At 67.1% G+C, this 56824-nt stretch carries 54 protein-coding genes (2 of these 54 running past the window's edge); 8 read left to right on the top strand and 46 right to left on the bottom strand.

Annotation, left to right across the window (positions count from 1 at the left end):
• On the bottom strand, nucleotides 1–1121 hold the 5' portion of the coding sequence (gene pyk / locus YM304_RS10090) for a pyruvate kinase (protein WP_015441580.1). Its footprint begins 340 nt before the window's first position; the window shows 1121 of its 1461 coding nt (coding positions 1–1121); the start codon lies at nucleotides 1119–1121; its stop codon lies off the left edge, out of view.
• Between the two features lie 88 nt (nucleotides 1122–1209).
• Between pyk and YM304_RS10085 the strand changes: the two genes are divergently transcribed.
• Complete coding sequence (locus YM304_RS10085) at nucleotides 1210–1833, top strand: histidine phosphatase family protein (protein ID WP_015441579.1); 624 nt, start codon at nucleotides 1210–1212, stop codon at nucleotides 1831–1833.
• 2 nt (nucleotides 1834–1835) lie between these two features.
• A complete protein-coding gene (locus YM304_RS10080; protein ID WP_015441578.1) occupies nucleotides 1836–3107 on the top strand; it encodes a M18 family aminopeptidase in 1272 nt (423 codons plus the stop codon).
• Nucleotides 3108–3325: 218 nt separating this feature from the next.
• Here the strand turns inward: YM304_RS10080 and YM304_RS22375 are convergent, their stop codons facing one another.
• Genes YM304_RS22375 through YM304_RS10065 form a run of 3 tightly spaced genes read right to left on the bottom strand, consistent with a single transcriptional unit; the run spans nucleotide 3326 to nucleotide 6098 of the window.
• Nucleotides 3326–4000: a lysophospholipid acyltransferase family protein gene (locus YM304_RS22375; protein ID WP_015441577.1), complete on the bottom strand. Its 675-nt coding sequence runs from the start codon at nucleotides 3998–4000 to the stop codon at nucleotides 3326–3328.
• Nucleotides 3997–4668, bottom strand: a complete 672-nt coding sequence (cmk, locus tag YM304_RS10070; RefSeq protein ID WP_015441576.1) for a (d)CMP kinase — start codon at nucleotides 4666–4668, stop codon at nucleotides 3997–3999. Before cmk ends, YM304_RS22375 begins: the two co-directional genes overlap by 4 nt.
• Nucleotides 4665–6098 carry a GuaB1 family IMP dehydrogenase-related protein gene (locus YM304_RS10065; RefSeq protein ID WP_015441575.1) on the bottom strand — a complete coding sequence of 478 codons (1434 nt, stop codon included), beginning with the start codon at nucleotides 6096–6098 and terminating at the stop codon, nucleotides 4665–4667. Before YM304_RS10065 ends, cmk begins: the two co-directional genes overlap by 4 nt.
• A 133-nt stretch (nucleotides 6099–6231) precedes the next feature.
• Here YM304_RS10065 and YM304_RS10060 point away from each other — a divergent pair, with 133 nt between their 5' ends.
• Both YM304_RS10060 and YM304_RS10055 read left to right on the top strand, forming a co-directional pair.
• Nucleotides 6232–6930, top strand: a complete 699-nt coding sequence (locus YM304_RS10060; protein WP_015441574.1) for an alpha/beta fold hydrolase — start codon at nucleotides 6232–6234, stop codon at nucleotides 6928–6930.
• Nucleotides 6931–6970: 40 nt separating this feature from the next.
• Nucleotides 6971–7888, top strand: a complete 918-nt coding sequence (locus tag YM304_RS10055; protein WP_015441573.1) for an L-threonylcarbamoyladenylate synthase — start codon at nucleotides 6971–6973, stop codon at nucleotides 7886–7888.
• A 19-nt stretch (nucleotides 7889–7907) separates the two neighbouring features.
• Here the strand turns inward: YM304_RS10055 and YM304_RS10050 are convergent, their stop codons facing one another.
• Genes YM304_RS10050 through YM304_RS10035 form a run of 4 tightly spaced genes read right to left on the bottom strand, consistent with a single transcriptional unit; the run spans nucleotide 7908 to nucleotide 11411 of the window.
• Nucleotides 7908–8495, bottom strand: coding sequence for a J domain-containing protein (locus YM304_RS10050; RefSeq protein WP_015441572.1), 588 nt, complete (start codon nucleotides 8493–8495; stop codon nucleotides 7908–7910).
• Nucleotides 8492–9883 (bottom strand): xylulokinase, encoded by a 1392-nt coding sequence (gene xylB / locus YM304_RS10045; protein WP_015441571.1) that lies wholly within the window; start codon nucleotides 9881–9883, stop codon nucleotides 8492–8494. Before xylB ends, YM304_RS10050 begins: the two co-directional genes overlap by 4 nt.
• The gene (locus tag YM304_RS10040; protein ID WP_015441570.1) at nucleotides 9880–10533 is read right to left on the bottom strand and encodes a nitroreductase family protein; all 654 of its coding nucleotides are present in this window, start codon (nucleotides 10531–10533) and stop codon (nucleotides 9880–9882) included. Before YM304_RS10040 ends, xylB begins: the two co-directional genes overlap by 4 nt.
• Complete coding sequence (locus tag YM304_RS10035) at nucleotides 10533–11411, bottom strand: enoyl-CoA hydratase/isomerase family protein (RefSeq protein WP_015441569.1); 879 nt, start codon at nucleotides 11409–11411, stop codon at nucleotides 10533–10535. The genes YM304_RS10040 and YM304_RS10035 overlap by 1 nt, the downstream gene beginning before the upstream one ends.
• A 107-nt stretch (nucleotides 11412–11518) precedes the next feature.
• Here YM304_RS10035 and YM304_RS10030 point away from each other — a divergent pair, with 107 nt between their 5' ends.
• Entirely contained in the window at nucleotides 11519–12931 is a 1413-nt protein-coding gene (locus YM304_RS10030) for an ABC transporter substrate-binding protein (RefSeq protein ID WP_154723396.1), read from the top strand.
• Between the two features lie 172 nt (nucleotides 12932–13103).
• On the opposite strand, the gene YM304_RS10025 is transcribed toward YM304_RS10030, so the two are convergent.
• From YM304_RS10025 to YM304_RS10000, 6 genes are read right to left on the bottom strand one after another with little or no spacing between them, the layout of a single operon-like run.
• Nucleotides 13104–14327: a pyridoxal phosphate-dependent aminotransferase gene (locus tag YM304_RS10025; RefSeq protein WP_015441567.1), complete on the bottom strand. Its 1224-nt coding sequence runs from the start codon at nucleotides 14325–14327 to the stop codon at nucleotides 13104–13106.
• 16 nt (nucleotides 14328–14343) lie between these two features.
• Nucleotides 14344–15537, bottom strand: a complete 1194-nt coding sequence (locus YM304_RS10020) for an NAD(P)/FAD-dependent oxidoreductase (RefSeq protein ID WP_015441566.1) — start codon at nucleotides 15535–15537, stop codon at nucleotides 14344–14346.
• Nucleotides 15534–17258: a hydantoinase B/oxoprolinase family protein gene (locus YM304_RS10015; protein ID WP_015441565.1), complete on the bottom strand. Its 1725-nt coding sequence runs from the start codon at nucleotides 17256–17258 to the stop codon at nucleotides 15534–15536. The genes YM304_RS10020 and YM304_RS10015 overlap by 4 nt, the downstream gene beginning before the upstream one ends.
• Entirely contained in the window at nucleotides 17255–19366 is a 2112-nt protein-coding gene (locus YM304_RS10010; protein WP_015441564.1) for a hydantoinase/oxoprolinase family protein, read from the bottom strand. The genes YM304_RS10015 and YM304_RS10010 overlap by 4 nt, the downstream gene beginning before the upstream one ends.
• Before the next feature lie 2 nt (nucleotides 19367–19368).
• Entirely contained in the window at nucleotides 19369–20172 is an 804-nt protein-coding gene (locus YM304_RS10005) for an SDR family NAD(P)-dependent oxidoreductase (protein ID WP_015441563.1), read from the bottom strand.
• 33 nt (nucleotides 20173–20205) lie between these two features.
• On the bottom strand, nucleotides 20206–20562 hold the full coding sequence (locus YM304_RS10000; protein ID WP_173401479.1) for an ArsR/SmtB family transcription factor: 357 nt from the start codon (nucleotides 20560–20562) through the stop codon (nucleotides 20206–20208).
• A gap of 922 nt (nucleotides 20563–21484) precedes the next feature.
• On the opposite strand from YM304_RS10000, the gene YM304_RS09995 reads away from it, so the two are divergent.
• Nucleotides 21485–22177, top strand: coding sequence for a hypothetical protein (locus tag YM304_RS09995; protein ID WP_015441560.1), 693 nt, complete (start codon nucleotides 21485–21487; stop codon nucleotides 22175–22177).
• A 148-nt stretch (nucleotides 22178–22325) separates the two neighbouring features.
• Here YM304_RS09995 and aspS read toward each other — a convergent pair whose 3' ends face one another.
• The 30 genes from aspS to npdG form a co-directional block, all read right to left on the bottom strand.
• Nucleotides 22326–24080, bottom strand: a complete 1755-nt coding sequence (aspS, locus tag YM304_RS09990; protein ID WP_041298174.1) for an aspartate--tRNA ligase — start codon at nucleotides 24078–24080, stop codon at nucleotides 22326–22328.
• Nucleotides 24077–25336, bottom strand: coding sequence for a histidine--tRNA ligase (gene hisS, locus YM304_RS09985; protein ID WP_015441558.1), 1260 nt, complete (start codon nucleotides 25334–25336; stop codon nucleotides 24077–24079). Before hisS ends, aspS begins: the two co-directional genes overlap by 4 nt.
• Before the next feature lie 6 nt (nucleotides 25337–25342).
• Nucleotides 25343–27598, bottom strand: a complete 2256-nt coding sequence (locus YM304_RS09980; protein ID WP_015441557.1) for a RelA/SpoT family protein — start codon at nucleotides 27596–27598, stop codon at nucleotides 25343–25345.
• Between the two features lie 12 nt (nucleotides 27599–27610).
• Complete coding sequence (locus YM304_RS09975) at nucleotides 27611–28165, bottom strand: adenine phosphoribosyltransferase (RefSeq protein ID WP_015441556.1); 555 nt, start codon at nucleotides 28163–28165, stop codon at nucleotides 27611–27613.
• A gap of 60 nt (nucleotides 28166–28225) precedes the next feature.
• Nucleotides 28226–29377 carry a protein translocase subunit SecF gene (gene secF, locus YM304_RS09970; protein ID WP_015441555.1) on the bottom strand — a complete coding sequence of 384 codons (1152 nt, stop codon included), beginning with the start codon at nucleotides 29375–29377 and terminating at the stop codon, nucleotides 28226–28228.
• On the bottom strand, nucleotides 29374–31080 hold the full coding sequence (locus YM304_RS09965; protein WP_015441554.1) for a preprotein translocase subunit SecD: 1707 nt from the start codon (nucleotides 31078–31080) through the stop codon (nucleotides 29374–29376). Before YM304_RS09965 ends, secF begins: the two co-directional genes overlap by 4 nt.
• A gap of 6 nt (nucleotides 31081–31086) precedes the next feature.
• Entirely contained in the window at nucleotides 31087–31464 is a 378-nt protein-coding gene (gene yajC, locus YM304_RS09960) for a preprotein translocase subunit YajC (protein ID WP_070105285.1), read from the bottom strand.
• Between the two features lie 21 nt (nucleotides 31465–31485).
• A complete protein-coding gene (tgt, locus tag YM304_RS09955) occupies nucleotides 31486–32586 on the bottom strand; it encodes a tRNA guanosine(34) transglycosylase Tgt (RefSeq protein ID WP_015441552.1) in 1101 nt (366 codons plus the stop codon).
• A gap of 9 nt (nucleotides 32587–32595) precedes the next feature.
• A complete protein-coding gene (gene queA / locus YM304_RS09950; RefSeq protein WP_015441551.1) occupies nucleotides 32596–33630 on the bottom strand; it encodes a tRNA preQ1(34) S-adenosylmethionine ribosyltransferase-isomerase QueA in 1035 nt (344 codons plus the stop codon).
• A 5-nt stretch (nucleotides 33631–33635) separates the two neighbouring features.
• A complete protein-coding gene (locus tag YM304_RS09945) occupies nucleotides 33636–34814 on the bottom strand; it encodes a hypothetical protein (RefSeq protein ID WP_015441550.1) in 1179 nt (392 codons plus the stop codon).
• A gap of 65 nt (nucleotides 34815–34879) precedes the next feature.
• A complete protein-coding gene (gene ruvB, locus YM304_RS09940) occupies nucleotides 34880–35971 on the bottom strand; it encodes a Holliday junction branch migration DNA helicase RuvB (protein WP_015441549.1) in 1092 nt (363 codons plus the stop codon).
• Nucleotides 35964–36557 (bottom strand): Holliday junction branch migration protein RuvA, encoded by a 594-nt coding sequence (gene ruvA, locus YM304_RS09935; protein ID WP_015441548.1) that lies wholly within the window; start codon nucleotides 36555–36557, stop codon nucleotides 35964–35966. The genes ruvB and ruvA overlap by 8 nt, the downstream gene beginning before the upstream one ends.
• Nucleotides 36554–37096: a crossover junction endodeoxyribonuclease RuvC gene (gene ruvC, locus YM304_RS09930; RefSeq protein WP_015441547.1), complete on the bottom strand. Its 543-nt coding sequence runs from the start codon at nucleotides 37094–37096 to the stop codon at nucleotides 36554–36556. Before ruvC ends, ruvA begins: the two co-directional genes overlap by 4 nt.
• A 131-nt stretch (nucleotides 37097–37227) precedes the next feature.
• Entirely contained in the window at nucleotides 37228–37677 is a 450-nt protein-coding gene (locus YM304_RS09925; RefSeq protein ID WP_015441546.1) for a peroxiredoxin, read from the bottom strand.
• Complete coding sequence (locus tag YM304_RS09920; RefSeq protein ID WP_015441545.1) at nucleotides 37674–38423, bottom strand: YebC/PmpR family DNA-binding transcriptional regulator; 750 nt, start codon at nucleotides 38421–38423, stop codon at nucleotides 37674–37676. Before YM304_RS09920 ends, YM304_RS09925 begins: the two co-directional genes overlap by 4 nt.
• Before the next feature lie 10 nt (nucleotides 38424–38433).
• A complete protein-coding gene (pdxT, locus tag YM304_RS09915; RefSeq protein ID WP_015441544.1) occupies nucleotides 38434–39039 on the bottom strand; it encodes a pyridoxal 5'-phosphate synthase glutaminase subunit PdxT in 606 nt (201 codons plus the stop codon).
• Nucleotides 39036–39923, bottom strand: coding sequence for a pyridoxal 5'-phosphate synthase lyase subunit PdxS (pdxS, locus tag YM304_RS09910; protein ID WP_015441543.1), 888 nt, complete (start codon nucleotides 39921–39923; stop codon nucleotides 39036–39038). The genes pdxT and pdxS overlap by 4 nt, the downstream gene beginning before the upstream one ends.
• A 91-nt stretch (nucleotides 39924–40014) precedes the next feature.
• Nucleotides 40015–41145 (bottom strand): DUF3048 domain-containing protein, encoded by a 1131-nt coding sequence (locus tag YM304_RS22370; RefSeq protein WP_015441542.1) that lies wholly within the window; start codon nucleotides 41143–41145, stop codon nucleotides 40015–40017.
• On the bottom strand, nucleotides 41145–42050 hold the full coding sequence (locus tag YM304_RS09900; RefSeq protein ID WP_015441541.1) for a M48 family metallopeptidase: 906 nt from the start codon (nucleotides 42048–42050) through the stop codon (nucleotides 41145–41147). The genes YM304_RS22370 and YM304_RS09900 overlap by 1 nt, the downstream gene beginning before the upstream one ends.
• Entirely contained in the window at nucleotides 42050–42604 is a 555-nt protein-coding gene (locus YM304_RS09895; RefSeq protein ID WP_015441540.1) for a LemA family protein, read from the bottom strand. The genes YM304_RS09900 and YM304_RS09895 overlap by 1 nt, the downstream gene beginning before the upstream one ends.
• 55 nt (nucleotides 42605–42659) lie before the next feature.
• Complete coding sequence (locus YM304_RS09890; RefSeq protein ID WP_231897640.1) at nucleotides 42660–43847, bottom strand: glycosyltransferase family 4 protein; 1188 nt, start codon at nucleotides 43845–43847, stop codon at nucleotides 42660–42662.
• Nucleotides 43840–46503: an EAL domain-containing protein gene (locus YM304_RS22365; RefSeq protein WP_015441538.1), complete on the bottom strand. Its 2664-nt coding sequence runs from the start codon at nucleotides 46501–46503 to the stop codon at nucleotides 43840–43842. The genes YM304_RS09890 and YM304_RS22365 overlap by 8 nt, the downstream gene beginning before the upstream one ends.
• A 191-nt stretch (nucleotides 46504–46694) precedes the next feature.
• The gene (locus tag YM304_RS09880) at nucleotides 46695–47660 is read right to left on the bottom strand and encodes a phosphatidylinositol mannoside acyltransferase (RefSeq protein WP_015441537.1); all 966 of its coding nucleotides are present in this window, start codon (nucleotides 47658–47660) and stop codon (nucleotides 46695–46697) included.
• Nucleotides 47661–47672: 12 nt separating this feature from the next.
• On the bottom strand, nucleotides 47673–48365 hold the full coding sequence (locus YM304_RS09875; protein ID WP_015441536.1) for a CDP-alcohol phosphatidyltransferase family protein: 693 nt from the start codon (nucleotides 48363–48365) through the stop codon (nucleotides 47673–47675).
• A 10-nt stretch (nucleotides 48366–48375) separates the two neighbouring features.
• Nucleotides 48376–48954: a hypothetical protein gene (locus tag YM304_RS09870; RefSeq protein ID WP_015441535.1), complete on the bottom strand. Its 579-nt coding sequence runs from the start codon at nucleotides 48952–48954 to the stop codon at nucleotides 48376–48378.
• An 82-nt stretch (nucleotides 48955–49036) separates the two neighbouring features.
• Nucleotides 49037–49543 (bottom strand): HIT family protein, encoded by a 507-nt coding sequence (locus YM304_RS09865; protein ID WP_015441534.1) that lies wholly within the window; start codon nucleotides 49541–49543, stop codon nucleotides 49037–49039.
• Nucleotides 49543–51558 carry a threonine--tRNA ligase gene (gene thrS / locus YM304_RS09860; RefSeq protein WP_015441533.1) on the bottom strand — a complete coding sequence of 672 codons (2016 nt, stop codon included), beginning with the start codon at nucleotides 51556–51558 and terminating at the stop codon, nucleotides 49543–49545. The genes YM304_RS09865 and thrS overlap by 1 nt, the downstream gene beginning before the upstream one ends.
• 147 nt (nucleotides 51559–51705) lie before the next feature.
• Complete coding sequence (locus tag YM304_RS09855; protein WP_015441532.1) at nucleotides 51706–52431, bottom strand: lysophospholipid acyltransferase family protein; 726 nt, start codon at nucleotides 52429–52431, stop codon at nucleotides 51706–51708.
• A 60-nt stretch (nucleotides 52432–52491) separates the two neighbouring features.
• Nucleotides 52492–53616: a cysteine--tRNA ligase gene (gene cysS / locus YM304_RS09850; RefSeq protein WP_015441531.1), complete on the bottom strand. Its 1125-nt coding sequence runs from the start codon at nucleotides 53614–53616 to the stop codon at nucleotides 52492–52494.
• Nucleotides 53617–53642: 26 nt separating this feature from the next.
• On the bottom strand, nucleotides 53643–54431 hold the full coding sequence (npdG, locus tag YM304_RS09845) for an NADPH-dependent F420 reductase (protein ID WP_015441530.1): 789 nt from the start codon (nucleotides 54429–54431) through the stop codon (nucleotides 53643–53645).
• A gap of 139 nt (nucleotides 54432–54570) precedes the next feature.
• Between npdG and fabI the strand changes: the two genes are divergently transcribed.
• Nucleotides 54571–55350, top strand: a complete 780-nt coding sequence (fabI, locus tag YM304_RS09840) for an enoyl-ACP reductase FabI (RefSeq protein ID WP_015441529.1) — start codon at nucleotides 54571–54573, stop codon at nucleotides 55348–55350.
• A gap of 63 nt (nucleotides 55351–55413) precedes the next feature.
• On the opposite strand, the gene YM304_RS09835 is transcribed toward fabI, so the two are convergent.
• The gene (locus YM304_RS09835; RefSeq protein ID WP_015441528.1) at nucleotides 55414–55680 is read right to left on the bottom strand and encodes a GlsB/YeaQ/YmgE family stress response membrane protein; all 267 of its coding nucleotides are present in this window, start codon (nucleotides 55678–55680) and stop codon (nucleotides 55414–55416) included.
• Nucleotides 55681–55726: 46 nt separating this feature from the next.
• Entirely contained in the window at nucleotides 55727–56473 is a 747-nt protein-coding gene (locus tag YM304_RS09830; RefSeq protein WP_015441527.1) for a class I SAM-dependent DNA methyltransferase, read from the bottom strand.
• A gap of 88 nt (nucleotides 56474–56561) precedes the next feature.
• Here YM304_RS09830 and YM304_RS09825 point away from each other — a divergent pair, with 88 nt between their 5' ends.
• Nucleotides 56562–56824 carry the beginning of a thioredoxin domain-containing protein gene (locus YM304_RS09825; protein ID WP_015441526.1) on the top strand. It continues 1831 nt past the right edge of the window, so only the first 263 of its 2094 coding nucleotides appear in the window; its start codon is at nucleotides 56562–56564; its stop codon lies off the right edge, out of view.

The raw sequence follows: 56824 nt of genomic DNA, 5'->3' as shown, positions 1-56824 counted from the left end.
ATCGCTGCTTGCGACGCCGCATGCGACAGCGCCATCGTGATCTGCTGGTGAGCATCGTCGGAGCCGACCTCGTGCTCGCGCTGCATCCGGCCGAGGCGGTTGGCCCACTTCCGGTAGCTGGACTCGCACTCGGCGCGCGCCGCGACGAGCGCCATGGTCGTGACGACACCGACCGGGTCGCGGCCGATCGCCGTCTCGCCCGACAGCATCACCGCGTCGGTTCCGTCGAACACCGCGTTGGCCACGTCGCTGACCTCGGCGCGTGTGGGCGTGGGTGCGGTGATCATCGACTCGAGCATCTGCGTCGCCGTGATCACCGGCACACCTGCCTCGACACACGTACGGATGATCTTCTTCTGCAGATGCGGGACCTCGTCGAGCGGGCAGTCGATGCCGAGGTCTCCACGCGCCACCATCACCGCGTCGGACACGGCGATGATCTCGTCGAGACGGGCGACCGCCGTGGAGGTCTCGATCTTCGACACGAGCTGCGCTCGATCGCCGACGACGGCACGGACCTTCTCGACATCGATCGCCGCGGCGACGAACGACACGGCCATGAACTCGACGCCGGCCTGCGCCATCGTCTCGGCCAACACGAGGTCTTCCTCGGTCGGGGTCGAGACGCGCAGCGACTCCGACGGCAGGTGCACACCTGGCGACCCGCTCGCACGTGCGCCCGTCATCACCTCGGCGATGGCGGCGGTGTCGGTGACCTCGATGACCTTCATCGAGATCGCGCCGTCACCGAGCTGCACCATCGAGCCGGGCTTCACGTCATCGAGCAGTGTCTCGTACTCGACGTTGATGCACTCGGCCGTGCTCGGCTCACTGCCCGGAACCAGCCGCAACCGACTCCCGATCTCGAGCATGACGCCGCCCTCGGGGAAACGACCGCTGCGCACCTTCGGACCCGGGAGGTCGGCGAGGATCGCCGTCGGCCGACCGACCGCCGCTGCAGCCTCACGAACCAGCGACACCAACGCCACGTGGTCCTCGACGTCTCCGTGACTCAGATTGAGCCGGACCACGTCGACACCGGCCGAGATCAACGACCGGAGCGCCTCCGGCGAGTTGCTCGCCGGGCCGATCGTGGCGATGATCTTCGTCCGCCGCCTCACGACCGACCGCCGTCGGCGCGAAGGGTTCTCGAACCGATCGTCGCTCTGATCTTCGTTCTCGTCGTCATATCTGCTTGTCTATCGTTCGATGGAACTGTTACTGATCCGCCATGCCCTTCCCGTGAGAAAAGAACTGAAGGAGGGAATCGCCGACCCCGAACTGTCGGAGCACGGCCTCACACAGGCCGAGCACCTCGGGGTCTACCTGGCCGACGAGCACCTCGATGCCGTCTACGCCAGCTCGTTGCAACGAGCACAGCAGACCGCGATGCCCGTCGTGCGCGATCGTAACGTAGATCTCCTGATCGAGCCGGACGTCGCCGAGTACGACAAGGACAGCCCCGAATACGTACCCGTCGAAGAGCTCAAAGCCGCCAACGACCCACGGTGGCAACAGATGCTCGACGGCACCTGGGACCCGGGTGGTGAGAGCCACGACGACTTCCACGGCCGCACCGTCGGAGCGATCGAACGCATCGTCAACGAGCACCGCGGGCAACGCGTCGCCATCGTGTGCCATGGTGGCGTCATCAACGCCTACCTGAGCGAAGTGCTCGGACTGGGCACCGACCGACGAGGATTCTTCTACCCCAACTACACGTCGATCCACCGCATCGCCGCGGCGTCCACCGGCGAACGATCGATCGTGACCATCAACGAGACCAGTCATCTCCGTGGGACCGGACTCCCCATCGGGATGTTCCAAGGCTGACCATGACACACACCGACGACTCGATCGACGACCTCATCGCCTACCTCGACGCTTCACCGTCGCCGTGGCACGCGGTCGAATCGACCGTCGACCGACTCGCCGGGTTCGAACGACTCGACGAACACGACGACTGGGCCAACATCCCGGCCGCCGGCTACGTCGTTCGCGGCGGCGCCATCATCGCGTGGCGTCTCCCCGCCGAAGCGTCGCCCACCAGCGGGTTCCGGATCGCCGGTGCACACACCGATTCGCCGTGCCTGCGGGTCAAGCCGAACCCCGACGTGAACATGCTCGGCTGGAAGCAACTCGCCGTCGAGGTGTACGGCGGCATCCTCAACAACACGTGGCTCGACCGCGACCTCGGCGTGGCCGGACGTGTGGTCGCAGCCGACGGTACGGTCACGCTCGTCCAGGTCGACGAACCCATCGCTCGCGTTCCGCAGCTCGCCGTCCATCTCGATCGCGGCGTCAACACCGACGGGCTCAAGCTCGATCCGCAGATGCACCTCACTCCGGTCTGGGGTGTGGGCAGCGACATCACCAGCGGCGGCAGCGGAATCTTCGGCGACTGGATCGGCGCACGGGCCGAACTCGACACCGCTCCAGCGTGGTGGGAACTGTGCCTGTACGACGTGCAAGGCGCTGCACTCATCGGCGCCGACCGATCGATGCTCGCCTCCGGCCGCCTCGACAACCTCCTGTCGTGCTGGTCGGCGACTCGGGCGCTCGGCGACGCCGATCCGACCGAGCACATCGCCGTCGCCGTGTTCAACGACCACGAAGAGGTCGGCTCGTCATCGGCCACCGGCGCCCAGGGACCGTTTCTCGCCGTCGTGCTCGAACGACTGGTCACCGCACTCGGCGGCGACCGCAGCGACTACCACCGTGCCCTCGCTGCGTCGGCGTGCGTCTCGGCCGACAACGCTCATGCGGTACACCCCAACTACGTCGACCGGCACGAACCCGGCCACCTCCCGATGATCAACGCCGGCCCGGCGCTCAAGGTCAACGCCAACCAGCGCTACGCCACCAACGCCGAGACCGCCGCCCTGTTCCAACAGGCGTGCGACGACGCAGGCGTGCCCTGGCAGGTGTTCGTGTCACGCAACAACATGCCGTGTGGCTCCACCATCGGCCCCATCACGTCGACGCAACTCGGCATCGCCACCGTCGACGTCGGCGTCCCCCAACTCTCGATGCACTCCGCCCGTGAGCTCTGCGGCAGCGACGACCCGACCCACCTCGCGCGAGCCCTCACGGCCTTCCTCTCCTGACAGAGTTGATGACGTTGCTCCCGGAGCGATGTAACCAACTTTGGTCCCGACATTCCACAACCTGGTGACGTTGCTCCCGGAGCGACGTAACCAACTCTGGTCCGGACAATCCTCAACCTGGTTACGTTGCTCCCGGAGCGATGTAACCAACTTTGGTCCCGACAATTCTCAACCGGCGACGGCCGCCATGGTCTCAACCGGCGACGGCCGCCATGGTCTCAACCGGCGACGGCCTGGGCTTCGTCGAAGAGGCGTTGGAGTTCGGTGTGGAGGCGTTCGGTCGCATCGCGCAGCATCTCGCGAGACGCGCGGCCCTTGTCGTTCGTCTCCACCACGATCGGCTCACCGACGATGACGTGCACCTTGTGCGGAAACACGAACTTCGCGTGCCGCGGCATCACTTTCGCCGAGCCGCCGATCCCGATCGGATAGATCGGCACCCCCGCCTTCGCCGCCACGAACGTCGCCCCGTCGAACAACGGCTGGATGACCGGACCGTCCTTGCGTTCCCCCTCGGGATACAGCACCAGCGGTTCGCCGTCTCTCAACACCTCGACACAGCGCTTCAATGCCTCACGATCGGTCGTTCCACGACTCACCGGAAACGCACCCAACGCCGAGAACAGCTTGCCCAGCCGCTCGTACTTCCACATCGTGTCCTTGCCCATGAACCGCATCCGCCGCTTCGACACGTACCCCGAGATCGGCGTGTCGATGTAGCTGCGATGCACCGGAGCGAAGATGTACCCACCCGTCTCGGGGAGCCGGTCACGACCGTCGATCGACATCCGCGTGTACACGCGCGTCGCACCGCACACGATGAACCGCACGACGCGATAGAGCACGATGCTCCACCGGTCCATGCCGACGAAGCCGGTCTTCACCCGACTCATCGCACGGTCGACCGATCGTCAGCACCCTCCGCCGGCAGCATCGTGAGGATGTGAGCAACGACCTCGTCGATCGACATCCCGGTCGTGTCGACCGTGGTCGACCCATCGGCTTCGAGCAGCGGACTGTCGGAGCGGGTGGAGTCCTTGCGATCGCGTTCGATGATCGATGCCTCGACCTCGTCGACGTCGCCGCCGATCTCCGCGACACGACGCTCCGCCCGAATCCGTGGCGAGGCCGTGACGAACAGCTTGAGGTCGGCGTCGGGGAACACGACCGACCCGATGTCACGCCCTTCGATCACACCGCCACCGTGCTCGAGTACCCACGACCGTTGACGGTCGACCATCTCGCTGCGCACGGCACTGTTGGCCGCCACCGCACTCACCGATCCCGTCACCTCGCGGCCGCGGATGTCGACCGTGGCATCGACACCGTCGACGAACACGCCGTCGTCGTCGATCACCAGATCGATCGCCTCGGCCACGCGAGCGACCTCGTCGGTCGCATGTGGATCGACGCCGCGCCGTAGCACGGCGAACGTGACCGCCCGGTACATGGCCCCCGTGTCGAGATACTCGAGGTCGAGCTGCGACGCGACCGCACGCCCGACCGTCGACTTGCCGGCACCCGCCGGACCATCGATCGCGATGACGAGTGCGCCGTTCACCAGCTCACCCCGAGCGGACGACCTTCGTCGTAGCCGGCGGCGCCCTGCACGCCCACCACGGCACGTTCGTGGAAGGCCGGCACCGAGTCGGCACCGGCATAGGTGCACGACGAGCGCAACCCGGCGACGATCTGGTCGATGATGTCTTCGACACCCGGTCGCTCCGGATCGACGTACATCCGCGACGTGCTGATCCCCTCCTCGAAGAGCTCCTTGCGCGCCCGATCGAACTCCGACTCCTCACGCGTGCGGTTCTTGACCGCCCGATTCGACGCCATCCCGAAACTCTCCTTGTACAGGCGTCCGTCGGGATCGCGCAGCGTGTCGGCAGCCGACTCGTACGTACCGGCCAACCACGAGCCGAGCATCACGCTCGCCGCTCCCCCGGCCAATGCCAACGCCACGTCGCGCGGGAACCGGACGCCACCGTCGGCCCAGATGTGCCCGCCGAGACGCGCCGCCTCCTCGGCGCAGTCGACGACCGCCGAGAACTGCGGTCGTCCGACGCCGGTCATCATGCGGGTGGTGCACATCGCGCCGGGTCCGACGCCGACCTTGACGATGTCGGCTCCCGCTTCGATCAACTGACGCGTGCCGTCCTTGGTGACGACGTTGCCCGCCACGATCTTCACGTCGGGGACGGCGGCACGAACCGCTTCGATCGCCGACAGCGTCCGCGTCTGGTGGCCGTGCGCCGTGTCGATCACCAGCACGTCGGCGCCCATCCAGGCGAGACGCTCGGCCCGCTGCCCCGGCTCCCCGTTGATTCCGACCGCCACGCCGACCATCAGACGTCCGTCGGCGTCGAGCGCCGGTTTGTAGATCGTCGAGCGCAACGCCCCCTTGCGGGTGATGACGCCGAGCAGTCGTTCGTCGTCGCCCACCACCGGGGCGACGTGCAACCGGCGCTTGCCGAGCTCGGCGTGGGCCGTCTCGGCGTCGACGTCGGGCGACAGGATGTGCAGCTTCGTCGACATCACGTGCTGCAACTGCGTGAAGCGATCGAACCCTTCGGCGTCCTTCTCGGTGAACACGCCGACCGGAACGCCGTCGTCGACGACGACCACCGCGCCGTGGGCACGCTTGTGGATGAGGCTCAGCGCATCGCCGATCGTGGCGTCGGGGGTGAGCTGGATCGGCGTGTCGAACACCGGGTGGGCACGTTTGACCGAGGCGATCACCTGCTCGACGACATCGAGCGGGATGTCTTGCGGCAGGATCGCGATGCCACCGCGCCGAGCCACCGTCTCGGCCATCCGACGACCGGCGACTGCCGTCATGTTGGCCACGACCAGGGGAATCGTCGTGCCGATCCCGTCGGGCGTGGTGAGGTCGACATCCATCCTCGATGGAACATCCGACAGGCTCGGGACCATGAAGACGTCGTTGTACGTCAGGTCGTAGCCGGGATTCGAGTGCAGCATGCGCATTTTTCTTCTCCGCCTCCGGCGGGTTCGTCGCCAGCCCCGAAGCGGGCCACCGACGTTGCGAAAGGCGCCCAGATGATAACGGGCCGCCACGGCCAGATCATGTTCGCTTCGCACCGCGCTCTACCCTGACGGCATGACGAAGGTGATGCTCGTACACGGCTGGGCCGGATCATTCGAAGCGACCTGGCAGCGCAACGGGTTCACCGCACTGCTCGAAGACGGCGGCAAGGACGTGATCGGCGTCGACATGCTCGGGCACGGCACGGCTCCCAAGCCACACGATCCCGACGCCTACGCCGACCTGACCGAGCGTCTGGTCGAGGCCCTCCCGCCCGGCGACGAGACCGTCGCGGCGATCGGCTTCTCGCTCGGAGCGATGACGTTGATCCGGACGGCCATCGCTCATCCACATCGTTTCGAGCGGCTCGTGCTCGCGGGCGTCGGACGCAACATCTTCGACCGTGACCACAGCGGAGCCCAGCAGATCTCCGAAGGTCTCGACGCGCTCATCGCCGGAGCCGACCCGGCGACGCTCGACCAATCGGCGCGCCTGTTCGCCCAGTACGCGCAACAGCCCGGCAACGACCTCGAAGCACTCGCCGCGGTCATGCGCCGCCCAGCCGGCACCGAGATCAGCCGTGACACGCTGACCGCGATCACCTGCCCCGTGCTGGTGGTGATCGGCGCCGACGACTTTGCCGCGCCGGGTGACGAACTCGCCGCCGCGTTCCCCGACGGGCGCTGCGTCACCCTGCCCAAGACCGATCACTTCGCCACGACCGAATCGTTCGGATTCTTCGACGCGGCACTCGAGTTCGTCGGCGCCGCCTGACCATCACGTCCACCCGGCCGCTTCCCACCTCGTTTCGCTCATGCTGACCGACGACATCGAACTCGCCGCCGCTGCGCTGCGCTCCGGCGGCCTCGTCGCCATGCCGACCGAGACCGTGTACGGACTCGCCGCCGATGCGACCGACCCCGCTGCGATCGCTCGCATCTTCTCGACGAAGGGCCGGCCGAGCGATCACCCGTTGATCGTTCACCTCGCGTCGCCCGACGACCTGCTGCGCTGGGCGCCAGACGCGTCGCCCGCCGCATGTGCCCTCGGCGCAGCGATGTGGCCCGGCCCCGTCACGATCATCGTGCCGCGCAGCGACCATCTGCCCGCCGAGGTGGCCGGCGGTCGAGACACCGTCGGGATCCGCGTACCGGCGCATCCGATGGCCCAGCGGCTGATCGCCGCAGCCGGCGTGCCGGTGGCAGCCCCGTCGGCGAACCGCTTCGGTGCGGTGAGTCCGACGACCGCACAGCACGTGCTCGACGATCTGGGCGAGCACCTCGTCGATGGCCGCGACCTCGTCCTCGACGGCGGAGCCTGCGAGGTCGGCGTCGAGAGCACCATCATCGACTGCACCGTCGATCCGCCGCAGGTGTTGCGGGCCGGGGCGATCACCACCGAGCAGGTCGCTGACATCATCGGATCGGATGTCGAGGGAGCGTCAGGCCCGGCTCGGGCCAGCGGGATGCTGGCGTCGCACTATGCACCGAACTGCCAGGTACGCCTCGTCGACTCCCCCGACGATGCGGCCGCGCTCGCGGCTGGAACCACGGGCAGCAGGATCCTCGACCACACCGACGATCTCGCCCGGTACGCACGCGACCTCTACCACGAACTCCGGCGTGCCGACGCCGACGGGGTGAGGGTGCTCATCGCCGTGCTTCCAGCGGCGAGCGGGCTCGGACACGCGATCATCGATCGACTCACCAAGGCCGCCGCTCCCCGCCCCTGATGGAGCAGCGTCGCGACGTTCAGAGGTCGGACCAGTCGAGCCCGTTGAGCGTTGCGACCCAGGCGTTGCGAACCGCTTCGATCGGCGGCAACGGCTCCGCACCAGCGCGAGCGATCGCCACGCTCACCGTCGACGCACCGGCGTCGGGCACGACGTCGAGTCGACACCAGCTCACGAGCGGTTCGCCGAGCAGGACGCTGAGCCCGTAGGGAGGATCGTCGTCCTCGACCTCTCCGAGCTCCGCCGCGGCGAGCAGCAGCGCTTCGAACGTCTCGACCGGCAGCGCCTCGACCGTGAACGACGGCGTGTCGATGCGCTGCCCCGACCAGTCGCGCTGCCAGTCGGTCGGGGCGTCGGTCGGGTCGCCGTGGTGATCGTTGCCGGTACCCGGCGGTGTCGGGTCTGACGCCTCGGTGCGAGCGCCGGCGCGCTCGCCGTCGGCGATCTGCACGAGCGCCGCTGCGGCCGCCGCATTGAGCGCCTGCATCTCGGAGCGTTTCCCGCCCGCGTCGGGATGGACGTGCTTCGCCATTTGCCGGCGGGCGCGCCGAACGTCGTCGGCCGTCGCCGACCGATCGAGGCCGAGTTCGCGGAACGGGTCGGTCATCGGTCTCGAAGTGTCGCGTATCGAAGTCGCACGTCGCCACCGTCGACGCCGCTGATCACCGTGCCCTCGCCCAGACCCCATCGCTGCTGGATCGCGCGGTGATCGCACTGTTCGAGCACCGCTGCGGCCTGCACGGCAGCCCCGGTCGCCACCGCCTGTTCGGCATCGCTCACCACGACGTCCATCGCCGTGAGCCCGGCCACGACCCGCTGCACCGCTCGAGACTTCGCTCCGCCACCGACGAGCACGAGTCGCCCGTCGAGCGCAGCGTGTGCCTGCAGTGCGTCGAGTCCGTCGAGCAGCCCGCAGACCACACCGTCGACGGCGGCGCGGGCGAACTGGGCGCGCGAGACGTCGGTGCGCATCCCGTCGATCATGCCGGTCGCCTCGGGGCGGTACGGCGTGCGTTCGCCATCGAAGTACGGCAGCACGATCGGACCACCCGGTTCGGCGGCGAGCGCGAGGTCGTCGAACTCGGCGTGGTCGACGCCGAGGAGTCGGCGGACGGCGTCGAGCACCTTCGTGGCGTTCGACGTGCACACGAGCGGCAGGTACCGACCGGTCGCGTCGGCGAACCCCGCCACGGCTCCCGACGGATCGGCCGCGGGTGTGGAGCTCGTGGCGAAGACCGCGCCCGACGTACCGAACGACATGACGGCATCGCCGGGGCCGAGTCCGACGCCGAGTGCTGCCGCCATGTTGTCGCCGCTCCCCGGCGCCACGACGGCGCCGTTCCACAGGCCAGCGCGGTCCATCGACCCGAGCACCTCGGGAACGACCTCGGGCCACGCCACGTCGGCGTCGACGAGGTCGAGCAGGTCCCATCGGTACGACTCGGTGGCCGGCGACCAGTAGCCGGTGCCCGATGCATCGCCCCGGTCGGTCGTGAATCCGCCGGTCAGGCGGTGGGTGAGGTAGTCGTGCGGCAACACGACACGGGCGAGTCGCCGCCACGCGTCGGGGTGTGTTCGGTGCAGCCACGAGAGTTTGGTGATGGTGAAGGCCGCGACCGGCACGCTGCCCACCGCGTCGGCCCACGTCGCCGGCGAGCCGAGCTGATCGATCAACCAGGCGGCGTCGTCGCTCGACTCGGTGTCGTTCCAGAGCTTCGCCCGACACACCGGTTGGTCGTCGGCGTCGAGCACCACCATCCCGTGCTGCTGCCCGCCGACGCTGATCGCTGCGACCTGCGGAGACCCGGCCTGCGCCCATGCCGCCTCGAACGCGGCGAACCACGAGCGTGGATCCTGCTCGCTGCACGGTGGGGTCACGACGGGGTGTGGTGCCGACCCGGACGCGACGACGGCTCCGGTCACGAGATCCCGCACCTCGACCTTGGTCGACTGGGTCGACGAATCGACACCGGCGACCAGCGTCGCCGCCGTCATGATCGCAACTGGTCGCCCGTGACCGGATCGTCCCAGTCAGGGTGCGCTCCCCAGCGGTCGACGTAGGTGACCTCGCGTACCGGCTTGCGTTTCAGCGGTCCGTGGCGCCCCGCCGGCACCCCGAGTGTGATGCACGCCGACAGCGCCACGTGCTCCTGGATGTCGAGCGTGTCTCGCAGTTCGTCTTCGACCATGAGGTGCCACATCGTGAGCGCACCGCCGTAGCCGTGTGCGCGGGCGGCGAGCAACAGGTTCTGGCACGCCGGGTAGACCGACGCTCCTTCGTGGAGGTCTGGTTCGCGGTACCGGTCGAGGCAGACGAGCACGACGACGGGAATCTGCTCGAACCCGTCGACGTACGCCTGCATCGAGTCGGCGAAGCGGCTCGGCTTGTAGCCGTCGCCCTCGCGCTTCGCGTTCCAACCCTTCCGGAACGCCGCGCCGAGGATCGACTTCGCCGCGGTCGCTCCCGGCCCGTCGGTGAGCGCGAGGAACCGAAATCGCTGTCGATTGGACCCGGACGGGGCCCGACCCGCGTACCAGAGGATGCTGCGCAGGTCGTCGGCGGCGACCGGTTCATCGGTGTAGCGGCGTATGGCCCTGGTCGTCGCCAGGCCGTCGAGCAGCGAGACGTGTTCGGGCGTCGGCATCAGCGCCCGGTGAACTCGGGCTGTCGCTTCTCCATGAACGCCGTGACGCCTTCGGTGAAGTCGTCGGTCTTGAGCAGCGGGAGCAGTTGCAGGAAGACGTGATGGACGTTCTGCTCGAACGTCTCGGTCTCGGCGGCGCGCATCATCCGCTTGATCGCCCGGACGGCGAGCGGAGCGTTGGCGGCGATCTCGGCGGCCATCTCCTCCGCCCGCTTGACGAGCTCGGATGCCGGCACCACGTGGTTGACGAGGCCCAGCTCGAGCGCTTCGTCGGCGAGCAGGGTGCGACCGGTGAACGCGATCTCGGCGGCGCGGGCGTAGCCGACCATGCGCGGCAGCAGCCACGTGCCGCCGCTCTCGGGAAGGATGCCGCGCTTGGCGAAACCGGGCGCCAGTTTGGCGGTGTCGGCAGCGATGCGGATGTCGCAGTTGAGGGCGAGGTCGAGGCCGTAACCCGCCGCACCACCGTTGAGGGCGCAGATCGTCGGTGTGTCGAGTGCGTGCATCACGATCGGCGGGGCATCGCGCAGCTCGAACTCACCGGGCGTCGCTTCGACACTGCCGAGGTTTCCGAGCCCGCCCTTCGGACCGGCCATCTGCGCCTGCATGTCGAGCCCAGCGCAGAATGCCCGCCCTTCGCCCGTGAGCACGATGCAGCGAACGTCGCGATCGCGGTCGGCGTCGAGCATGCGGGCGCTGATGTCGCGGAGCATCGTCGACGAGATCGTGTTCATCCGTTCCGGGGCATCGAGCGTGATCCAGGCGACGTGATCGACCACCTCATAGCGCACTTCGGTGCGCGAATCGGCATCGGAGGTCCCGGTTTGCGCCTGACCGGCTCCGGTTTCGCGGACATTGTCGGAATTGGTCGAATCCATGAACTGACCGTAGTGCGTGGCGTGGCCTGCTTTCGATGCGTAGTATTCGGTTCACCTGATACGTGGAGGCAATCCCGCCACCACCTTGATAGGGGGAGAAAAACAACATGCAGAAAGCACGCGTGAAGCGCGTTGGCGCGCTGCTCGTCGGTCTCTCGCTCACCGCAGCCGCTTGTGGCAGCGATGACGAGCCCGCCGAGGAGACGCCGACGACCGAAGCCGAGGCACCCGCTGAGGAGCCGGCTGAGGAAGAGGCACCCGCCGAAGAAGAAGCCATGGAAGAAGAAGCCATGGAAGAAGAGGCTCCGGCCGAAGAAGAAGCCATGGAAGAAGAAGCCATGGAAGAAGAGGCTCCTGCAGAAGAAGAAGCTGCAGCAGGCTCGGGCGACGGCGTCCTCCGCATCGGCGGCATCCTTCCCGAGACCGGCAACCTCGCCTTCCTCGGCCCACCGGAGATCGCGGGCGTGAACCTCGCCGTCGCCGAGATCAACGCCGCTGGCGGTGTCCTCGGAAACGACGTCGAGTACCTCCCGGGTGACTCGGGCGACAACGGTGAAGTGGCCAACGCCACGGTCGACCGTCTGCTCGCCGAAGACGTCGACGCATTCATCGGTGCCGCGAGCTCCGGTGTGTCGTTCACCGTCATCGACAAGATCACCCAGGCTGGCAAGATTCACTTCTCGCCCGCCAACACGTCACCGAACTTCACCGACTACGACGACAACGATCTGTACTTCCGTACCGCTCCGTCCGACGTGATCCAGGGTGCGGCGCTCGCCGACATCATGATCGCCGACGGCGCAGCCACGGTCGGCTACCTCGTCCTCAACGACGCCTACGGCCTCGGTCTCCTCGAATTCTCGAAGGGCCCGTACACCGACCAGGGCGGCGAAGTCGTCTCGGAGCAGATCTACGATCCGAAGGCTGAGAACTTCGACGCCGAAGTCGGAGCGATCATCGCTGCGGCTCCCGACGCCGTTGTCGTCATCGGCTTCGAGGAGACCTCGAAGATCCTGACCAGCCTGTTCGAGGGCGGCATCTCTGCCGACCAGATCTACGGCACCGACGGCAACATGGGCAACGCCCTTGCTGCGAACTTCGATGACCCGTCCGTGGTCGCAGGCATGAAGGGCACCCTCCCGGGTGTCGACGTGTCGGCGCTCGCTGACTTCCAGGCCGCTCTCCTCGAGACCGACCCGGAACTCATCGACTTCTCGTACTCGGCCGAGTCCTACGACGCGATCATCGTCATGGCGCTCGCTGCTGAGGCTGCCGGAAGCGACGACGGCGTTGCCGTCGGCGCAGAGATCAACGAAGTGACCCGTGGTGGCGAGAAGTGCACCACGTTCGCTGCGTGCCTCGAGCTCCAGCAGGCCGGCACCGACATCGACTACGACGGTGTGTCGGGTGACCTCGACTTCATCGACGCAGGCGAGCCCTCGGTTGCTTCGATCCTGACCGTCGAATTCGACGAGAACGGTGAACTCCAGGTCATCGGCTCCGTCTTCGGCGCTCTCTGATCTGAGAACACCTCGCTGAGTTCGCTCAGCACCTGAATAACGGAATGGCCCGGAGCTTCGGCTCCGGGCCATTCTGCTTTTCACACCACCAACAGTCATCCGGTGTCAGACACCGTCATTCGGTGTCAGACACCGAATGACGCGCTTCGATCGTCCTGGCCGACCCTCCCCGTCATTCGGTGTCTGACACCGGATGACGCACGTCGGCGGCGGCGGTGGCGATGCGGGTGAGGGCGTCGGCGATCACGTTGTCGGCCGATGCGGTCGAGATGCGCACGTAGGGCGACAGGCCGTACGCCGCTCCTGGCACGGTGGCCACGCCGACGTTGTCGAGCAGGTACGCCGCCACCGCCACGTCGTCGGCCAGCACCTCGCCTGCCGACGTGGTCGCTCCGATGAGGCGAGCGCAACCGAGGTAGGCGTAGAACGCTCCCCCGGGTGTCGCGAGGGTGAGCTCGTCGATGTCGGCGATCGCATCGACGACGAGGTCACGGCGTCGTTCGAACGCCGAGCGGAACTCGTCGATGTGCTGCTGCGGTCCGGTCAGCGCTTCCACCGCAGCCGCTTGGGCGACGGAGCACGCTCCCGACGTGATCTGTGACTGCACGGTGGTCATCGCGGCGATGAGGTGCGCCGGTCCGACCCCGTAGCCGATTCGCCAGCCGGTCATCGCGTACGCCTTCGACACGCCGTTGACCACGAGCGTGCGGTCGCGCAGCTCCGGGCATGCGGTGGAGAACGACACGAAACGCCGCTCGTCGAAGATGATGTGTTCGTAGATCTCGTCGGAGAGCACGCTCACCTGCGGGTGCTCGGCGAGCACGTCGCCGAACGCCCTGAGCTCGTCGTGGGAGTACACGACGCCGGTCGGGTTCGACGGGTGATTCAGGATCAGCCATCGTGAACATTCGGTGATCGCTTCCTCGAGTCGCTCCGGGGTGAGTGCGAATCCGTCGCGCTCCGGGCAGTCGACGGCGACCGTCGTGCCGCCGAGGAGCGCCGTCATGCTCTCGTACGAGCCGAAGTACGGCGCACACAACAACACCTCGTCGCGGGGTTCGAGCGTCGCCATCAACGCGTCGAAGATCACCTGCTTCGCACCGTTCGACACGATGACCTCGCCCGGCGCCACATCGATTCCGTGGTCACGTCGCATCTTGTCGATCACGGCGGCTTTGAGTGCCGGCGTCCCGCCGGTCGGTGGATATCTGGTGTCGCCCGCCTCGGCCGCCCTGGCCGCTGCAGCGACGATGTGCGCCGGCGTGTCGAAGTCGGGTTCACCGAGGCCGAGGTCGACGATGTCGTGACCGGCTGCGGCCAGCGACCGGGCCGCGGCGCTCACCGAGGCCGACGCCGACGGGACGACCGCTGCGAGACGACCGGCCAGCGAGGTCATCGCACTCCTCCGGTCATCAGATGACCGCGTCCTCACGTATCGGTGTGCCGCTGACGATCCGCTCGTAGCCGAGTGGTCTGAGGTCGATCGCACGGAACTCGCCGTAGGTGATCCACTCGCTCACGCCTCGGCCGACCGCTGGGCCCTGTTGCAGGCCGTGGCCGGAGAAGCCGTTGACGAACAGAAAGTTCTCGACGTCACCGCCTGGCCCGATCACCAGGTTGTGGTCGAGGGTGTTGTAGTCGTACTGCCCGCCCCACGAGGCGACGACGTGGACCTGGTCGAACTGCGGGACGTAGCGAGCCAGCACCGGCCAGATCTTGTCTTCGAACTCGTCGTGGCGGGCTCGCAGATCGTCGTAGTCGACGGCGGTGTCGACGTCGGGTGCGGTGCCGCACATGTAGTGATTCTGCTCGCGCCGGAAGTGGACACCCGCCGGTGTGATCGTGAGCGGCACGATCGCGTCGATCGGTGTGCGACAGTCGAACACGAAGCTCGTGCGGGCACGCGGTTCGACGGGCAGCTCGAGTCCGACCATCTCGGCGATGAGCTTCGCTCGACAGCCGGCGGAGTTGACGACCCAGTCCGCACCGACGGTCGCTCCCGAAGCGAGCACCACCGACCTGACTCGACCGTCGACGACGTCGATGTCGACGACCCGATCTTTCACGTACGTCGCACCGTCGTGAATCGCCCGTCGGCGGATGCCCTGGAAGAGCGCCCACCCGTCGAACGATCCTTCGCGCATGCCGCCGAGGCGAGCGCCGACGACCTGGGTGGCGTCCATGTACGGGAAGCGCTCGCTGATCGCGTCCGGGCGCAGCATCGTCACCTCGGCGCCGGCGGCGAGTTGGTCGAGCGATTCGCGTTCGAGTTGGGCGTAGCGATCTTCGTCGTCGGCGAGGAACAGGTAGCCCGTGCCGCGAAAGTTGAGTTCGGGGGACACACCGTCGACCTGGACGTTCTCGTGGAAGTGCTCGATGAACTCGATGCCGAACCGGCTGAGTCGGATGTTCAGGTCGTTGGTGAACTGCTCGCGGATGCTGTTCTGGGCTCGCGTGGTCTGTGCGTTGTCGTAGGTCCAGTCGGGCTCCACCACCAGCACGCTGCCGTCGAAGTCGGGGTTCTGCGTGAGGAAGTAGGCCACCGAACTGCCCATCATCGCTCCACCGACGCAGACGACGTCGTAGTGCGACCGGAGCTCGGTCATGCGGAGGTGCCGTCGGGACCGACGGTCTCGGGGCTCGTGACGTACCCCTGGAGCAGGTCGTTGGCCACGGCGGCCGGGTCGCGGTCGGCAGGGTCACCGAAGCCACCGCCACCTGGCAGTTCAAGCACGAGGCGGGCGCCGGCGGGAACCACCTGTTTGCCCTTGCCCTCGAAGGGGGTGCCGTCGGAGAGGTACACCTTGCCGGGGGCACCGTCGCCGCCACCGTTGCGTCCACGTGCAGGGTGGTCGATGCGGTCGAACATCGCGGAGAAGTCGAACTGGTAGCCGTCGGTCGGGCCGAGCTCGATCACCTGGCCGAGCCCACCGCGGCGTTCGCCGACGCCGCCGCTGTCGGGTCTGATCTCCTTGCGCCACACGATGATCGGACCGACCTGCTCGGTCGCCTCGACCGACATCGTGCGGACTCCGGATGGAAACGCCGTGGCCGTCAACCCGTCGAGTGCCGGCCTCGCCCCGGTCCCGCCGCTGTTGAACATCAGCAGTTCGACCGGCGGGCGCTGGTGGTCGGGATCGGCGGATCGGGCACTGGCCTGGAAGTTCCAGAGTGCGCCGGCACCTTCGGCCGGCACGCGGTCGGGAAGTGCCGGGGCGATGGCCCCGAGGCACAGGTCGGTGACGAAGTGGCCGAGCACGTGGCGAACCGACACCGGGTGCGGGTGTTTCGCGTTGAGGATCACGTTGTCGGGGGCGCTCACGGTGAACCGTGAGAGCGAGGCGTAGTTGTTCGGCAACTCCGAGCCGATCGCGACCAGCATCCCGTAGGTGAAGTAGGCGTGGGCGTAGCCGAGCGGGACGTTGATGCCGAGTGGGCACACCGGTGAGGTGCCGGTGAAGTCGGCGTGCATGCCGTCGTCCGACACCGTGAGCGTCACCGCCAGGGTGACCGGTTCGCCGTATCCGTCGACGACCATCTCGTTGGTGTAGACGCCGTTGGCGACGCTCTCGATCGCGTCGATCGTGGCACCCGATGTGCTCTCGAACACGAAGTCGGCGATCGACTCGAGGTCGTCGAGTTCGAACTCGTCGAGCATGTCGAGCAGGCGGCGTCGACCGGTCTCGTTGGAGGCGCCGAGCCCGTGGATGTCGCCGATCACCTGGTCGGCTTCGCGCACGTTCCATCGCACCATTTGAACGAGGTCGTGGTTCAGTTCGCCTCGTTCGACCCACTTCATGATCGGGATGCGGATGCCTTCCTCGTACACCTCGCTGGCGTCTGGGCCGTATCCCCGTCCGCCGATGTCGACCACGTGGGCGGTCGACGCGAAGAACCCGATGAGTCGTTCGGCGCCGTCGATCGTGCGGAACACCGGCGTCGTCACGGTGATGTCGTGCAGGTGGCCGGTGCCCTTCCACGGATCATTGGTGATGTAGACGTCGCCAGGGAAGATGCGGTCGGGCCCGATGTCGGCGATGAAGTGCGGGACGGCATCGGCCATGGTGTTGACGTGGCCGGGGGTGCCGGTGACCGCTTGGGCGATCATGCGGCCCTGGGGGTCGAACACGCCGGCCGACAGGTCGCCGGCTTCTCTGACCGAGGTGCTGAACGCGGTGCGTACGAGCGTGAGCGCCTGTTCTTCGACGACGGAGACCAAGCGGTTCCACATCACCTGGTACTGCAACGTGCGGCGCTGGGCCGATGCGTTGTCGATGTCGTCCGTGTCGCTCGTCGGCGACCGGTCGAGGTCGAGGTCGATCGTCATGATGTTGCCTCCTGTCGTTCGGTGCGGGTGATGAGGAGTGTTCCGTCCGGTTGCACCGTGCAGCGGTGGTGCGCGCCCAGCACGGTGGTCGTCTGGGATTCGGAGATGATCGCCGGTCCGCAGATCATCTCACCGATCGCGAGGTCGCCGCGGTCGAGCGTGGACGTGGGGGTGCGTTCGCCGAGCACGGAGTCGTACGCGTCGCGGCTGGCGAACTCCTTCGCAGTGGGCGTGCCGGTCGCCGCTATCTCCGTCGGCCGGCGTCGCGGTACGACCGACGACACGCGCACCGACCAGCTGACCGCTTCGATCGCGAGGTCGTCGATGGCCCGTCCGAAGAAGACCTCGTATGCCTTGGTGAATTGTCGGGTGAGGAGATCGGCGGCACGGTCGTCGAACGCAGCGTGCTCGTCGAGCGTGACCGGGATCTCCCAGCCCTGGCCCACGTAACGCATCGACACCTGACGTTCGACGACGACGTCTGCAGAAGTGCCCTGGCGAACGAAGGCGAGGGCCTCGTCGGTGAGTTCGGCGAGCACGGCGTTCGATCCGTCGACGTCGAAGTCGGCGGTGGTGGTGTAGAAGCTGCGTACCGCTTCGTACGAGAAGGGTGCGACGAGGAACCCGATCGCCGAGCCGACACCGGCTCCGGGTGGGACGATGAGCTCGTCGAGGCCGAGCTTGTCCATCAGCCGTGCGGCGTGCAGCGGTGCGCCGCCTCCGAACGCGATCATCGTGTACCCGGCCATGTCCTTGCCGTTCTCGACGGCGTGGGCACGAGCCGCGTTGGCCATGTTCTCGTCGACGACTTCGGCGATGCCGACCGCGGCGGTCGGCGCGTCGAGCCCGAGCGGGGCTCCGACGGACGTGAGCAGGGCGCGACTGGCGAGTTCGGGTGAGAGGTCGATGTCGGTCGCTCCGAACGTGTCGGGGTGGAGGCGTCCGAGTTCGAGGTTGGCGTCGGTGACGGTGGCGTGTTCGCCGCCGAGGGAGTAGGCGGCAGGTCCTGGTTCGGAGCCCGCACTGTGCGGGCCGATACGGATCTGGCCGAGTCGGTCGACGCTGGCGATCGACCCACCGCCGGCACCGATCTCGATCATGTCGATGACGGGGATCGAGATCGGCATGCCACTCCCCTTCTTGAAGCGGGCCGTGCGGTCGACTTCGAACGTCTTGGTCGTCTGCGGGCGGTAGTCCTCGATGAGGGTGATCTTCGCCGTGGTGCCGCCCATGTCGTACGACACGACGCGGTCGCGGCCATAGCGAGCTGCGAGGTCGGCGGCGAAGATCGCTCCACCCGCAGGACCCGACTCCACGAGGCGCACCGGGAAGGCGGCTGCCGATTCGACACTCATGAGGCCGCCGCCCGAGTGAACGAGGTAGAGCGGGCACGAGATGCCGCGCTCGATGAGTTGATCTCGAAGCCGCACGAGGTAAGACGCCATGAGCGGCTGCACGTACGCGTTCGCGCACACGGTGTTGAAGCGCTCGTACTCGCGCATCTGGGGCGACACGTCGCTGCTGATCGACACCGAGAGCTGTGGGGCAGCGTCGAGCAGCGCCGCTCGCATTCGTTGTTCGTTCGTTGCGTCGACGTAGGAATGGATGAATCCGACGGCCACGGATTCGTAGCCGCTGGTGGCGATGTGAGCGGCCATCGCTGTCATCTCGTCGTCCGCGAGCGCGATCAGTTCCTCGCCGCGAGCGTTGCGGCGCTCCGACAGGGTGAAGCGGTCTTTTCGCTCGATGAGCGGCGTCGGCAGCACGATGTCGAGGTCGTACTGCTCGAACCGGCTCTCGGTGCGTGTCTCGATGACGTCGCGGAATCCTTCGGTGGTGATGAACGCGGTCTTGGCGCCGCGCCGTTCGATGAGTGCGTTGGTCGCCAGCGTCGTGCCGTGGACGAACTGCGCGACGTCGCCGACCTCGACGGCTTCGCTCGTCATGAGTTGTGTGACCCCGTCGAGGATTCCGCGTTCGGGGGCGTCATGCGTGGTGAGCACCTTCGTCGAGGCGTAGGTGCCGTCGGGCCGTTCGAGCACGACGTCGGTGAACGTGCCGCCGACGTCGGCGGCGATCCGGTTTCCGGTGGCAGCCTCGACGGTCATCGTCAGAGGTCCTCGACGGCGGGAAATGCTGATGGCGGCATGATGTCGACGGTGGCCGAGCGCTGTTGGGCGAGCATGCCGCCGTCGATCCTGATGACGTCGCCGGTGATGTAGGTGGCGTCGTCGGACGCGAGGAACAGCGCGGCGCCGGTCATGTCGCTCGGTTCGCCGATGCGGCCGAGCGGGACGTTCTCACCACGGAGCTTGCGTTGCGCCATGTCGAGGCCCGAGGTGTCGATCGAACCGGGCATGAGTGCGTTGACACGCACGTTGTACGGGCCGAGGTCGAGGGCCATCGCTCGCGTGAGTGCTTCGATGCCGCCTTTGCTGGCGTCGTAGGCGGTGAACGAGCGGTGCGCTTTGGTGGCGCCTCCCGAGCTCATGTTGATGATCGATCCGCCTCCGGCCTTGGCCATGAGGCGGGCGGCTCGGTGGGAGCACAGGAAGTGGCCCGTGAGGTTGACGTCGATGATCCGACGCCACCACGCTTCGTCGGCTTCGAAGAAGTGCAGCATGGGGCTGACGAGACCGGCGTTGTTGACCAACACGTCGATGCCGTCGAATTCGTCGACGATCCGGTCGAACATTGCGGCGACCTCGTCGCCGTTCGACACGTCGGCGGCGATGCCGATGGCGGTGCCCCCGTCGGCGACGATGCTGGCTGCGGTGGCGTCGGCGGCGTCTTGGTCGAGGTCGTTGACGACGACGCTGCATCCTTGGCCGGCGAAGCGTTCGGCCAGTGCTCGTCCGATGCCGGCACCGGAGCCGGTGACGAGGACGATCTTGCCGTTGAGGGATTCGTACATGTGGTTCCTGACGTGATTCGAGCGAGCTGCGGATCAGATCTCGGTGAGCCGTCGTGCGACGGCGGCGATCTGTGGTTCGTTGCGGCGGTAGTAGGTCCAGCCCTGGCGAGGTGTGGCGATGACCAGGTCGGCGTCGACGAGCACCTTCAGGTGACGTGAGCCCGCTGGCTGGCTGACGCCGAGCTTGTCGACGATGAACTGATTGCAGGCGCCGTGTTCGACCGGGTCGCCGTGGACCTGGGCGGGAAAGTGTGCGGCCGGGTCCTTGAGCCATTCGAGGATCTTCAGACGGCGTGTGCTGGCGAGTGCCTTGAGGACGACCTCGAGTTCGTCCAGCGTTTCGTCGAGATCGGCCTCGTCGTTCTCCAGCACCGTCTGAGCGTTCGACATAGTCATATAACTACCATGTTATGAAGTGATGACGCAAGGGCCAGGTGTCCAGGTGTCCAGGTGTCCAGGTGGCCGCCGATCCGTCGGGTAGCCGGGTCCAGAGCGTCGAGTCGACCGAGTCAGGCGTCACGAATCGTCTCACCGTTGTCGCACCAGGCCGTTCCGAATCGTCTCACCGTTGTTGCACCAGGCCGTTCCGAATCGTCTCACCACTGCCACACCGGACCATCCCGAATCGTCTCACCACTGCCACACCGGACGATCCCGAATCGTCTCACCACTGCCACACCGGACCATCCCGAATCGTCTCACGGTTGGGGGTGAGCGACGTCACGAATCGTCTCACGGTCGAGACGAGCGAGCGTGACGAATCGTCTCACCATGGCTGCGAGGCTGCATTGCGCGTGTTGGTGGCGGCGCTGCGCGGTGGGACGCCGGGCCACCCCGTTCGGGGTCTGGCTCGCGACGTCCGGCCTGCCCTCATCCGCTCGGGCTCTGGGTCCCCGCCGGCGGCCTCGACCACATGAGACGATTCGTGACCGTGTCGCCGACCGTTGTGAGACGATTCGGAACTCGCCTGCCTCACACGGGGTGAGACGATTCGTGATCGACTCCGCGCGCTGCGACGAGACGATTCGGAACTCGCCTGCCTCACAAAGGGTGAGACGATTCGTGATCAGCTCGCCGCGCCGCAACGAGACGATTCGGAACCCACCTGGCTCATGCGGGTGAGACGATTCGTGAACGAGTCCGCGCGCTGCGACGGGACGATTCCGAACGCGGTTCTGGCCCGCGCCCGGCGACACGGCTCCCGTCGGCGGTGTCCCTTCCGGGGCAGCGTCGGGCACCGCGGACCCTCCTTCGCTCCGTCGGAACGGTGCTCTCGTCAACTCTGTGACACCCTTCGAATACGTTGCCGGTCATGGCCACCGACGAGACGAACTCCGCTCCACCGTCGCACCGGAGTCCGGGTGCAGCCGCCGAAGCACCGGCCCTTCGAAGCGCTCCGACCCCACCAGCGCTCGTGTTCGACGAGCAGCTCGAACCCGACGTGAACCTGCCGAACCGGCAGTTGGCACCGATCGTGTGGGCCATGGATGATGGCGAACGGGCTCGGTTGCGGGACCGCGCCGGCCCGTGCACCGACGTCGTCGCGCTGTGGAACTGCCCGGTCTGCGAACGATCGGTCCCTCGCTGGCGGCGGCCAGGACGACATGCCGTCTACTGCTCGAACTCCTGCAAGCAGAAGGCTTATCGACACCGCTGCATCGACCGCAATCGCCGCATGCTCCAACTCGCACGCAACCCTCGCCCACGACGAGCACAGACCCGAGACGGCGTCCACGCGATCCGCGAGACCACCGATCGATCGACCGGGCGCCGCGACTCGATCGGCAGAGGTGTCACGATGTGTGGGGCGTTCGCGTCGATGTCGATCGACACGCCTCGACGGCACAGCCACCAACGATTTCTCGCCACGGCCGGCCCGTCATCGGGCCGAACGTGTCAACGATGCGTCGAACTGTCGTCGAGCCCGGTCCGCGACATCGGCGATGTCCTCAGCGCCATCACCAACCGTCCCTCGCCACCACCGGAGCATCTCGACGCGGCATGACGCCCACGGCCAACAGCGAGCAGCCAGCAGCGAGCGGCCCGTTGATGGCCAACGACTCTCGTGACGGCCCTTCGATCGGCCGCCGTGCGCCGTAGCTCCACCACCACGGCTACGGCTACGGCTACGGCTACCGCCATCGGCGATGACGTCAGTCGACCTGCGGCAACACTTTCAACCCGAGCTCCTCGAGCGCCTTGGGATCACCCGGGATCGGCGAGTTGGTCATCGGATCCTGACCCGACTGCGTCTTCGGGTAGGCGATGACCTCACGGATGTTGTCTTCGCCGGCGAGGATCGCGACCAATCGGTCGAGGCCGAACGCGAAGCCGCCGTGCGGCGGGGCACCGTACTCGAACGGGTTGAGGAAGAACCCGAACTTGCGCTCGGCCTCCTCGTCGCTGATCCCGAGCCCGGCGAAGACCTTGCGCTGCAACTCGGGCTCGTGGATTCGGATCGAACCCGAACCGAGCTCCCAGCCGTTGAGCACCAGGTCGTACGCGATCGACCGGACCGACATCGGATCGGACTCGAACTTGTCGATGTCGTCGGGGTGCGGCATCGTGAATGGGTGGTGGCCCGACTTCGGGTTGCCCGTCTCCTTGTCACGACCGACGAACAGCGGGAACTCCACGACCCACACGTACCGGTACGGCCCCTGGTGCACCGGCGGCCGGCCGATCTCGTTGCGCAGCATGCCGAGCACTTCGCACGTCGGCTCCCAATCGTCAGCGACGATCAACACGAGGTCACCCGTGGCGACGCTCATGGTCTCCTTGAGCGCAGCGACTTCGTCGTCGGACAGGAACTTCGCCACCGGCGAGTCGAATCCTTCATCGGTCGCCTTGAGCCACACGAGCCCCTTGGCGCCAGCGCTCTTCGCCTTGTCGGTCAGCTTGTCGAGCTGGTTGCGGCCGTACTCGGCAGCGCCACCGTCGACCTTGATGCCCTTGATCGCCTCGGCGCCGGCGAACGCCTTGAACTCCGTCGACGAGAAGATCGCGGTGAGCTCCTGCAGTTCCATCCCGAAGCGAAGGTCGGGCTTGTCGATGCCGAAGCGGTTCATCGCGTCGTGCCAGGTGATCCGCTCGATCGGCTCCGGACGCTCCCCCGTCACCGCCTCGGCCGCCGCCAACACCGACTGCGACACCGCATCGAGCACGTCGTCCTGATTGACGAAGCTCATCTCCATGTCGAGCTGCATGAACTCGTACTGACGATCGGCGCGCAGATCCTCGTCCCGCAAGCAGCGAGCGATCTGGTAGTAACGATCGACGCCACCGACCATCAACAACTGCTTGAACAACTGCGGCGACTGCGGCAGCGCGTAGAACGAACCCGGCTCCTTGCGCGACGGCACGAGGAACTCACGAGCACCCTCCGGCGTCGACGGAACGAGCATCGGCGTCTCCACCTCGACGAAGCCCTGATCATGCATCGAGTTGCGCACCGCCGCGTTGACGGCGGAACGAACACGCAGGTTCTTCTGCATCCGACTGCGGCGCAGGTCGAGATAGCGGTACTGCAGACGAATGTTCTCGTCGACGTCGTCGGCGCGCTCGTCGATCGGGAACGGCGGCGGTGTGGCCACGCGCAGGATCTCGACCTCGCACTCGCCGATCTCGACATCGCCGGTCGGAATGTTCTCGTTGATCGTCCCCTCGGGGCGTTCACGGACGACGCCCGTGATCTTCAGCACGTACTCGCTGCGCACGTCGACGTCGTGATTGATGACGCACTGCACGATCCCCGAGTGATCGCGCAGGTCGACGAAGGCCAGATGCTCACCGTGCTCACGGCGGCGGCCGACCCAGCCACACACGCTGACCGTCTGGCCGATGTGCTCGGAGCGGAGGGCGCCACACAGATGTGTGCGCATGGACGTGCTGGAAGCTGAATCGTTCATCGTTCTGTCTTCTGCTGGAGGTGAGCGACCACGTCGGATCGCGGGATGGTCTGTTGATCGCCGGCGTCGCGAGACATCGGCTTGACGATGGCGGTGCCATCGGCGAGTTCGTCGGCGCCGATGATGACGGCATGGGTGGCCCCGCTGCGGTTGGCCAGCTTCATCTGCGCCTTCATGCTGCGATTCTCGAAGCCGCGATCGGCAGCGAGACCCGCCGAGCGGAGCTCTGCGGTGAGTTCGACCGCAGCCGCTCCCCCGGTGACGTCGACGACGAATGCGTCGAGTACCCGTGGAGCGCTCTCGAACACCCCTTCGTCGTCGCAGGCGAGCAACGTCCGGTCGACGCCAAGTGCGAAACCGATACCGGCCGTGGCCGGCCCACCGAGCGCTTCGACGAGACCGTCGTAGCGACCGCCCCCACCGAGGGCGTTCTGCGCGGAGTCGAGCGTGAGGCCCTGGAACTCGAAGATCGTGCGCCGGTAGTAGTCGAGCCCGCGCACCAACTTCGGTTCGACCGTGAACGGAATGCCCAGCGCATCGAGACCGGCCTGCACCTTGGCGAAGTGCGCCGCCGCTTCGGCGGAGTGGAAATCGGCGATCGTGGGTGCCGATGCGATGTGCTCGGCATCGGGCTCGCGCTTGGAATCGAGCACACGCAGCGGGTTCTTCGCCAACGTGACACGGCTCTGCTCGGTGAGCCCGTCGCCCACCGCTTCGAAGTGCGAGCGCAACGCGTCGACGTACGCCTGACGATCCTCGGGCTCGCCCAGGCTGTTGACGATCAGGTTGACCTGTTGCAACCCGAGGGCTCGGTAGAACTCCCAGGCGAGCGCGATCACCTCGACGTCGAGATCGGCATCGTCGACACCGAGCACTTCGACGCCGACCTGATCGAACTGGCGGAAACGGCCGCGCTGCGGCTTCTCGTAGCGGAAGTTGGGCCCGGCGTACCAGACCTTCCACGGCGTGATCGGCCGGTGCTCGGCGAACGCCCGGCACACGCTCGCGGTGAGTTCGGGTCGGAGCGACACGTGCCGGTCACCCTTGTCGTGAAAGTCGTACATCTCCTTCGTGACCACGTCGGTGGCGTCACCGATCCGGGTGAACACGCCGATGTCCTCGATGAGCGGCGTCATCACCTGGCCGTAGCCGGCCGCTTCGACCGTGTCGGCGAAGATGTTGTGCAGCCGCCGCCAACGGGCACTCTCGGGCGGCAGGATGTCCCGCATTCCGGGGCTGGTCTGGAAGGTTGGCACGGCCGGTCAGGCTACCGGCGCGGTCGCGCCTGGCACGGTGCGATATGCGTCGTAGACCGACGGAATCCCCTTGATGGTGCGCAGCACCGAGTCGAGGTGCCCTGGATTCGCGAGTTCGAACTCGAATCGCATGCGTGCCTCACGGTCGGCCCCGGTCATGGTTTCGCACGAGACGATGTTGACCTTGTGTTCGGCCATGGCCGTGGCCACGTCACGAAGCAACTGTGACCGGTCGAGTGCGACGACTTCGATCCCGGCCGTGAACGTGGCGTTGAACCGCGCTTCTCCGTCCCAGTCGACGTCGATCATGCGCGTCGCCTGCTGGGCCATGAGCGACACGGCGTTGGCACAGTCGTTGCGGTGCACGCTCACACCTCGGCCGCGAGTGACGTACCCGGTGATGTCGTCACCGGGCACCGGTGTGCAACACATCGCCAGCCGCACGAGCATGTCGTCGAGCCCCTCGACGTGCACACCGACCTCTTGCCGTTGCCCGTCACGACGCTCACGCCGCGGCTTCTCGATGGTCGCCGGCAACTGCACGTCTTCTTCGCCGTCTCGGTATCCCCGAGCGATCTTCTGGGCGACACCGGCCGCCGACACGTGGTGCTCTCCGACCGCGGCGAGCAAGGCGTCGAGATCGGCGTATCCGAGATCGTCGATGACGGTTTCGAGCTGATGCGACTTCCACACCTCGTTGATCGGCAACGACTCGCGACGCAACTGATCGGTGAGGTCTTCACGACCCGCCTCGATCATGTCCATCCGTCGCTCGCGGCTGAACCACTGGCGGATCTTGTTGCGGGCCCGCGGCGACGCAACGAACGTCAACCAGTCCTGCGAGGGACTCGCCGTCTCGACCTTCGAGGTGAAGATCTCGCAGTTGTCGCCGCTCTGCACGACGTGGTCGAGCCCGACCAACCGACCGTTGATGCGCGCACCGATCGTGGCGTGGCCGACCTCGGTGTGCACCGCGTAGGCGAAGTCGACGGTGGTCGACCCCACCGGAAGAGCGATGACCCGACCCTTCGGCGTGAAGACGTACACCTCGTCTTGCTCGAGGTCGGTCTTGAGGCTCTGCATGAACTGGGCCGGGTCGGAGACCTCTTCTTGCCAGTCGATGATGCGCGACAACCAGTCGATGTCGGTCGCCGACGCGGTGCCGTTGTTCGAGCGGTCTTTGTACGCCCAGTGCGCCGCCACACCCCATTCGGCTCGACGGTGCATCTCCTCGGTGCGGATCTGCACCTCGATCGCCTTGCCGGACGGGCCGATCACCGTGGTGTGCAGGCTCTGATAGAGGTTGAACTTCGGCATCGCGATGTAGTCCTTGAAGCGCCCGACGACCGGACGCCAGCGACCATGGATCGAGCCCAGCGCGGCGTAGCAGTCCTTCATCGTCGGCACGATGACCCGGACCGCGACGAGGTCGAAGATGTCGTCGAACTCGAGGCCCTTCACGACCATCTTCTCGTAGATGCTCCAGAGGTGCTTGCCGCGCCCGGTGACCTCGGCGTCGATGTTGAGCTCGGTGAGGCCGGAGCGAACCTCTGCGATCGCCTTGGCGAGGAACACGTCACGCTCGGGCGTGCGGATGCGTACGAGGTGATCGAGTTCGGCGAACCGCTTCGGGTGGAGCGACGCGAACGCGAGGTCTTCGAGTTCCTGCTTGAGCTCCTGCATGCCGAGGCGATGCGCGAGCGGAGCGTAGATGTCGAGGGTCTCCTGAGCGATGCGCTGCTGCTTCTCGAGCGGCATCGCTGCGATCGTGCGCATGTTGTGCAGACGGTCGGCCAGCTTGATGACGAGCACCCGCAGGTCTTTCGCCATGGCGACGAGCATCTTGCGCATCGTCGCCGCTTGCTGCTCTTCGCGCGAGTCGAAGCGGATGCGTTCGAGCTTGGTGACCCCGTCGACGATGGCGGCGACGTCGGCACCGAAACCGTCTTCGACGTCGGACAACGTGATCTCGGTGGCTTCGACGGCGTCGTGGAGCAACGCCGCCGCGATCGACACCTCGTCGAGGCCGATCTCGGCGACGATCTGCGCCACGGCGAGCGGGTGGTTGATGTAGGCCTCACCGCTCTTGCGCATCTGCGAACGGTGTGCGTCGCTCGCGACGCGGTACGCCCGGTTGATGTTGTTGATCGGCGATTTCGGGTGACGGCGCCGGTACGAGTCGAGCAACGGCGCCAGCTCACCGAGTGCTGCCGGTGTCGACTGTTGGCGACGCCATGGCAAGACCCGATTGACGGTTCCCATCTCGAAAATCCTTCAGGAGTAGTGCAGGAGCGACTTCACCGGGCGCTCTCCGAGTTGTGCTCGACCACCGAGGTCGTCGAGCTCGATCACGAATCCGAGTCCGGCGATGACGCCTCCGAGCGTCTCGACGAGTTTCGCCGTGGCTCGTGCGGTGCCGCCGGTGGCGAGCACGTCGTCGACGATCAGAATCCGTTCGCCCGGATGGATCGCGTCACGGTGGATCTCGAGCTTGTCGGCGCCGTACTCGAGTTGGTACTCCTCGCGCACCACCGCCCACGGGAGTTTGCCGGGTTTGCGGACCGGCACGAACCCGGCGCCGATGCGATACGCCACCGCTGCCCCGAAGATGAAGCCGCGTGACTCGACACCGACGACGCGATCGACTGCGACGCCTGAGAACTCGTCGACCAGGCCGGTCACCGCCTGTGCGAAGGCTGACGAATCACCGAGCAGCGGGGTGATGTCGCGGTAGGTGACGCCGTCTTCGGGGAAGTCGGCGATGTCGCGCACGAAGCCGCGCAACGAACCGTGATCTCGTGTGCGTTCGGTGGAACCAACGGCTGCCATGTACGGAGGATATCTCCGAAGCCGCCGTCCCCGTCGGACCAGTCGGGTCCGACGGTCGGATCAGCGTCGCTTCTTCTTGCGCGGACGAGGCGGGTGGCTGAGAATGCGCTCGGCCGGCTGATGGATCGCCTCGGTGCGAGCCTCGTCGTCGTGGCGATCGGACTCGGTCGGGTTCTCGTCGGAGTGGACCACACGACCGCTGACGCCGGCGCCGATCACGGCAGCCCGCAGCTCCTCGCCGAGCAGGCGCTCGCGACGAGCCTTGCGGCCGGTGTTGGCCTTGAGCGCCGCCAGGACGGGCGAGGCGACGAAGATCGACGAGTAGACACCGGCGAGCATGCCGACGAGCAACGCCAGGGCGAACTCGCGGAGCGTGACCGCACCGAGGAATCCGGCACCGACGAGCAGCAACGACACGACGGGCAGCACCGACGACAGGCTCGTGTTGATCGAGCGCATGAGCACCTGGTTCATCGAGATGTTGACGACGTCGGGGTACGGCATACGGACCCCGGCGTACTTGCCTTCGTTCTCCTTGACCCGGTCGAACACGACGATGGTGTCGTACAACGAGTAGCCGAGGATCGTGAGGAACGCGATGACCGTGGCCGGCGTGACCTCGAACTGGAAGATCGTGTAGACGCCGACGGCGAGGATGAGGTCGTGCCCCATCGCTGCGAGGGCGGCCAGCGCCATCCGCCATTCGAAGCGGAGCGAGATGAAGATCGCCACGACGACCAGGAAGATCACCAGCGCGCGTACGGCCTTCTCGGTGATGTCACCGCCCCACGAGGCGCTCGTGAACGAGAAGCTGACGTCCTCGATCTCCACACCTGCCGCCGCAGCGAAGTCGCTGGTGAGCTGATCGGCGACCTCGGTCGAGACCTCCTCGATCTGCACGGTGACGAAGCTGGTGTCGTCGGACGATCGGGTCTGGATCTTCGATCCGGTGATGCTGACGCCGTTGTCGCCGAGGACGTCTTCGGCTTCGTCGACGCCGAAGGTCTCGCCGGCGGGAACGTCCCAAGCCTGGCCGCCTTCGAAGTCGAGGCCGAGGTTGAGCCCGCGGGTGAACAGCGAGCCGAACGTGGCGACCACGACGACGATGCCGACGACGAGGGCGATGCGGCGACGGCCGTAGAAGTCGATGGCCGTCTGGCCACGGAACAGTCGTCCGATGGGCGACGACGCGATGTGATCGGCGCGGCTCATCGGGCCACCTCCAGTCCGAAGGCTCGTTTACCGACCATGAACTTGCTCCGAGCGAGCAGCAACACGGCGGGACGAGTGAAGAAGTAGCAGACCAGGAGGTCGCAGACGGTGGTGATCCCCAGGTACAGCGCGAAACCGCGGACCGAGCCGACGCTCAGCCAGAAGAGGATGCCGGCGCCGATCATCGACACGAGGTCGGCCGACCAGATGGTGCGCCAGGTGGAGGTGAAGCTCCGAGGGGCAGCGTTCTTCAGGGTGCGCCCGTTGCGGATCTCGTCTTTCATGCGTTCGAAGAAGACGACATAACTGTCGACGGTGACACCGACGGCAACGATGATGCCCGTCACCCCCGCCAGACTCAGCGCGTAGTTGGTCGCCCCCGACACGAACGCGGCAGCGCTGAACACGGTGGCGGCCCAGATGACGAGCCCGCCGATGATGACCAGAGCAAGCCAGCGGTAGTAGGCCACGAGGAAGACCAGCACGAGCGCAACGCCGAGCAGGCCGGCGATGATGGCGGCTCGCAGCGAGTCGCCACCGGCGGACGCCGACACGGTCCGAGCTTCCTGAGCTTCGACCTCGACGGGAAAGGCACCGCGGTTGAGCACGCGAGCGAGGCTGCGAGCTTCGTCTTCGGTGAACGACCCGGTGATCGACACCTGGTCGTCGAACGTCGGCTGGTTGACGTTGGGGGCCGACTGCACGACACCGTCGAGCACGATGGCGAGTTGGCCGGTCGAGCAGGTGGAGGCCTGCGAGAAGCACTGTGAGGCGAGGCTGTTCCAGAAGGCCTGGCCTTCGCCGCCGCGCAGCGTGGCGACGACACCCCAGCCGGGGTTGAGCGTTGCGCTGGCGCCGCCGCGCTCGAACACGAGCACGCCGTTGGTGTTCTGATCGGGTCCGGCGCACACGGGCACGCCGTCGCGTGAGATGAGCAGTTCGGCTCCGGAGGTGACCGGGGTCGGCACGACGGGCGTCACGTCGGCGGGCGGCTCGACGGCGACGTCGGTGGTGACGGGCTCGTCGGTCGTGACCGGTTCGTCGGTCGTGGCCGGCTCGTCGGTGGTGGCGGGCTCATCGGCAGCGTCGGTGGTGGTCGGCTCCACGGCACTCGGCAGCTGACGGCGCGGGCTGCGCAGTGGCTGCGGCTCAACATCGTCGGTCGCCGCATCGTCGGTCGCCGCATCGTCGGTGGCGGCATCGTCGGGCTCGGTGCTCTCGTCGCCGATGTCGCTCTCGGTGTCGATGACCGTTGCGAGGTCGGTGTCGGAGGTGACGGTCAGCCCGTCGTCGGTGGTGAGACCGTCGTCGACGACGAGCGGGGTCGGCGTGAGCGTGTCGGTCACCGTCTGGCACTCGAACGAGTTGAGCACGGGACGCAGTTGCACGACGCCCGACACGTTGACAGCTTCGAGCGCTTCCTGCTGATCGTCGACACCGGGCAGGTCGACGACGATCGTCGACCCCTGCACACGCACGTCGGGCTCGGCGATGCCGAAGTTCTCGAGCTCGTCGCGAACCAGGTCACGAACGATCACCAGATCGTCGCCGCTCGCGTCTTCGACCGGGGCGAGGATGACCGACACGCCACCCTGCAGGTCGAGGCCGAGGATCGGCGTGTTGTCGGTGGCCAGGTTGCCCGCGAGGGCGCCGAACACCATGAGGATGGTGCCGATCAGCGAAATCCAGAGTCGACGTCTCATGAGCGATCAGTCGGCCTCTGCCGATGCCGCGTCGGCATCGGTGTCGGCGGTTTCGTCGTCGTCATCGTCGGGCGACACGCGTCCCTGGATCGCCGCTCGGGCGATCCGGATCTGCACGTCGTCGTCGATTTCGAGCCAGAAACGACTGTCGCCGTCTTCTCCGGTGATCGTGCCGAAGATGCCGCTGGTGGTGACGACCTCGTCACCGACGCCGAGTGCGGCCTGCAGCTCCTGCTGCTCGCGCATCTTGCGACGCTGTGGGCGGATCATGAAGAAGTACATGCCGAACGGGACGAGGAGGAGCAGACCGAGCGAGAAGATCGAGCTCGCGCCCCCGCTGGACTCCGCTGAGCCGAGCACGGCATTTGCAAAGAGAGTTGTCATGGCGGATCGAAATGCTAGCGGTCAGGTGTCCCAGACAGAGAGCACTTCTCGCCGGAGCTCGTCGAAGCGCCCTGCTTCGATGGCCGATCGCATGCGATTCATCAGGTCGATCGTCCACGCCACGTTGTGGATCGAGAGCAGCCGGGAGGCCGTGGGTTCTCCCACCTGGAGCAGGTGACGGATGTACCCGCGGCTGTGGCGAGCACACACGTCGCACGGGCAGTTCGCGTCGAGCGGCTCGTCGAGTTCGGCGTTTCGTGCCGCTTTCGCCTGGAAGCGTCCGGTCGACGTGAGCGCCGTGCCGTGGCGTCCGAGACGGGTCTGCATCACGCAGTCGAACTGGTCGACGCCGAGGCCGACCGCTTCGACGAGCGACGCCGGATCGCCCACTCCCATCAGGTAACGAGGCCGGTCGTCGGGCAGGTGCTCGATCGCCGCGGCCAACGCCGGCAGCATCTCGGCGCGCGTCTCCCCCACCGACAGGCCGCCGATCCCGTAGCCGTCGAAGCCGAGTTCGACCGTGCGCTGGGCGCTCTCGGCGCGCATCGACTCCGAGATGCCTCCCTGCACGATGCCGAACAGCGCCTGGTCGGGACGGTCGTGCGCCGCTTTGGCTCGCGCCGCCCACGCCGAGGTGCGTTCGAGCGCGGTGCGCACGACGTCGGGCGGGCTCGGGAGCGGCGGACACTGGTCGAGCACCATCTGGATGTCAGCACCGAGTTCTTGCTGCACCCGGACCGCTTCTTCGGGGGTGAATCGAATCGTCGAGCCGTCGTACGTGCTCTTGAACGTCACCCCGGCGTCGTCGACCTTGGGCTCGAGCGAGAACACCTGGAACCCGCCGGAGTCGGTGAGCGTGAGACCGTCCCATCCGGCGAACTTGCCGAGTCCGCCGAACTTCGCCACCAACTCCGAACCGGGTCGCAGCATCAGGTGGTAGGTGTTGCCGAGCACGATCTGCGCTCCGACTCGGGCATAGTCGTCGGCGCTCAGGTACTTGATGGCGCCACGGGTGCCGACCGGCATGAACAACGGCGTGGTGTACGAGCCGTTGGCCGTGGTGGCGGTTCCCGACCGGGCTGCGCCGTCGGTTGCTTCGACCTCGAATTGAACGGGATGCACCGCAGCAGGCTACGAGAGGTCTCGGCGAGTGAGCAGCATGGCATCACCGAACGACAAGAACCGGTAGTCGCAGTCCGTGGCAGCTGCGTAGAGCTCCCGCCAGCGCGGGCCGATGAACGCGTCGATCATCATCAGCAGCGTGGTCTTCGGCAGGTGGAAGTTGGTCATCAAGACGTCGACGACCTGCCAGTCGAACCCTCGCGAGATGAACAGGTTGGTTCGCCCGGTGAGCTCGCTGCGCGCCGCCGCCGATTCCAATGCGCGGACCGCGGTGGTGCCGACGGCGACCACCCGACCACCGGCCGCTCGCGTCGCGGTACACGCCTCCCACGTCGCCGTGGGAACTCGATACCGCTCGGTGTGCATCGGATGGTCGAGCGGATCGTCGGTGCTGATCGGCTGGAAGGTGTCGAGCCCGACGACGAGTTCGACCGTCGCCACCTCGATGCCCTTCTCCGCCAGCGAGGCGAACACCTCGTCGGTGAAGTGGAGACCGGCCGTGGGCGCCGCGGCAGAGCCCGGCTCGGCGGCGTACACCGTCTGGTAGCGGTCGGGGTCGTCGAGCCGTTCGCCGATGTACGGCGGCAGCGGCATCGCTCCGTACTGCTCGAGCAGCCGCATCGGGTCGTCGTCGGTGAGCAACTCGATCTCGAAGGTGTCGCCGGCATCGGTCCGCTCCCCCATCCGGACGATCGCCAGATCGGTGTCGGGCGCCATCAACGACTCGCCCACCTTGAGCTTGCCGCCCGGCCGGACCAGCGCCTCCCAGCGGCGCCGGTCGTCGCTACGCGGTTCGAGCAGCAGTGCCTCGGCGGCTCCTCCCGTGTCTCGCTGCAATCGCAGGCGAGCCGGGATGACGCGCGTGTCGTTGACGACGAGCAGGTCGCCCGGTTCGAGCAGTTCGGCGAGCTCGCGCACGCGACGATGCTCGATCGAGTCGCCCCGGTCGACGAGCAGGCGCGCGGCATCGCGCGGGGCGATCGGTGTCTGCGCGATCCGCTCCGCCGGGAGCTCGTAGTCGAAATCGCTGATCGTGAGGGCCACAGCCGTCAATCGACGAGGAACGACTCGGTGATGAGTTCCCACACGCCGATCTCGGCGGGCTGATACACCACGCCGAGCAACCAGAAGAGGTCGCTGTCGAAGTTCGTTCCACCGGCGAAGCGGGCGACGGCGTCGGTACCGGGGCAGCTGTAGATGCGTTCGGTGCCGGTGTAGACACCGTCGTCGTACGGAGCCTCCGAGCCGAGCACGCACCCGTCGGCTTCGATGCTGGCCGAGAGCCCGTCGAGTCCGGCGGCACCGGCCTCGTCGCCGTTGCCGTTCGGCGCGTCGCCCGAGACGATGATCACGCCCGAGGCGGCGAAGCTGCCGAGGAACGCCTCGGCGTCGGGCGCAGCGATGAGCTGGCGGAGGTCGCCGTCAGGCGTGCCGTCGATGATGTTCCACGAGGGCGGAACCGATGCGGTGATCGTCCCGCTGGCGTCTTCGACGAAGATCGCGTCGCCGTCGACGTCGACGTCAGGGGCGATCGTGGTGGCCGGCGTCGACTCGACCGGCTCGGTGGTCGCCGATCCGGAGGCGGCGTCCGCCTTCGCCACGGCTGCCGCAGCGAGCTCATCGAGGTCGGCCCCGCACTCCTCGACGATGAACGTACGCAGCTGGCCGACGATCGTGCCGAACTCGGCGAACGCTCCGTTGACCTCGTCGGCGTTGGGCAGGTCACCGACGGCATCGATGTCGTAGTCGACGGCGTCGAGCGCTGGGAGCAGCGTGCCGAGCACCGCTTGCATCTGCTGCGGCGCGGCGGCGACCTCGGGCGTCGGCGCGTTGAAGATCGCACCGGCGACCGAGACGCTCATGTCGTTGAACAACGAACGCGCTGCGGCGTCGGCATCGCCGTCGATGCTGTTGAGCGCCTCCGATTCGACGTAGAACTGCTCGCTCGCACCGCAGAAGGCAGCCAGGTCCCCGCCCGGTTCGTCGCCGGCCAAGGTGGTCGTGCTCGACGAATCGTCGGCCGGCGCGGTCGTGGCGGGTGCGGTGTCGACCGGCGCGTCGGTGGCAGGAGGGTCGGTGTCGACGGGTTCGGGGTCGGTCGCCGGAACGGTGACGACCGTGTCGTCGGCCCCCGAGAGCACATCGCGAGCGTTGTCACCGCCTCCACATGCGGCGATCACCAACGAGGCAACCGCGACCGACATCGGGTACGAGACACGCTTCTTCACAGCCCGAAGTGTACGGAAACCACCCTCGAGCGGTCGGGGACCCTCTCCGGCGCGCCGGTCGGCGCTCAGCCGTCGAACAGGGTGGCCGCGTTCTCGGGAGCGCGCGACGGCGGAACCTCGAGGCCCACGTGCTCGTACGCCGCAGCGAGCGCCACGCGACCACGTGGGGTGCGGGCGATCATGCCCTGCGTGATGAGGAACGGTTCGTAGACGTCTTCGACCGTCTCGGGTTGCTCACCGATGCTGATGGCCAGTGTCGAGAGGCCGACCGGCCCGCCACCGAACTGACCGCAGAGGTTCGACAGGATCGCACGGTCGACCTTGTCGAGACCGCGATCGTCGACGCCGAACAGCGCCAGGCCTTCGGCGGCGACCGTCGAGGTGATCGAACCGTCGGCACGCACCTCGGCGAAGTCGCGCACGCGCCGCAACAGGCGGTTGGCGATACGGGGCGTACCTCGCGATCGTCGAGCGATCTGCTGGGCGCCGTCGGTGTCGATGTCGACGTCGAGGATCCCCGCCGCACGTTCGACGATCATCCGCAGCTCGTCGGTGTCGTAGTAGTCGAGCCGGGCGACGAGCCCGAAACGATCGCGCAGCGGACCGGTGATCATGCCGGTGCGTGTGGTGGCGCCGACCAGCGTGAACGGCGGCATGGTCAGGCGGATGCTCGACGCCGCAGGCCCCTTGCCGACGACGATGTCGAGCTGGAAGTCCTCCATCGCCGGGTACAGGATCTCCTCGACCGACCGAGAGAGTCGGTGGATCTCGTCGATGAAGAGCACGTCGCCCTCTTCGAGCTTCGTGAGGATGGCGGCCAGATCGCCTGCGCGTTCGAGTGCCGGACCCGACGTGATGTGGAGTTGCACCCCCATCTCGACCGCGACGATGCCGGCGAGCGTGGTCTTGCCGAGGCCGGGTGGCCCGGCGAACAGCAGGTGATCGACCGACTGCTCGCGTTTGCGGGCCGCTTCGAGCACGATGGTGAGGTGTTCTTTGAGTTCGCGCTGACCGACGAACTCGTCGAGCGCTTGCGGTCGGAGCCCGACTTCGGAATCGGCGTCGGCCTCGCCGCCTGCTGCTCCACCGGCGAGCACGGCGGACACCGCCGACTCGTCGTCGGCCCGGATGTTCGGATCGAGGAATTCGTCACGCACGCTTGGCTCCCAGCGACTTCAGTGCATCTCTGAGCAGTGTGGCGCTGTCGACGTCGCTGGGCAAGTCTCGCAACACGTCGCGGATCTCATCGGTGGCGTAGCCGAGCCCGGCGAGCGCTTCACGCACCTCCGACACCGCCGACGCGGCACCACCGGTGGCACCACCGTCGCCGTCGAGCATCGCGATCGACAGCCGGTTCTTCAGTTCGACGATGAGGCGCTCGGCGGTCTTCTTGCCGACCTTCGGGACGAGTTGCAGCGCGGCGACGTCGTTGCCGGCCACGATGTCGACGAGCGCCGCCGGCGGATGCGTCGCGATGACCGACATCGCCATGGTGGGGCCGACGCCGTGCGTGTTGAGCAACGTCTGGAACGTGGTCTTCTCCTCGTTGGAGGTGAATCCGAAGAGGGTCTGCTCCTGCTCACGGATGTGATGGTGGATCAGGAGGAACGCCTTGGACCCCGGCTCGAGTTCGGGGATGGCCCGCGAACTCACCGTGACCAGGTACCCGACACCACCGACCTCGAGCAGGATCGTGCCGTCGACGTGACGTTCGAGGACTTCGCCTCGGAGTGAGCCGATCATCGGGTTCCTTTCGCGGCGGCCGTACGCCCGGCGACGGTCGAGTGGTGAGCGGCACCGTCGCGCAACTGCCGCCCGATCGGCGACATCGCCAGGTGTGTGAGCGCGAGCGCCGCGGCGTCGGCGGCGTCGGCCGGTTTGGGCAGCGCCGACAGCTTGAGGCGCTGCTGCACCATGCGCTGCACCTGCTCTTTGCCGGCCCCGCCCCAGCCGGCCACGGCGTCTTTGACCTGGTTGGGGGTGTACTGCATCACCTCGCAGCCGGCGAGCGAGGCCTCGGCGAGTGCCAGGCCGCTCGCCTGCCCCGTCGCCATGGCGGTTCGCACGTTGACCTGGAAGAACACCTGCTCGACGGCGACGACGTCGGGCTCGAACTCGCTGATCAGTGCGGTGAACTCGAGGCGCAGGGTGGCGAGCCGCGACGGCAGCGGATCGGATGCCGGCGTGCGGATGACGCCCATCGAGATCGCCCGGGCGGAGGCGCCGCGACCTTCGACCACGGCGTACCCGCATCGGGTGAGCCCGGGGTCTATTCCGAGCACGCGGGTCGTTCGACCCGATGTTGCGGAACTGACGCTGTTGGCGAACACAAGTTCGTACGTTATCCGATGGGCACCGGCCCGTCGATGCAATCCGCTCGAACCTCGGCGCCGCTCACGCGGCCACCGGCAGCTCAGAGCTTCTGGAGTTCGGCGACCAGTTCTTTGACCGGGCGGAACGTGAGACCGGCCATGGCGCGGTGGCAGTAGCGCACGACGCCGTCGGCATCGATGATGAACACGCTGCGACGCGGGAACCCGAGCGGTCCGAGCGTGCCGTAGAGCCCGGCGACGGCCTTGTCGGTGTCGGCCAGCAGCGGAAACGTGAACCCGTGCTTCGACGAGAACGCATCGTGGCTGGCGACGTCTTGCGCCGAGATGCCGATGACCTGAGCGTCGAGTTCGTCGAACTGTTCGATGCCGTCGTTGTAGCTGTTGAGCTGTCGGGTACACACCGGCGTGTCGTCGCCCGGGTAGAACACGAGCACCACCGGCTTGCCGGCGTAGTCGCTCAGCGAGAACTGCTCGCCGCCGGTGCCCGGCAGCGAGAAATCGGGGGCGGTGTCCCCGACCGTCAGGCTCATGCCGACGCTTCCTCCATCAGTTCGTCGCTGATGTCGAAGTTGGAGAACACGTCCTGCACGTCGTCGTTGTCTTCGAGCGCTTCGAGGATCCGCAGGATCGCCTTGGCGTCCTTGACATCGGTGACCGGCACCAGGTTCTCGGCGACCATGGGCGAGTCGGCCGAGATCGTCTCGATGCCGGCCGCGTCGAGGGCTTCCTTGACGTTGTAGACGTCGGACGGAGCCGTCATGATGCGCCACGCGTCGCCCTGGGGCACGATGTCGTCGGCGCCGGCTTCGAGCGCCGCCATCATCACGTCGTCTTCCGACACGCCGTCGACGGTCACGATCACACCGCGTCGCTCGAACTGCCAGCCCACCGCTCCCGGCTCGGCCATCGAGCCGCCGAGCTTCGAGAACACCTGGCGCACATCGGCGCTGATGCGGTTGCGGTTGTCGGTGAGGACGTCGATGAGCAGGGCGACGCCGCCCGGCGCATACCCCTCGTACATGATCGTCTCGTAGACGACCGCGTCGCCACCTTCACCCGTGCCACGTTTGATGGCGCGGTCGATGGCGTCGTTGGTCATACTCGCCGCTTTGGCCTTCTGGACGGCCGTGCGCAGCGTGGCGTTCATGTCGGGATCGCCACCGCCCTTGGCCGCGACCTCGACCTGCCGCGCCAGCTTGGCGAACAGTTTCCCGCGCGCTGCGTCGGCAGCGCCCTTCTTGTGCTTGATGGTTGCCCATTTCGAATGGCCTGACATCTGAAACCCTCTACTCGTGGAGCGGTGAACCGATCGATCGGATGAACATCTCGTGGAGGCGCCCGTCGGGCGTCAACTCGGGATGGAACGAGGCCACGGTACATGTTTCGTGGCGAACCAGAACAGGCACACCTTCGTGCTCGGCCAAGATCTCACACTCGGGCCCGACGCGCTCGACGAACGGTGCACGGATGAACACCGCGTGGAACGGGTCGGCGAGCGAGTCGACGTCGAGATCGGTCTCGAAGCTGGCGAGCTGCCGGCCGTACCCGTTGCGCCGCACCGTGATGTCGATACGGCCGAAACTGCGCTGGTCGGGACGGCCGTCGAGGACCTCGGCGGCACACAGGATCATCCCCGCGCAGGTACCGAAGACCGGCAGGCCGTCGGCGATGCGCCCCTTCAGATCGTCGAACAGGTGGTTGGTGGTGAGCAGGTGCGACATCGTCGTGCTCTCGCCGCCGGGGATGACGAGCGCGTCGACCGCAGCGAGTTGCTCCGCGGTGCGCACGAGCGGCGCGCTCACGCCGAGGGCGACGAGACGTTCCTGATGCGCGGCGAACGCTCCTTGGAGCGCCAGGACACCGACGACCGGTTCGGGCGACGCCTCGGTCACCAGCCCCGCTCGGCGTAGCGCTGGTTGATCTCGTCCATGGCGATGCCGGTCATCGGAGCGCCGAGACCGCGACTCACCTTGGCGAGGATGTCGGCGTCTTGGAAGTGCGTGGTCGCCTCGACGATGGCCTTCGCCCGCGGTGCGGGATCGTCGGACTTGAAGATGCCCGACCCGACGAACACGGCGTCGGCACCGAGCTGCATGGCGAGCGCGGCATCGGCCGGCGTGGCGAGTCCGCCCGCACAGAACAACGGCACCGGCAGCGTGCCGGTCTCGGCGATCTCCTGGACGAGCGGCAGTGGCGCCTGCAGTTCTTTGGCCCAACCGAACAGCTCGGCTTCGTCGGCCTGCGTGAGCCGCTTCATGTCGCCGATGATCGAGCGGAGGTGACGTACCGCCTCGACGACGTTGCCGGTGCCGGCCTCGCCCTTCGAGCGGATCATGGCCGCGCCTTCGGAGATGCGTCGCAGCGCCTCGCCGAGGTTGGTGGCGCCGCACACGAACGGCACGTCGAACGCCATCTTGTCGATGTGGTACGCCTCGTCGGCCGGGGTGAGCACCTCGGACTCGTCGATGAAGTCGACGCCGAGCGCTTGCAGGATCTGCGCTTCGACGAAGTGGCCGATACGAGCCTTGGCCATGACCGGAATCGAGACTGCGGACTGGATGCCGTCGATCATCTCGGGGTCGCTCATGCGGGCCACGCCGCCGTCCTTGCGGATGTCGGCGGGCACTCGCTCGAGCGCCATGACGGCGACGGCACCAGCGTCTTCGGCGATCTTTGCCTGCTCGGGTGTGACGACGTCCATGATGACGCCGCCCTTCATCATCTCGGCCAATCCCCGTTTGACGGGGAACGTACCCGTGCTGCGCGTGTCACTCATGGGCGTGAGCGTACTTTCGATCGTGCGGGTTCACCCGAACGCGTTTGCGACCGAGCCGGGTGGTCACGGTGCCACGATCGACACGACCGGCTCAGGCGGGACGGATCACCATGTCGACCGGCGATTCGCCTTCACCGGCGTCGTCGATCAGTTCGGCGAGCTCGATCCACGTGTTGCCCGGGGTGAGCGGGATCGGATTGCCCTCGAGATCGTTGAACGTGATCGGCCCGACCGCCAGCCCGCGGCTCCACTTGCCTTCGATGTAGCCACCGTTCGAGAACACGTACACGAGCCCCTCACCGATGGTCTGCGCCTCGGGCGAGTTGCGGTCGATCGTGCTCGGGCGGTACTCGGTGAGCATGACCACGACGTTCGTGGCCGCGATCGGCCCGTACGTGACGTCGTCGTGCGGCGTGCCGTCCATCGAGCGCACGAACTTGTCGAGCTCGGCGTTCCAGTCCCAGCTGATGTCGCGACGGCGCATCGCCAGGTCGAAGCCCGACACGTCGTCGCCCGCGAACGCAGCGTTGTCGGGCACGTACGACCACTGGATCGGCGGAGCACCGGGGTGATCTTCCGGTGTCAGCGCGTAGAGCTGCTCGGTGTCGCTGTACAGGTTGCTCGGCGACGTGCCGGGGCCGCGCTGGTAGCTCCCCGCGTTGCGCTGCCAGTTGAGGTCGGTGAGGAACGAGTCACGGATCAGGCGTGTGACTCCGGGGTTGCCGCCGCTCCAGGCGAACAACGGCGAGTTCAGCGACGACAGGATGTCGACGTCTTGCGATCGGCCGGAACGGATCGGGCCGATCGGATCGGCGTCCTGCGTGTGGAACACGGCGGCGAAACGCGTGTTGCTGTCTTCGACGATCTCTTCGAAGACGATGTCGGCGACGGCGAGTCCGGTGTGGTTGCGACGGGCACCGTCGGCGTTGTCGATCTTGACGGCCAGCGCCGGACGCGTGATCAGTTCGTCCTCGGAGTCGACGATCTCACCGGTCAGCGGCTGGCGCAGCGGCTCATCGACCGCCGGCTCGGTCGTGGTGGTCGTGGCGGCCTCGACCGTCGTGGTCGTCTCGACGACCTCGGTGGTGGTGGTCGTGGTCTCTTCGGGGACGGTCGTGGTCTCTTCGGCCGAGTCGCCTCCGCCGCCGCACGCGGCTGCGACGAGCGCGAGACCGGTGAGGCCCGCGGCCAGACGGGATGCATTCGAGCGTGAGGTGTTCATCAGAGTTCTCTCAGGAGGGCGATGCGTTCATCGAGTGGTGGATGGGTTTCGAACATCTTGTGGACCTTCGACAACTTCCCGTCGTCACCGACTCCACTCATCGGTTGTTCGATCCACAAGTGTGCCGTGGCCGTCGAGGCACTGTGCGTCACGGTGGTGTCTTCTTTGAGCTTTTCGAGCGCCGAGATCAGGCCCGGCGGATACCGCGTGAGCTGACACGCGCTCACGTCGGCGAGCGTCTCGCGGCGACGCGAGATCGTCGCCTGCATCGCCTTGGCGATCAGCGGGGCCACCACCAGCAACGCGAACCCGAGATAGGCCAGCGGGTTGCTCGAATCGCCGTGGTCACCACGACGATGCACACGGCCGCCGTTCCACCACATCATCCGGATCGCGAGGTCGGTCACCAGTGCCACCGCGCCGACCATGGTGACGGCGAGCGTCGAGACCAGGATGTCGTAGTTGCGGATGTGGCTGAGTTCGTGAGCGACCACGCCTTCGAGTTCGACCCGGTTGAGTTTGTCGAGCAGGCCGGTCGTGACGGCGATCGCCGCGTGGTTCGGGTTGCGCCCGGTCGCGAAGGCGTTGGGTGCCGGATCGTCGACGATGTACACGCCGGGCTTCGGGAGCCCGCCGGCGATGCACAGGCCTTCGACGAGGTTGTGGAGCCGCTGGTACTGCTGCGGATCGGCCGGGACGGCTCGGCTCACGCGCAGCGCGATCTTGTCGGCCTTCCAGTACGAGGTGAAGGCGATGGCGCCGCTGATGACGATGGCGATCAGCGTGAAGACCACGCCGTTGCCGACCAGGACACCGATGGCGGCACCGACCAGCATCACCACCAACATGAATCCGACGATCAGGGCGACGCTGCGGCGCTTGTTCGCGCGTATGAGTTCGAACATCAGAACTCGATGTCGGGCGCGGTGCGTGCCGCTTCGTCGGCCTCGAAGTACTCGCGCTGGGAGTACTTCAACATGCTGGCGACGATGTTGGTCGGCACCGACTCGATCTTGTTGTTGTACGACAGGACGCTGTCGTTGTAGAACTGCCGCGCATAGGCGACCCGACCTTCGGTGGCGCTCAACTCCTCTTGGAGCGACAGGAAGTTCTGGTTGGCCTTGAGATCGGGATACGCCTCACCGAGCGCGAAGATCTGGCGCAGTGCGCCGGTCATCATGTTGTCGGCCGACGCTTGCGCTTCGGGCGTGTCGGGTGCCGAGATCGCCGCGTTGCGGGCCTGGATCACACCTTCGAGCGTCTGGCGCTCGTGTGCGGCGTAGCCCTTGACGGTCTCGACGAGGTTCGGGATGAGGTCGAGCCGTCGTTTGAGCTGGACGTCGATCTGTGACCAGGCGTTCTCGACCTGGTTCTTGGAGCGGATCAGTCCGTTGTACATGGTGACTCCGACGAGGAGCACCACGACCACCAGGACGATCACGATGATGAGAGCGATCATGGCGGCAAGTGTACGGGAGCGGTGTTCGGAGCAGGGCGATGGCCCGACGCCGATTTCAGGTGCGCGCGCGGCGTGCGTCGATGAGTTCGCGATAGATGTCGAGATACCGATCGGCGAGCGCCGCCATGGCGAACGAGCGAGCTCGTTCGGTGCCGGCGGCGCGCAGTCGTTCGCCCAGTGCCGGGTCGCTCAGCGCCGTGTCGAGCGACGCCGCCAGCGCGGCGGCGTCGCCGGGCGGGCTGAGCAGTGCGTCTCGGTCGTGCGTCGCCACGTTCTGATAGCCGTCGAGCGAGCTCGCCACCACGGTCGTGCCGGCTGCCATCGCCTCGATCAGCACGACGCCGAACGATTCGCCACCGAGCGACGGTGCACAGAACACATCGGCGGCCTTGAGTCGGGCGAACTTCTCCTCGTCGGAGACCCGCCCGAGCCACGTGATCCGTTCGTCGTCACCGGCGCGGCGCTTGAGTTCGTCGGTGTCGGGTCCGGTGCCGGCGATCCAGAGTTCGGCGTCGGTCGACACCTGTCCGAAGGCGTCGAGCAGGACGCTGAGGCCCTTGCGCGTCTCGTGGCGGCCGCAGAAGAAGACGGCCGGACGCGCTCCCGGCTCGCGCTGCATGGTGGCGGCGCGCTGGATCTGGGCGACCTCGACACCGTTGAACAGCACCTCGTAGCTGCCGCCGAGGTACGACTGCACGAGCGCGAGCGCGTCCTTCGACACCACGACCTTGCGGTCGATGCGGTTGATGAGCCGGGAGAGGAACGGGCTGAGGAGCCGATACATCGCCGACACCCCGGCGGCATGGAAGGTCCCGACCGTCGGATGACGGTGCGTGAGCACGGCCGTGACCGACGGACCTGGCGCGAGCGGCTCGTGGACGTGGACGACGTCGAACGCCTCCTCGTCGAGGACTCGGATGGTCCGCATCACCGCGGGCGGGTCGGGAGCAAGCGGAGCGACCGATCCGTTGGCGGCGGTGGGCAACGAGTTGCCGATCGGGGTCACGAAACTCTCGGGTGGCGGCCCGTCGCACGGCCCGAGCACGCGGGCTTCGTGTCCACGGCGCCGGAGTTCACGAGCCAGCCCGAGCACCTGCATCTGAACCCCACCCGGCACCGTCAGGCTGTAGGGGCAGATGATGCCGATGCGCAACGGCCGATCGGGGCGACGGCCGTGGTCGGCCTCCGGCTCGGGCGGTGCGAGCGAATCGTCGGTCTGCAGCCCCGCGGTGTCGTCAGCCATTGGCGGCAGCGTAGACCGCTTGTCCACCGGCGATGCCGAATCGTTCGCGCAGCACCGACACTTCGAGCGGTCGCGACAGGAGGTAGCCCTGGCCGATGTCGCAACCGAACTGCCGGAGTGCAGCGAGTTGACTCGGGCGCTCGATGCCTTCGGCGACGGTGGCGATCTCGAGTGTCGACGACATCTGCAGGATCATCTTGGCGAGGCTGGACTGTTTGGCGTCGCCGTCGACCTCGTCGACGAACTGCCGGTCGATCTTCAAGATGTCGACCGGGAACCGTTGGAGATACGACAGCGAGCAGTACCCGGTGCCGAAGTCGTCGATGGCGATGCGCAGGCCGAGCGCTCGCAGCTCGGCGAGCACGTTCGACGCCGACTCGATCTCGCTGACCAGCACGGTCTCGGTCACTTCGAGCAGCACGTGTGCCGGGTCGAGCTGGTTGCGCACGAGCGCGTCGCGCACGACGCCGACGAACCCTTCGGTCCGGAGCTGCACCGCCGACACGTTGATGCTCACGTAGCGGGGCCCTCGCGTCTGCCACCGCTTGGCTTCGCTCATCGCTTCGTTGAGCACCCACTCCCCGATCGATCGGATGAGCCCCGACTTCTCGGCGATCGGGATGAACTCGGCCGGCGACACCTCACCGCGGGTGGGGTGCCGCCAACGCAACAGCGCTTCGGCCCCGGTGACCTCGCCGGTCCGCAGCGACACGAGCGGCTGGTACACGAGTCGGAGTTCGCCGTTGTCGAGCGCCGAGCCGAGCTCGGACCGGAACTCGAGCTGTGTCGTGGCCCCGAGCCGCATGGCGGGGTCGAAGATCTTGATCTGTCCCTTGCCGGCTCGCTTCGCTTCGTACATCGCGATGTCGGCGTCGCGGAGGAGACTCGACGTCGTCATGCCGGGGGCCGCGACCGCCACGCCGACGCTGGCCAGAACGGCGAGGTCGTACCCCGCGAGCTGAACGGGGAGGCGGAGTTCTTCGAGGAGTTGCTCGGCCACGTCGAGCGCTCGCGTGACACCGCCGCGATCCTCGAGCAGCACGGCGAACTCATCGCCACCGAGTCGGGCGGGGGTGTCGCCGCCGCCGGTGACGTGGCGGATCCGATCGGCGATCGTGCGCAGGAGTTGGTCGCCGACACCGTGGCCGAGTGCGTCGTTGACCGACTTGAAGTCGTCGAGGTCGACGAACAGCACCACGACGGGATCGGAATCGGGGCGAGCGACCCGGAGTGCATGGTCCATGCGGTCGAGGAAGAGAGCTCGGTTCGCCAGGCCGGTGAGCTCGTCGTGGAACGCCCGGTGACTGAGTTGCCGTTCGAGGTCGCGCTGTTCGGTGACGTCTCGGAACGTGGCCACCACGCCGTCGACCGCGTCGCCCCCGAGCAGGTTGGCCACCGTGGCCTCCATCCGTCGACGTTGCCCGTCGACTCGCACGAGGTTCGATTCGAACTTGACCGTGTTGTCGATGCCGAGTTCGATGACTCGGGCGATCTCGTGCTCGGCTGCTCCGCGGTCTTCGTCGGCGATCAGGTCGACGAGCGGTCGTCCGATCCAGTCGGCCGACCGATGGCCGAGTGTGCTGATGAGGCCGGGGCTCGCGTACTTGATGTCGCCGGTCTCGTCGATCAGCATCACCACGTCGCTCGAGTGCTCGACCATCGCCGCGAGGCGGTCTTGCCCGCGTCGCTCGGTGAGGCTGCGCACGGCGTCCATCAGGACCCACATGCGCGCCAGGGCCATCGTGACCGACACGATGGCGCAGGCGGCGAAGAGGAGCCGCGTCGTCGACGAGCCCAGATCGCTGATCGTCAGCGCGAGCAGCACGGTCATCGGGGTCAGGACGGCGACGCTCAACCCGATGGTGCGGCCGATGTTGACCGCGTAGGCGTGGACGTAGTCGGCGGGCCGGCGCGCCATGCTCGGATCGAGCGCTCCGGCGGCGATGACGAGCGGGGCGGCGATGCCGAGGCTGGCGATGAACCCGCCGGCGGCGAAGTCGCCGCGGAGTTCGACCACGCCGCGCAGCGAGTCGGAGGCCGTCTGGATCCCGATGCCGACCAAGACCGCCATGGGCGCGAACTGTCGGAAGCTGGAGTGCGCTGCGGAGCGGAACGACGCGGCGAAACCGATCGCTCCGATACCCGGAGCGACGGCCGCCCAGATCGTGCCCGAGAGTCCGAGCGACGAGTTCGAGAGATACGGCTCGATGACGATCAACCACACGCCGACGCCGACGGCGATGCCCACGATGGCACTCTCGAAGAAGCCGAAGGCGTCGACCTCGGGGGCGCGACGACGAGCGAGCAGGACGGCGCTCGCCGACATGACGACCGACGCGGCCACATGGAGCCCGTCGGCCACGGATGGGAAGGAGACCTCACCGCCGAAGTAGAGCGACGACCAGGCGAGATGCGCAGCCGCCAGCAGTCCCATCGACACCGACATCATCGCCCACGGCAGCTTCTTCGCCGGCTGCTCCTTCGCGACACCCACGAGGATGGCTCCGAACGCCCCGGCCGGTGCGACGACTCGGATCAACTCGACACCGGTGCCGGCGGGCAGCACGAAGTACACCACTGCCAGGGCAATGGCCAGGCACAGTGTCGCAGTGGAGCGCGACACCACCGGAGGCGAGAGTTTCTGATCGATGCTCATCTTGTCGGCAGAATTTCGTCAAGGGTTGAGGTAAACCACCTGGACAGACCGTAGACGGCCGAGCATGTTTCGTCAGCCTCGGCGGCAGATCCACGGCGCGTCACCACCCGCTGCGGACGGTGGTTGGGCCCACCCGACCAGCACATCTGATCGAGCCGACCGACCTGGCGGCGCCGACCTGTGAGCAAGCCTCAGGGAGCGGCGTCGGCGTAGCCGGGATCGGACGGCCAGTTCGGCTGGAACATGTGCCACTGCGACGGCGCCCGCCGGATCAGGATCTCGAGTTCGCGAGCGAGGTCCTGCGTGATGCGCTGGACGTCGTCTCGGAGTCGTTTCTCCTGCCGTTCGACCACGAGCGGCGGGCGGACCCAGCCGAGGTGCCCGTCGACCCGGTCGGTGAAGTACACCGCCGTCGGAAAGATCGGCGATCCCATCCGCAGCGCCACCGTCGCGGCGCCTCCGGGCAGGGTGGTCTCCTCGCCGAAGAACTCGACGGTCGGCCCGTTTCGCTGCAGGTCGCGGTCCGACAGCAGGCACACGATCTCGTTGCGTTTGAGCGCTCCGAGCACCTCTCCCCCGGCCTTGGGTCCGAGCGGCACCACGTTCATCCCCAGCTTCGAACGAAGGTCCTTGAACCATTCGAACAGTTCGGGCGGGTTGATCTGCTCGACGACCACCGTCATCGGATGGCCCTGATCGCAGATCCAGCGGCCTGCCCACTCCCAGCCGCCGAGATGCGGCAACGCCAGGATCGCACCGCGCCCTTCCTTCAGCGCTTCGACGATCTGCGGGTAGCCGTCGTCGGTGAATCCTCGATCGACCGCCTTCTTCGACAGCGTCGGAAGCTGGAAGCTCTCGATCCAGTAGCGAGCGTAGAAGTCGAAGGCCTGCTGCGACGCTCGACGGAGTCGCAGGCCGCGCAGCGACGGATCAGCCCGCTGGAGTTGCCGCTCGATCATCGAGCGCCGTTCGGGATTGGCGAAGCTGGCGCCGGCGCCGAGGGGCGTGGCCAATCCGGCGGCGAACACCGTCGGGGTCAGGCGGGCGGCGATCGCGCCGAGTTTGTAGCCGCCGGTGGTGATCGCGTCGGTGAACTCACCGATGTCGGTGGGAAACCTGGGCAAGCCCGTCAGCGGGCGGCGATCGCGTTCGGCCATCGGTGTCGGGCGCTACGGACGACGTCGGGGGACGCTGGTACGACGACGCTCGGTGCGAGCGACGCGTCGGCTCTGGCGACGAGAGCGGCGCATCTCGATGCGGGCCTGGGTGACCGGCGCAACGGCCGCCTGGCTCCACACCTTGACGAAGCGCTGGATCGCGGTGATCGAGGTCAGCACCAGCATGATCCACAGGATCGGGATCAGCAGCGGTTCCCAGAGCAGGCCGAGGCAGATCGCGATGATGCGCTCGGCGCGTTCCATCAGACCGCCCTTGGCATCGATGCCGAGCGATTCGGCCTTCGCCCGCTGGTAACTGATGAGCGACGACACGCCGTTGATCGCGAACGGCAGCATGGCCAGCTGCCCGGAGAAGTCGGGATCGGTGGCGAAGTACCACGCGATGCCGCCGAGCAGGAACGCGTCGGTGACGCGGTCGACGGTCGAATCGAAGAACGCGCCACGTTGGCTCGACTGGCCCGACGCCTTGGCGAGCGCCCCGTCGAGCAGGTCGGGCAGCGCTGCGAGGATGACGAGCAGCAGGCCGAGCCGGAGCATGCCGGCTCCGATGGCCACGGCTGCGCCCACGCCGACGAGCAGACCGACGATCGTCAGGTGGTCGGGCGTGAGGCCGGTCTTGCGGAGCGCAGTGCCGAGCGGTTTGACGGCCTTGTCGACCGGTCCCCGGAATTTGCCGTCGAACATCGCTTCGACCTTAGTGCGACGCCGCGGCGTCGTCGGATGCAGCCTCGCCCGTCGACACGGCAGGAGCGTCGTACTCGGCGGGCACGTCGGGACGCGCTTCGGGGTTCGACTCGACGAGGTGCTCGACGATGTCGCCGTCGATGGCGTCGACCAGGACGAGCGCACGCTGCAGCGGCGGTTCTTCGGCCGAGTAACACAGCACCCGCCAGGTCGGGCGACTGCGGAACCCGCGCCAGACCTGCTGGGCCGATGCGTGTCCGACGGCGAAACCTGCCGCCTGCTGCGCGGCGACGAGCGCTTCTTTCTCGTCGACGTGCATGCGCCACCCGGAGGTGATCGAGATCACGCCCATCACGGCGAGGATGCCGGCGGCGAGCAACCAGCCACCGTTGACGATCGCCGCGTCGCCGAACGCGGCGTAGACCACCACGCAGAGCGCGGCGATGACGAGGTAGATCGCGCCGGGCCAGCGACGTCGGCTGTTGTCGGGGAACATGTAGGCGCCGACGAAACCAGCAGGGTTCAAGTCGTCGGGCAACTCGTCCCGGATCTCGTCGGCCGATTCGATGGCCTGTGATTCGTCGGTCATGGCCGTCCAGGCTACGAGATCCCCGTCGCGATGCGGCGGTGCCCCGGGTCTCATTGCTCCGCCGGTCGACGGTTCGGGTGGTTCAGTCGGGCCACGCGGCACGCAACCGGGCAGCGCTCGCGTCGAGCGATTCGGGCAGCGTCTGGGTGTTCGCGATGGCCGACAGGAAGTTGCTGTCGCCGGTCCAGCGAGGCACCACGTGGACGTGGAGATGCGTCGGCACCGACCCACCGGCAGGACGCCCCAGGTTGACGCCGACGTTGAGCCCGTCGGGCTCGTAGGCCGCTCGGACTGCAGCGACGGCGTCGGTGACCTCCGACCACAACTCGGCGGTCTCCTCCCCCGTCAGATCGGCGAGGTCGGCGACCTCCCGGTACGGGATCACGAGCAGATGGCCCGTCGTGTACGGGAAGATGTTGAGGATCGAGAACACCAATTCGCCGCGATGGACGATGTGCGTGGCGTCGTCGGGCTCACCCGAGTCGAGCAGCCGCGTGAACACGCTGCCGTCGACCGCCTCGGGGTCGGTCTTCGACGGCGCCGTCGTGACGTACGACGAGCGCCAGCCCGACCAGAGCCGTTCGAGCATCAGGCCGACAGCGCAGCAGCCGTCGAGTCGGCCACTTCGTTCTGGAACCGCTCGATGAACGCGTCGAGCGGGACGTCGCGCTCGACGTCGTCGGCCGGCGTGCCGTCGTCGTTGGTCCCCACCATGTCGACGCGCACGTTGACGCCGACGGTGTCGGCCGCGACGTCGTCGTCACCGACGACGAGCACGTACGGCAGCTTCTCCATCTTCGCAGTGCGGATTCGCTTGCCCAGGCCGACATCGGCCTTGACCATGTCGACGCGCGCTCCGGCCGCAGCCAGCCGCTCGGCGACCTCGTTCGCATGATCTTCATGCGCTTCGGCGACGGGCAGCACCCGCACCTGGATCGGCGAGAGCCACGTCGGGAACGCTCCGGCGTAGTGCTCGACGAGCACGCCGAAGAACCGTTCGATCGACCCGAACAGCGCACGGTGCAACATGATCGGCTGGTGGCGTTCGTTGTCGGCGCCGACGTACTCGAGCTCGAACCGTTCGGGCAGGTTGAAGTCGGCCTGGATGGTCGACAGCTGCCACGAACGCCCGATCGCGTCACGGACGTCGATGTCGATCTTCGGACCGTAGAACGCGGCGTCGCCCTCCTTGATCGCATAGTCGAGGCCGTGACGATCGAGCGCTTCACGGAGCGCCTCGGTCGCCTCGTCCCAGATCTCGTCGGATCCGACGTACTTCTCGGGGTCCTTGGTCGACAGGTTGAACGTGAAGTCCTCGAACCCGAACGCACGCAGCACCGACAGCACGAAGTCGAGCAGACCGGCGATCTCGTCGGCCAACTGCTCGCGGGTGACGAAGATGTGGCTGTCGTCCTGCGTGAAGCCACGGATCCGCAGCAGGCCGTGCAGCGTGCCGGCGCGCTCGTAGCGATACACGTTGCCGAGCTCGAACAGACGCAGGGGCAGCTCGCGGTAGCTGCGCTGACGGCTGCGGTAGATCAAACAGTGGATCGGACAGTTCATCGGCTTCATGTAGTACGTGCCGTTGTCCATCTCCATCGGCGGGTACATGCCGTCCTCGTACCACTGGAGGTGGCCCGAGGTCTCGAACACGCCCGACTTCGCGAGGTGCGGGGTGTACACGAACTCGTAGCCGCCGGTCTCGTGACGCAGCCGCGAGTAGTCCTCCATGAGCTTGCGGATGATGGCGCCCTTCGGGTGCCACACGGCGAGGCCGCCGCCGAGTTCGGTCGGGAACGACAGCAGGTCGAGTTCGGTCGCGAGCTTGCGATGGTCTCGCTTGGCGGCTTCCTCGAGTTGGTGGAGGTGCTCGGCGAGCGCCTGCTTCGACTCCCACGCTGTGCCGTAGAGACGCTGGAGCATCTTGCCGCTCTCGTTGCCGCGCCAGTGGGCGCCGGCGACCTTCTGGAGCTTGAAGTGCTGGAGGCGCCCGGTGGTGGGCACGTGTGGCCCGACGCACATGTCGACGAACTCGTCGGTGTTGCGGTACGCACTGATCGTGTCGCCCGAGACCTCACCGGCATCGAGTTCGTCGGCCCCGGCGCTTTCGACACGCTCGATGATCTCGACCTTGTACGGCTGGTCGGCGAACAGTTCCTTCGCCTCGGCCATCGTGTGCTCGGAGCGGATGAACGGCTGATTCTGCTTGACGATCTCCTTCATCTGCTTCTCGATGCGAGCGAGATCCTCTTCGTGGAAGGTCTGGCCGTCGGGCAGGTCGAAGTCGTAGTAGAAGCCGTTCTCGATGGCCGGTCCGATCGAGAACTTCGCGCCGGGGTACAGCTGCGTGACCGCCTGGGCCAGCACGTGCGCGGTCGAGTGGCGCAGCACGTGGCGACCGGCGTCGGTGTCGTTGGTGATGAGCGACACCGTGTCGCCGTCGTGGAGCGTGCGGGTCAGGTCGGTGTCGACACCGTTCACGGTCGCGGCAACTGCTGCCTTCTTGAGCCCTGAACCGATCGATGCGGCCAGGTCGAGCGCCGTCGACTCGGCGGGAAGCTCCCGCTCGGAGCCGTCGGGAAGTGACACGGTGATGTTCGACATGGTGCTGCCCAGGATACGAGTCGGGTCGCCCAGGACGGCGGACGGTTTCGTGTTCCTCTCCACACCATCCGTCATCCGGTGTCTGACACCCGATGACGCACCGTCATCCGGTGTCTGACACCGGATGATGCGCGGGTTGGTGGCGGGTCAGGAGACAGAAGCGAGTTGCTTGTCGGCGGTGACGACGGCGGCGCGCTCCGGGAGACGCACGACACTCGAATCGCCGGCTCGGCGTTGCCCCGACAGTCCGGCGATGGCGTCCATCACCGTGTCGGTGAGCTCGCGCCAGGCCTGACGTTGCTCACCGGGGCGACGGAACGACTCGGTCTCGATGGGCTCGCCGATCTCGATCCGACACGATTTGCCGACCGCCGGCAGCCGGGCGCCCGGTGCCTGGATCTCGTCGGTGCCGGTGATGCCGACCGGGTAGATCGGCACTCCGGTGCGGGTGGCGAGGCGGGCGGCTCCGGTGTGGCCGTTGCCGAGCGCTCCGGTCCGGCTGCGCGTCCCCTCCGGGAACACGCCGAACAGCTCACCGCGGCGAAGCACCTCGGCTGCCGAATCGAGCGCTTCGACCGACTGGCGACCGCCCGACCGATCGACCGGGATCATCCCGAGCGCCGGGAACAAGAACCGTGTCGACCACGAGTCGAGGTACTCGGCTTTGCCCAGGAACGAGATGTTCCGAGGTGCGGTCAGCATCAGGAACGCCGAATCGAGAAAGCTGATGTGGTTGGGGCACAGGATGGCCCCACCGGTCTCGGGCAATCGGTCGTAGCCGATCACCTCGATGTCCCAGAGTCGTCTGACGACGGGCCGGCTCGCAGCTCGAAGTCGTCGTTGAGCCGCCCCGGCACCGCTGTACGTGGTCATGAGGCGAACGTACGCTTCGCACACGTACGGCGGTTGTCGGGCTGATGAACCGTGTGTAAATCAGTCGAGCGGGACGCCGAGGAGTTCGCTCGCTTCGAGCACGCCGTCACCGGCGGCCGCGGCCGCGTCGATCGCGGCGAACGCTCCGGGGGTGTCGAGGTCGTCGTCGAGGCGGGCCCGCACTTCGTCGAGCAGCTCGGGGTTGGAGGTGGCGTGGGCGCGCCACGTCTGCAGGCGAGCGTCGTTGCGCGGCATCAGTTCTTCGTCCCACTCCCACTCGGTGCGGTAGTGGTGCTCGACGATGCCGAGGCGAATCGCCCGCGGGTCGTACGTTTCGCGGAGCTTGTCGACGAAGACGAGGTTGCCGAGGCTCTTCGACATCTTCTGGCCGTCCATCGAGATGAGCGCCGTGTGCATCCAGTGCTTCACGAAGGGCTCACCGGTGGCGGCTTCCGACTGGGCCTTCTCCGACTCGTGGTGCGGGAAGATCAGGTCGGCGCCACCGCCGTGGAGGTCGATCGTGGTACCGAGCTCGCGCAACGCGAGCGCCGAGCACTCGATGTGCCAGCCCGGTCGGCCCGGGCCCCACAGCGTGTCCCACGACGGTTCGTCGGGTGCCGACGGGTGCCACAGCACGAAGTCGAGTTGATTGCGCTTGTTCGGATCGTCGACGTTGCCGCCGCGCTCGCGGGCGTACGCGAGCATCTCGGCTTCGGTGTACTGGCTCATCGAACCGAACGACTCGACCTTCGACACGTCGAAGTACACCGACCCACCGGCTTCGTACGCGAACCCACGATCGATGACCATGCCGATGAACCCGCGGATGTCGGGGATCGCCGACGATGCTCGCGGCGACGACGCGACGGGCAGTGCGTTGAGCGCCACCATGTCGCGCTCGAAGCGAGCCTCTTCGCCGGCGGCGAGGTCGAGGTAGTGCACGCCGAGTTCCCGGGCCTTCTCGAAGAGCGGATCGTCGACGTCGGTGACGTTGCGCACGCACTTGACCGTGTGCCCCTTGTCGATCAGGTGCCGCTGGAGCGTGTCGTAGGCGATGAACGTCGCCGCGTGACCGAGGTGCGTGGCGTCGTACGGCGTGATGCCGCACGTGTACATCAGGACCTGTTCGCCCGGCTCGAAGGGGACGATGGCCCGTCGGGCGGTGTCGTACAGAGTGAAGGTCATGGCGTGAGGGGTAACCGGTTTCCCGCCTATTCGATTCCCGATTCGTCGGAGTCGGTGTCGGAGTCGGCGCTCGTCGAGGCCGTCGAACCGGCCGTGGGAGGAATCGCCGACGGTACCGGAGCCACGTCACGGTCGAGACGGATACCGGTCAACTTCGGCGCGACACGCGTCTTGTAGCGCACGTTGAGCTGCAGGAGGACCGCCGTGAACGCCTCGATGGCCGTGGCGTTCGAGAGTTCACCGGCGTCGAGCGGACGACATCCCGGGATGCCCCAGACGATCTCGCTGACCTCCTTGACCGCATCGGCGTCGTCACCGCAGATCAGCACGTCGGAGTCGATCGGCTCTTCGATGTGGCCGAGCTCGGTGGCCGGCAGATGGTGGAACGCGGCGACGACGCGGCATTCCGGCACGGCGGCTTGGACGTGTGCCGCGACGCTGCCGCGAGGCGGCACCAGCGGCTGGAACTCCTTGTTGACCCGCACGAGCGCGTTGGCCATCGACACGACGATCTTGCCGGCGATGAGGTCGATGTTCTCCTGCGCGGTGCTCGCAGCGGAGTCCCACGGGGTCGCGATCACGATCAGGTCACAGCTGGCGGCGGCGTGGTTGTCGCCGTAGCCGAGCAGGTCGGCGAGGTCGGGCCACTTCTCGACGAGGCTGTCACGGGCCTCCATCGCTCGATACTTGGAGCGCGAGCCGATCACTGCTTCGTAGCCGATGCTGGCGAGTCGGGCAGCGAGTCCGCTGCCGGCCGGGCCGGTTCCGCCGAGAATGCCGATGCGGGGACGAGCCCCAGTGGTTCGAGTGGTCACGTCGACAGCGTGGCACAACGGATGACCCCGCTCACAGGTGGGTCGAACACCGACCGCGTGATTCTCGTCGCCTCGGATGCACGCGCCGACGAGATGGCGGTGGCGCGCTCCGGGGAGCGCGCTGACTACGTTTCACCACATGGGAATTCTCGACGGCAAGAAGATCGTGATCACCGGCGTCCTCACCGACGCCTCGCTGGCGTTCGGAGTCGCCCAGATCGCGCTCGACGAGGGCGCCGACATCGTCCTCACCGGCGCTGGTCGGGCACTCAAACTGACGCAACGCACGGCCCGCAAACTGAACGTGCCCGACGGCAGCGAGATCGACGTGTTCGAACTCGACGTGACCGTCCCCGAGCACGGCGTGGCGGTCCGTGAGGCGCTCGACGAGAAATGGGGGCGCGTCGACGGCGTGCTGCACGCCATCGGGTTCGCTCCCGAGGTGTGCCTCGGTGACGACTTCATGGCGGCGCAGTGGGACGACGTGGCGGTCGCCATGCACATCTCGGCCTACTCGCTCAAGGCGCTCGCCGATGCGTTCGTCCCGCTCATGTCGTCGGGCGGGTCGTTCGTCGGCCTCGACTTCGACAACCAGCAGGCCTGGCCGGCGTACAACTGGATGGGCGTGGCCAAGTCGGCATTGCAGTCGGTGTCGCGCTACCTCGCGAAGGAGCTCGGTCCGCAGGGCATCCGGTCGAACCTCGTCGCGGCCGGGCCGATCAAGACCATGGCCGCCAAGTCGATTCCGGGGTTCGCCCAGTTCGAGGACGTGTGGGACGACCGCGCACCACTCGGCTGGGACGTCACCGATTCGGGTCCGGTGGCCCGCACCGTCGTGGCGATGCTCAGCGACTGGTTCCCGGCCACGACCGGCGAGATCGTGCACGTCGACGGCGGCTACCACGCCATCGGCGCCTGACCGCCAGCGCACGATCGCCGACGTCACGGCCCTCGACGTCACGGCCGCCGCCGTCACCGATCGTCATCGTCGGCGGCTGGCACCGCGTCCGGCGATGGCCTGCAACACGAGCAGCAGCAGCACGGCGCCGATCGCGGCCACCAGGATGCTGCGCAGCGAGAACTCGTCGACGCCCGTGCTGTCGACCGCGTTCATCAACGCCCCGCCGATGAGCGCTCCCAGCACGCCGACGACCATCGTGTAGATGCAACCGCTGCGGTCGTCCTTGACGATCCAGCGCGCCACTCCCCCGGCCAGCAGCCCGATGACGATCCAACCGACGATGCTCATGGCCAGCACGGTACCCACGGGCCACCTCGAGCGCTCACCGAGGCGATCAACGCACCAGCAGCCGCCAGACCGACACGTGCGCGGTCGAATCGGCCGTGAACGGCGACCGGTGCCAGTCGGCCCAACGGTGTTCGAGGGTGAGCCCGGCGATCTGCGCCATCAGGTCGAGTTCGGACGGCCACGCGTACCGAAACGCCGCCGACCGCTTGCGGTGACGCCCGTCGGCATCACGGACGAAGTGGTGCGAGATCGAGATCTGCCCGACCGGATCGACGTACTCGTCGATGCCGACGTGATCGTCGGACAGATCGAACACGTGCGTCCCGAGTCGATCGAAGCGGGGCACGATCGTCTCGACCACGAAACGTCCGCCGGGCGCGAGGTGTCGGACGGCGTTGCGGAAACAGCCGACCTGCTCGTGCTGCGTCCGCAGGTTCATGATCGTGTTGAACACCAGGTACACGAGCGACGTCTTCACACCGAGCTGCACGCTCGTCATGTCGCCCACGGTGACCTCGACACGGTCGGAGCCGGCCTTGGCCCGCAAACGGTCGAGCATCGGTTCGGAGAGGTCGATGCCACGCACCGTCACACCGCGGTCGGCGAGCGGCAGCGCGATCCGGCCCGTACCGATGGCGAACTCCACCGCCGTCGCGTCGTCGGCCAACTCGACCAGTCGGTCGACGGTCGGTCCGACCTCGTCGGGATGAAAGCGTGCGGCGACCGCATCGTCGTACGTCGCGGCAACAGCGGGGTCGAGGTGTTCGTCCGGAGCACGCAGGTGATCGTCCACGCCATCACCTTTGCAGGAAACACTCGCTGCTGGCCGAACAGTTCGAGGCGAGCCCGACCCTCCGCGTTGTCTCGGTACCCTCGACAGCGTGAACAGACTCGGGCAGGAAACATCGCCGTACCTTCGCCAGCACCGTGACAACCCGGTGCACTGGTTCGCGTGGGGCGACGACGCGTTCGCCGAAGCCAAGGCTCGCAACGTGCCGATCCTGTTGTCGGTCGGCTATTCCGCGTGCCACTGGTGCCACGTGATGGCCCACGAGTGCTTCGAAGACGCCGAGGTGGCCGAGCGGATGAACGAACTGTTCGTCAACGTCAAGCTCGACCGTGAAGAACGGCCCGACGTCGACGC

The organism is Ilumatobacter coccineus YM16-304 (assembly GCF_000348785.1).
Taxonomy (GTDB): domain Bacteria; phylum Actinomycetota; class Acidimicrobiia; order Acidimicrobiales; family Ilumatobacteraceae; genus Ilumatobacter_A; species Ilumatobacter_A coccineus.
The sequence above is the reverse complement of the archived record's forward strand: the minus strand, read 5'-3'. Positions and strand labels throughout refer to the sequence as shown.

Excerpts from the sequence above, each read along its gene's own strand:
- YM304_RS09855 (WP_015441532.1), bottom strand. The coding sequence starts at position 52,431 with ATGACCACGTACAGCGGTGCCGGGGCGGCTCAACGACGACTTCGAGCT.
- YM304_RS10060 (WP_015441574.1), top strand. The coding sequence starts at position 6,232 with ATGACGAAGGTGATGCTCGTACACGGCTGGGCCGGATCATTCGAAGCG.
- YM304_RS09995 (WP_015441560.1), top strand. The coding sequence starts at position 21,485 with ATGGCCACCGACGAGACGAACTCCGCTCCACCGTCGCACCGGAGTCCG.
- YM304_RS10050 (WP_015441572.1), bottom strand. The coding sequence starts at position 8,495 with ATGACCGACCCGTTCCGCGAACTCGGCCTCGATCGGTCGGCGACGGCC.
- YM304_RS09880 (WP_015441537.1), bottom strand. The coding sequence starts at position 47,660 with ATGGCCGAACGCGATCGCCGCCCGCTGACGGGCTTGCCCAGGTTTCCC.
- YM304_RS10030 (WP_154723396.1), top strand. The coding sequence starts at position 11,519 with ATGCAGAAAGCACGCGTGAAGCGCGTTGGCGCGCTGCTCGTCGGTCTC.
- pdxS (WP_015441543.1), bottom strand. The coding sequence starts at position 39,923 with ATGAGTGACACGCGCAGCACGGGTACGTTCCCCGTCAAACGGGGATTG.
- YM304_RS10080 (WP_015441578.1), top strand. The coding sequence starts at position 1,836 with ATGACACACACCGACGACTCGATCGACGACCTCATCGCCTACCTCGAC.
- YM304_RS09980 (WP_015441557.1), bottom strand. The coding sequence starts at position 27,598 with ATGGGAACCGTCAATCGGGTCTTGCCATGGCGTCGCCAACAGTCGACA.
- ruvA (WP_015441548.1), bottom strand. The coding sequence starts at position 36,557 with ATGATCGGCTCACTCCGAGGCGAAGTCCTCGAACGTCACGTCGACGGC.
- secF (WP_015441555.1), bottom strand. The coding sequence starts at position 29,377 with ATGAGCCGCGCCGATCACATCGCGTCGTCGCCCATCGGACGACTGTTC.
- fabI (WP_015441529.1), top strand. The coding sequence starts at position 54,571 with ATGGGAATTCTCGACGGCAAGAAGATCGTGATCACCGGCGTCCTCACC.
- YM304_RS09875 (WP_015441536.1), bottom strand. The coding sequence starts at position 48,365 with ATGTTCGACGGCAAATTCCGGGGACCGGTCGACAAGGCCGTCAAACCG.
- YM304_RS10010 (WP_015441564.1), bottom strand. The coding sequence starts at position 19,366 with ATGACCGTCGAGGCTGCCACCGGAAACCGGATCGCCGCCGACGTCGGC.
- YM304_RS10040 (WP_015441570.1), bottom strand. The coding sequence starts at position 10,533 with ATGCCGACGCCCGAACACGTCTCGCTGCTCGACGGCCTGGCGACGACC.
- YM304_RS22370 (WP_015441542.1), bottom strand. The coding sequence starts at position 41,145 with ATGAACACCTCACGCTCGAATGCATCCCGTCTGGCCGCGGGCCTCACC.
- YM304_RS10005 (WP_015441563.1), bottom strand. The coding sequence starts at position 20,172 with ATGTACGAATCCCTCAACGGCAAGATCGTCCTCGTCACCGGCTCCGGT.
- YM304_RS10015 (WP_015441565.1), bottom strand. The coding sequence starts at position 17,258 with ATGACGATCGACCTCGACCTCGACCGGTCGCCGACGAGCGACACGGAC.
- yajC (WP_070105285.1), bottom strand. The coding sequence starts at position 31,464 with ATGACAACTCTCTTTGCAAATGCCGTGCTCGGCTCAGCGGAGTCCAGC.
- YM304_RS10025 (WP_015441567.1), bottom strand. The coding sequence starts at position 14,327 with ATGACCTCGCTGGCCGGTCGTCTCGCAGCGGTCGTCCCGTCGGCGTCG.
- YM304_RS09890 (WP_231897640.1), bottom strand. The coding sequence starts at position 43,847 with ATGGCTGACGACACCGCGGGGCTGCAGACCGACGATTCGCTCGCACCG.
- YM304_RS10065 (WP_015441575.1), bottom strand. The coding sequence starts at position 6,098 with ATGCGCATGCTGCACTCGAATCCCGGCTACGACCTGACGTACAACGAC.
- YM304_RS09870 (WP_015441535.1), bottom strand. The coding sequence starts at position 48,954 with ATGACCGACGAATCACAGGCCATCGAATCGGCCGACGAGATCCGGGAC.
- YM304_RS09920 (WP_015441545.1), bottom strand. The coding sequence starts at position 38,423 with ATGTCAGGCCATTCGAAATGGGCAACCATCAAGCACAAGAAGGGCGCT.
- YM304_RS09835 (WP_015441528.1), bottom strand. The coding sequence starts at position 55,680 with ATGAGCATCGTCGGTTGGATCGTCATCGGGCTGCTGGCCGGGGGAGTG.
- YM304_RS09900 (WP_015441541.1), bottom strand. The coding sequence starts at position 42,050 with ATGTTCGAACTCATACGCGCGAACAAGCGCCGCAGCGTCGCCCTGATC.
- YM304_RS10000 (WP_173401479.1), bottom strand. The coding sequence starts at position 20,562 with ATGTCGAACGCTCAGACGGTGCTGGAGAACGACGAGGCCGATCTCGAC.
- YM304_RS09965 (WP_015441554.1), bottom strand. The coding sequence starts at position 31,080 with ATGAGACGTCGACTCTGGATTTCGCTGATCGGCACCATCCTCATGGTG.
- xylB (WP_015441571.1), bottom strand. The coding sequence starts at position 9,883 with ATGACGGCGGCGACGCTGGTCGCCGGTGTCGATTCGTCGACCCAGTCG.
- YM304_RS10055 (WP_015441573.1), top strand. The coding sequence starts at position 6,971 with ATGCTGACCGACGACATCGAACTCGCCGCCGCTGCGCTGCGCTCCGGC.
- YM304_RS09895 (WP_015441540.1), bottom strand. The coding sequence starts at position 42,604 with ATGATCGCTCTCATCATCGTGATCGTCCTGGTGGTCGTGGTGCTCCTC.
- YM304_RS09925 (WP_015441546.1), bottom strand. The coding sequence starts at position 37,677 with ATGAGCCTGACGGTCGGGGACACCGCCCCCGATTTCTCGCTGCCGGGC.
- YM304_RS22375 (WP_015441577.1), bottom strand. The coding sequence starts at position 4,000 with ATGAGTCGGGTGAAGACCGGCTTCGTCGGCATGGACCGGTGGAGCATC.
- YM304_RS10020 (WP_015441566.1), bottom strand. The coding sequence starts at position 15,537 with ATGACCGAGCTCCGGTCGCACTACGACGTCGTCTGCGTCGGTGGAGCG.
- thrS (WP_015441533.1), bottom strand. The coding sequence starts at position 51,558 with ATGTCGAACATCACCGTGTCACTTCCCGACGGCTCCGAGCGGGAGCTT.
- YM304_RS09975 (WP_015441556.1), bottom strand. The coding sequence starts at position 28,165 with ATGGCAGCCGTTGGTTCCACCGAACGCACACGAGATCACGGTTCGTTG.
- aspS (WP_041298174.1), bottom strand. The coding sequence starts at position 24,080 with ATGAACGATTCAGCTTCCAGCACGTCCATGCGCACACATCTGTGTGGC.
- cysS (WP_015441531.1), bottom strand. The coding sequence starts at position 53,616 with ATGACCTTCACTCTGTACGACACCGCCCGACGGGCCATCGTCCCCTTC.
- YM304_RS10035 (WP_015441569.1), bottom strand. The coding sequence starts at position 11,411 with ATGGATTCGACCAATTCCGACAATGTCCGCGAAACCGGAGCCGGTCAG.
- YM304_RS10085 (WP_015441579.1), top strand. The coding sequence starts at position 1,210 with ATGGAACTGTTACTGATCCGCCATGCCCTTCCCGTGAGAAAAGAACTG.
- YM304_RS22365 (WP_015441538.1), bottom strand. The coding sequence starts at position 46,503 with ATGAGCATCGATCAGAAACTCTCGCCTCCGGTGGTGTCGCGCTCCACT.
- YM304_RS09865 (WP_015441534.1), bottom strand. The coding sequence starts at position 49,543 with ATGCTCGAACGGCTCTGGTCGGGCTGGCGCTCGTCGTACGTCACGACG.